The following is a 57671-nucleotide window of genomic DNA, read 5'->3' as shown; positions in this document are numbered from 1 at the left end:
ATGGCGCAGCTGCTGGGTGTTGAGCGTTTGGGCATTGATCGGGATTTCTTCGCCGCCGGTGGCCATTCGTTGTTGGTGATCAAACTGGTGGCCGGTATTCGCAAGTTGTTGCAGTGCGAAATCCATCCCGGTGTGGTGTTTGATCATCCGACCGTGGCGGGTTTGGCATTGGTGTTGCGATCTCGGGAAAGCAGCCCCGGTCAACTGGAGAAACTGGCCCGGACGCGGTTGCGCCTGGACAGCATGAGCCCGGAAGAAAAAGCCTTGTTGACGGAAAAAGCCCGGCAACTGCAAAACGCCAAGGCTGCACAGAACAGCTGAGCACCCTGGAAATAAAAGGCCGACGCCCAACGCGTCGGCTTTTTTTTAAATATGCTGTTAATGATAAATAAACTCATTCCGGTTTCTGCGTGGCGCTACGTCTTACTAAGGTATGCAGACAATTCGGGTCGGGCAGGGTAGCCCCAGGGTTCGGGTTGTAGGGCAGAACACGATTTTTGCCGTTGTCCAGACAGATGACCTGTGCCCGGGGAGGGGCCGGGTCGACCGCCAACTGATGTGCTGCCCCAGAGGTGGCCGACAGAGCGGTTTACGTGTTTGGGCAGCGTCGGGCACTTGGTGGCCCATCGGTCTTATCCACTTCTAACGAATAATAGAGAGCACGATGTCAGCAATTCATGAGTTGAAACCTCTGTTCAAGGCTTTGATCGTTTCCCGTACGCTTCGCTCGCGTCATTCGCTGGCCGGTCTGGGCATGGCCTGTCTGGTGCCGTTCAGCGCGCAGGTCTGCGCCGAAGAGATCGCCGTCAACATTGCCGCGCAGCCCTTGCCCCAGGCGTTGCAAGCGTTTGGCGAGCAAACCAACCGGCAGGTGATCTACAACGCCGCCGACATGGCCGACCTGCGCGGCAACCGCGTCAGCGGCAAACTGAGCGCCGAAGCGGCCATTGCCGAACTGCTCAAGGGCACCGGCGTGCGCTACAGCTTTGAAGGCAACACGTTGATGCTGGTGCGGGGTTCCGCCACTGAAAGCCTTGAGCTGGGCGCGACCACCGTCAATGCACAGCAGTTGGATGCGACGACCGAAGGCAGCAACTCATACACCAGTAACGCCGTGACCATCGGCAAGGGTACCCACACCCTCAAGGAAATTCCACAGTCGATCACCGTGATGACGCGTAAGCAGATGGATGACCAGAACCTGGTCGATCTCAAGGACGCCGTCAACCAGACCACCGGCGTGGTCGGCCTGCAGGGCGTCGGCCAAGGCTTGATTCTATCGTCGCGCGGTTTCCAGATCGACGACTGGCAGTACGACGGTGTGCCGATCCCGCGTAACACCTATTCACTGGGCAACTGGGCGACCCAGGACCTGATCTTCTATGACCGCCTGGAAATCCTGCGCGGCGCCTCCGGCCTGCTGCAAGGCACCGGCAGCCCCGGTGGTGCCATCAACCTGGTGCGCAAGCGTGGTCAGAGCGCACCGACCGTGACCCTGACCGGCAAGGCCGGCTCCTGGGATCACTACGGTCTGCAATTGGACGCCGGCGGCCCGCTGAACCAGGCCGGCAATATCCGCGGCCGCATCGTCGCCGACGAAGACCAGAGCAACTCGTTCATCGACCACGCGTGGAGCAAGACTCACTCGCTGTACGGCGCCCTGGATATCGACCTGCGCGAAGACACCACCCTGGGCTTCGCGGTCAGCCAATCCAACGGCGAATCGCGCGGCAACATCCGCGGTCTGCCACGCTACGCCGACGGTTCGATGCCGGACGTGTCGCGTTCGACCTACACCGGCGCGCGCTGGAACCGGTCCGAAATCGACGTCACCACCCTCTACGCCGATCTGGAGCACCGTTTCAACGACGACTGGGCCTTCAAGGTCGGTGCTGTGCACATGACCGAAGACAATCAGGCGAAAAACCAGAGAACGCAAAATGGCAGTACCGGTCTCAACCCTGATGGTAGTGGTGTGCAATATGCCGATTTCGTGACCGATTTCCAGTCCACGAAGGTCGGCCTGGACATGAACCTGTCCGGCAAGTTTGAAGCCTTGTCGATGCAACAGGAAGTCATGCTGGGCGGCAACTTCTCTCAGTTGGAGACGGATGATAAATTCGCCCGTACCTTCAACAACAGCAGCACCGACACGATCTTCGACCTGAACAACGACCGACCGGACATCAGCTACGAGGGCCTGATCAACAGCCCGGGCGGGCGGGGCACCCTCAGCAAATACGATATCCGCCAGAAAGGCCTGTATGGCACCTGGCGCGTCAAGCCGGTCGATGATCTGACGCTGGTGCTGGGTTCCCGGGTCAGCTGGTATGACTTCAGCTACAAGTCGAAAACCGAAACCGCGGCCAACGGTATTACAACCAACGCGCCAAGCACCGGAACTGAAACCGGAGTGGTCACGCCCTACGCCGGTATCATCTATGACCTGAGCCGTGAATGGGCCGTGTATGCCAGTTATACCGACGTGTTCCAGCCGCAGACCAACCTTGATACCAGCGGTTCGGTGCTCAAGCCGATAGTCGGCACCAACTACGAAGTCGGCCTCAAGGGCGAGTTGATGGACGGTCGGGTCAATACCTCTCTGGCCGTCTTCCGGTATGACCACGAGAACCGTGCCGTCGCCGTCGCCAGCTGTACTGGACTGAACTGCTCCTCTGCCGCAGGGAAAGTGCGCAGCCAGGGCATCGACGCCGAAATCAGTGGTGAAGTGATGGACAACCTGCAGCTGTTCGCGGGCTACACTTACAACACCACCAAGTACTTGGAGGAGCCGGGGAAGGAGGGGAGTGTCTTCAGTACCTGGACGCCGAAACACATGCTGCGCGTGTGGGGCAACTACCAGTTCACCGGCGACTGGAACCGTGTCAGCACCGGTCTGGGCTTCACCACCCAAAGCCACACGCTGGTTTACGATCTTAACAAAGATGTACCGGGTTACACCGTATGGAACGCCCGCGTCGGCTACCAGCTGACGCCGGAAATCGCTTTGGCGGTCAACGCCAACAACCTGTTCGACAAGACGTACATAACGTCCGCTTACAACCAGCTCAATGGCAACAACAATTTTGGTGATCCGCGCAACCTGATGTTCAGCGTGACCTACAAACCGCAGTTCTGATTGCAAGCGACAAACCCTGAGCCCGGCCCGCAATTTGCGGGCCGGGCTTTTTATTGCAATTTAGTGGGTGGACACACAACCCTCTGTGGGAGCGGGCTTGCTCGCGAAGACGGCAGCACAGTCAACATTGATGTCGCCTGACATACCGCTTTCGCGAGCAAGTCGGATCGCCGCACCGCCGCTCCCACAGGTTTTGTGCCTTGACTGACTGGCATTAAAGGCAACCCGCCGCAGCCTGCCGGCGGGCTGATGGGGCGGGGGAGATCAGCGATGTGCAGTGGTGGCCAGGAAGGCGTCGATCAGTGAGTCGATCAGTGCGCCATCAAAGATCATGCTGCGGTGCAACAGCGGTGAGTGAACCGAGCATTTCAGCTCACCCGAGGGGCTGTAACGCCGGATCAATGCCTCGCAGAACGCCAGTTCTTGCGCAGTCTTTTCCGGCACGGCCCACCAGCAACTGGGCCGGACCTGCACAGGTTTGAAGGTAAAGGCCTTGAAGGCCTCCAGCAGACGGTCATGCACCGAGAACGCCTGGGCATTCATGACTTCGTTCTTCACGCTTTGCACGATCGACAACAAGTCGCCTTGGCCCGGTTCGACCAGGCTTGCTGCCCAGTCATAGAACTGCTTGACCGAGCTGTGTGGCGAGTCTTTCAAATAAGCCGCCGTGCGGTCTGTCAGGGTCGGGAACAGCAGGTCGAAATAGTGAATGGCATCGAGGATCTCTTCCGAGGCCTCGCTGCTCTGTTCAGCACTTGGCAAGCGTCGATAACGGGGCAAGTCCTCGGGGTACAGGTGTTCCGGGATGGTACTGTCCACCAGGCCGAGAAAGGCCACCTGATGACCCAGGCCTTCCAGGGTGGCGGCGATATCCAGCGCTATCGCGCCCCCCAGCGACCAGCCCATCAAGTGGTAGGGACCGTGAGGTTGTGCCTTGACGATTTCTTGACCGTAATCGGCCACCATCTCGTCCCAGCTTTGGCTGCCATCGCTGAAACCGCGATGCATGACGCCACAGACCGAGGCATGGGCCTTGAGTTTCTTCGCCAGCGGCTGGTAACAGAACACGATTCCGCCGCTGGGGTGCAGGCAGAACAGCGTCGGTGCGCTGGCCGGGGCTGCATTCAACTCGACCACGCACTGAGTCTGTTCCCGATGCTTGCGCGAAATAAACGCCGCCAGTTCGCCGATGCTCGGATAGGCCAGTAACTCTTGCAGGCGCAGCTCGATGTTCAGACGTGTCTTGAGCGTGGAAATGAACTGAATGGCCAGAATCGAATGCCCACCCAATTCAAAGAAGTTGTCGGTCACCCCCACGCGCTCGATGCCTAGCGATTGCTGCCAGAGCTGGGCGAGTGCCTCCTCCAGCGGGTTGCTCGGCGCAACGTAGGCTTGCTGCCACAGACTGACATCCGGCTCGGGCAGGGCCTTGCGGTCGAGCTTGCCGTTGGCGTTGAGCGGGAAGTGATCGATAAACAGCAGGTGGCCGGGCACCATGTAGTCTGGCAACTGCGCCTTGAGGGCGTTCTGCAGCTGTTCGCGCAGCTCGGTGCTGGCCGGGTTCGCTGGCGATCACATAACCGACCAGTTGCAGACCGCTCGGGCACTCATGGGTCAGGACCACGCAGTCCTGCACGGCTGGCAGGCTCTGCAGACGTGCCTGGATTTCCCCCAGTTCGATGCGGAAACCACGAATTTTTACCTGATGGTCGATGCGTCCGACGTACTCGATGCCGCCATCGACGCCGTAGCGCGCCAGATCGCCGGTGCGATACAGACGCCCGCCGGGAAGCGGGTCGAACGGATCGGGAACGAAGCGAGTGGCGGTCAGGTCGGTGCGTTTCAGATACCCACGCGCCAGGCCGGCACGGCCGATATACAACTCACCGATGCAACCTTTGGGTACCGGGTTGAGATGAGGGTCGAGCAGGTACCACGACAGGTCGACAATTGGCTCGCCGAGGGGGCTGGTCGCGTCCGAGTGCAGATCGTTCAGTGACAATGGCCGGTAGGTCACGTGCACGGTGGTTTCGGTGATGCCATACATGTTGATCAACTGCGGCGCGCGATCGCCGAAGCGTTCGAACCATGGACGCAGGCTTTGCACATCAATCGCTTCACCGCCAAAAATCACGTAACGCAGGTGTTGGGTCAGTGACTGTTGAGGTTCGCAGGCGACCTGCATCAGCTGTTTGAATGCCGACGGCGTCTGGTTGAGCACGCTGATTTTTTCCTGGCATAGCAGTGCGTAGACATCCTGTGGCGAACGGCTGACGGCGTGCGGCACGATCACCAGCCGGCCTCCGTGCAACAGGGCGCCGAAAATTTCCCATACGGAGAAGTCGAATGCATACGAGTGAAACAGGCTCCAGACATCGTCCTGGTTGAAGTTGAACCAATTCGCGGTCGCGTGAAACAGCCGCATCACGTTGTGGTGCGGCAGCAGCGCGCCTTTGGGCTTGCCGGTAGAGCCTGAGGTGTAAATCACATACGCCAGGTTATCCGGGTGTACCGCCACTTCGGGATTGTGCTCATCCTGCGGGTGGCTGGACAGCGGCTGGTCGAGTAACAGGCAGTGAACCTCGGCCGGCAGCGGCAACTGTTCGCGCAGATGCGTCTGCGTCAGCACCAGCGCGATGGCGCTGTCCTCGATCATGTAGGCCAGGCGTTCGGCCGGGTAGGCCGGGTCCAGCGGCACGTAGGCGCCCCCGGCCTTGAGGATCGCCAACATGCCGATGATCATGTCTGGCGTACGCTCGACGGCGATGCCCACCAGCACATCCGGGCCGACGCCCTCGCTGATCAGCCGATGGGCCAGCCGATTGGCCTGGCGATTGAGCTCGGCGTAACTCATTTGCTGATCGCCAAAACTCAGGGCAATGGCTTCACCGGCTCTACTGGCGTGCGCTTCGATCACGTGATGCAGGCAGTGTTCGCGTGGCAGGCGGATGGGCTGACGATTCCAGTCGGCCAGAGTTTGTTGGCGCTCGTCCGGGGTCAGCAGTTGCAATTCGCCGAGGACGCAATCGGGGGCTTCGATGAGGCTCTGCAACAGGTTCTGCCAATGCCCGGCCATGCGTTCGATGGTCGCCGGGCTGTAGAGGTCGCGGCTGTACTCGAAGGTGGCGACAAGGCCTTGATGCGAGTAGTCGATGTCCAGCGAGAGATCGAATTTGGCCTGTTTTTCTCCGGAATCGAGAAACTCCAGTGTCAGCTCGCCCCAGTCCATCGCGGCTGGTTCGGCCGTGTCGGTGCGCCAGTTGAACAACACCTGGAACAATGGATTGGACGTCTGGCCACCCGGTCGTTGCAGTTGATCGAACATCAGCTCCAGTGGGTAATCGGCATGTTCGAGTGCCGCCAGGGATTGCCCGCGCAGGTCGTGCAAAAAATCCACGGCGGTGCAGGTCGAATCGATCCGCGCCCGGTACACCTGAGTGCCGACGAAAAAGCCCACCAGCTCCTGGGTTTCGCCACGGTTGCGGTTGGCGTTGGGCACGCCGACGGTGAAGTCGTGCTGGTTGCTGTAGCGACCGAGCAGCAATTGCCAGGCGCCCAAGGCCATCACAAACGGCGTCAGCCCCTGGCGCTGGCAGAAGGCATTGAGCGCTTGGGACAGAGTGGTGGGAATACTCAATGAAAGGCGCCCGGCGAGGTGCTGTTGACCAGATGCGCGGGCAAAATCCTGGGGCAGTTCGAGCACGGGCAATTCGCTGCCCAGGTACTGGCGCCAGTAATCGCCGCTGCGCGCGCAAGCGGCACTGTCGAGGTATGCACCGCGTTGCCAGGTGGCATGGTCGGCGTATTGCATCGCCAGTGGCGGCAGTTGCGCGGTGTCGCCGAGGCGGGCCTGGCCGTAGGCGCAGGACAGGTCTTGCATGAGAATCGCATTGGACCAGGCATCGGAAACGATGTGGTGCATGTTCAGCAGCAACACATGCTCCCGGGTGTCGAGCTGGAGCAAGGTGGCGCGGATCAGCGGCGCTCGGCTCAGGTCGAAGGGGCGCAGCGCCTGATTCTGGATACGCTGCGCCAGCTCATCGGCGCGGGCCTGGCTGTCGAGCGCCGAGAGATCTTGCTTGTGCAGGGTCAGACGGGCGTGACGCTCAACGACCTGGATCGGTACGCCGTCGATTTCCTTGAACGCGCTGCGCAAAATGTCGTGTCGATCTATGACCCGATCAAGCGCCACTTCCAGCGCCCGGGTATCCAGTTCGCCGGTCAGCCGCAAGGCACGTGGCAGGTTGTAGGCCGAGCTGGTCGGCGCCAATTGTTGCTCCAGCCACAGTCGTTGCTGGGCGAACGACAGCGGGGCTCGATCCAGGCGGCTGCGGGGCGACAAGGCTTGTACATCGTCTGCGGCATCGGCCAGTAAAAGCGCCAGCAGATCATCATCAAGAAGTTCGTTCATGGGGTTCTCGCAAAAGGCGGCAATGCGTCGGGCCGGGCTCAGGCCGTGGCGGCCGGAGCTTTTTCACTGATGACCTGACCCGCTTCCATGCGCACCAGTTGGTCGGCGACATCGAAGTAACGGTCGTCGTGGGAAATGACGATGATGGTCTTGCCCAGGTACTTCAGTTCCGGCAGCAGTTCGGTGTAGAAAATTCTCCGGAAGACCGGATCCTGATCGGCCGCCCACTCGTCGAACACCAGCACCGGGCGCTCCTCTAGCCAGGCGTTCAACAGCGCCAGGCGCTTGCGCTGGCCGGTGGACAGATCGGTGGTGCTGAATGCGCCATCGCGGATGCTGACTTTGTGGGCGATTTCCAGGCGTTCCAGGTAACGGTTGGCGTCTTCGGGAACCTGCTGGTCGCCTTGCACCAGTTCATCAAACAGGAAGTAGTCGGCAAAAATCGTGGTGAACAACTGACGATAATCGTCGCGGCTGCTGGCCAGTACCGGTGAGCCGTTGAGGATGATTTCACCGCCCTGTGGCGCGTAGAGGCCCAGCAGCAACTTGATCAGCGTGGTCTTGCCGCCGCCATTCTCGCCGACGATGAAGACGATTTCGCCCTGGGCGATGGAGAGGTTGACCGGCCCGAGGGTGAAGGGTTTGCTGCCGTCCACCGGAGGGAACGCGTAATGCACGTCTCGCAATTCGAGGTGTTCGACGACCGTTTTGGGGGTGTTCTTGTCACTGAGCAGCAAGTGCGGCTCGGGCGAGGAAAACTGTTCGGCAAGGTCGGCAATACGCTTGAAGGCGATGTTGGCACGGCTGACCACCGGCAGGGTGATGACCAGGTATTCCAGCGGACCTTTCATGTACAGCAACACCAGCACGAAACCGCTGAGGACCGCTTTATCGGTGCCCAGCCAGAACGATTGCAGGGCCAGCGCCAGGCCGATGACCACGAAAAACAGCATCGAACCGAAGGTCTTGGCCACCACGAATGTGTTGATCGAACGGATGTGGGTATTGCAGATGTAGTCGGCGGTGCCTTCGATGCGTTGGCTGAACATGCGTTGGCGGCGCGGGCGATGAATGCGCAGTTCCTTGGCGCCGGCCGCAATCGCGCTGTAGTGTTTTTGCAGTTCGTCTTCAGCCTCGCGAGCGGCTTCGAAGCCCTTGATACCCTTGGCCCGGGCCACATATTGCACCACGGTGCCGATCACCAGTGCCACCAGCAACAGGGCAAACATCGGCAGCGACAGATAAGCCAGGTAGCTCAGGCAACCAAGGGTCACGGTGAAGGCAATGGCCAGCGGCGCAAAGGAGAAGGCGAAGCTGCTGACGGTGTCGACATCGTGGGTCAGGACCGGAATGAGCCGATGGCTGCGATACCGCTCGATCTGTTCGATCGGTGCCAACAGGACTTTCTCACCCAGGGATTTACGCAGCCCGGCAATGATGCGCTGCCCGACATGATTGGTGCCGATATCCGACAGAGTCGACGCCACCAGGGCCAGCACACACAGGCCGACAAACGTCACCAGCACACTGGCGGGTGGGCTGCCTTCGCCGTTCAGGGCGTTGTTGATGGTCGCAAGCAGGGCGGTAATGCTGAGTCCACCCAGCATGCCAAGCATGATCGACAGCACCACGACGACCCGGAAAGGCTTGAGCAGGCTGAGGACTTCACTGATGGCTCCGCGGGAATTCGTGGTCATGGGGGTTTCCGCTTCAAGTGCCGTTAAGGGCAGAAGTTCAAGGGTTGAGGTTCAAGAGTTGAGCTGTTCCCGGGCGTGCATCACAGGTCCCGCGCGACGCGAAAACCGATCCAGTCGCCACGGGTATCGGGGTAGGTGGCATTACGGTTGCCCGAACGCGAGAACACCGGTGCTTCACCCCAGTCATTGCCACGAATGCGCCGGGCCTTGCAGTCGCCGGTCAACCACGCGCTGCCATCGCTTGGTGCACCGACGTAGTTCTCGTTGTAGCAATCGGCGGTCCACTCATAGACGTTGCCGTGCATGTCGTACACGCCGAAAGCGTTGGCCGGGAAACTGCCCGCCGGTGAGGTGAAGTTGTAACCATCGGCGGCGCCGTAGGTGTTGGCGTGTTTGGCGATGCTGTATTCCTTGCCTTCATCGAACGGGAAGGGGAACGGGCCGCTGCTGCCTGCGCGGGCTGCATACTCACGCAGTGATTCGCTGACCAGTCGATAGTGCTTGCCGGTCTTCTTCGAGAGCCAGGCCACATAGGCATTGACCTCGGGGAAGTCCATGCACACCGCCGGATGCCTCGCGGTGCGTTCATAGCGGGGCACACCGGCCTTGCACTCGCGGCCCGGCCGGGTGTCGCCGTCGGGCATGACGTAACCGCTGTCGCGCAGGTAGGCGTCCCACTCGCCGGCCAACACCTGAAAGCGGCTGATGGCCAAGGGTTTGGCGAAGGTCACCGGGTGCAACGGGCCTTCGTCGGGCTCGCGGCCCACCTCATTGTCCGGGGTGCCCATGGTGAAGGTTCCGGTGGGCAGCACCACCATCTCGGGGCAGTCCTTGCAGTCCTTGAAGATTTTCCCGGGCGGGGCAGGTGCTGCGGCCTGAGCGGCGCCCGGCATCAGGCTTGCAACCACGGCGGCGAAGGCCAGTGCGGGGAGCGTCTTCAAGGAAAAACTACGCAGCTCACTGTTCATCATTGCTCTCGATAAAAAGTTAAAAGGAATCAGGGGGCTAATACCCGTCAGTTAAGGAGCGGAACCTGTGGGAGCGGGCTTGCTCGCGAAAGCGGTGTGTCAGTCGACATCAATGTTGACTGTGCCGCCGTCTTCGCGAGCAAGCCCGCTCCCACATTCATCATGGGGTTGGGATCAGAGCTGTGTGTCGAGCAACGCCATGAAGCGGTCGACTTCAGCTTCGGTGTTGAGCAGCCCCGGCGCTGTGCGGATCACCGGGCCCACGTCGCGCTCCACGGCATCGGCGATCACGCGGTTTTGCATCAGCCAGGCGGCGATCTTGTCGCTGTCCTGACCCTTGACCCGAAAGAAGCTGAAACCGGACGACAGCTCGGGACTCGGGGGGGTGACCAGTTCGATCTGCGGGTGCGCTTGCAGGCGATTTTTCATATAGCTGTTCAGGGCATGGATACGCGCCTGAACATCGGCCTTGCCCAATTGCAAATGCAGTTTGAAGGCTTCGTTCAGCGCCCAACGGTGCTCGAACGAGTGGTAGCCGCCCGGTGTCATGGTGGTGGAGAACGCCGTGGCTTCGGAGAAGGTCGGGATGATCGGCGTGACGTATTTCACCTCTTCACTGCGGCTGCAAACGATGCCCGTGCCACGGGGGCCGAACATCCATTTGTGGGTGCCGGCGATGAAGAAGTCGCAGTTCATGGCCGGAAAACTCAGGTCCTCGACACCAAAACCGTGCACGCCGTCGACCAGGTAAATGATGCGGTCCTGCTCGCTGCGGTGGCGGTTGTGCTTGTCCACCAGCGCGCCGATTTGCGCGATCGGCAGTTTCACGCCGCTGCCGGAGTGCACCCACGTCATGCCCAGTACACGGGTTTCGGGTTTGATGTTCTGGTCGATCGACGCAAGGATCTCGGCTTTGGAGGCCGTCTGCGGATCCTTGAACAGCCTGATCTTGCGCACCCGAGTGCCGTCCCGTTGGGTGCGCAGATTGAGGATCGTGTGGGTCGCGTAATGCTCGTGGGCGGTGGTAAGGATTTCCTGGTCCGGGCGCACATGCACACCGCCGTAAATCATCGCCAGGCCTTCGGTGGTGCTGCCGGTCAGCGCGATCTGTTTGGCATTGCTTTGCAGGTAACGACCCGCCCAGACGCGCACCTCTTCTTCGCGCTGCTCGATAACACCCAAGTCCCAGTCCATGGCAAGCCCAGGGTTTTTATCGAGGACGGCGCGGTGCATCTCGATCGCTTCACGCACCGGTTTGGGGTGCGAGGTGATCAGGAAGTTGGAAAAGTGCAGGTAGTCCGGATCCTGGTCGAACAGTTGTCGCAGTTGCGCCCATTTGTCCCCTGGCAGCGAGGGCTGTGGGGTGGCGCTGGCAACGTTGTGCAGGCCAGCAGTCAGGGGCAGGCCGGCGGCGAGAATCCCGGCCTGTTTCAGAAAGGTTCGACGATCGCTCATGGTTTGCTCGTGCCTTGATGTGAAATCAGCGCCGGCTTGGCGGCTTTCTGTACCTGATCCCAGACCCGCAGGAAGTTGCCGCCCCAGAGCTTGGCGATGTCTGCTTCGGAGTAGCCGCGCGAGATCAGTTCCGCCGTGACGTTGCGAATTTCACCGACGTTCTTCCAACCCTTGACCCCGCCACCTTCGTTGAAGTCGGAGCTGATGCCGACATGATCAATGCCGATTTTTCGCACCGTGTAATCGATGGCGTCACCGAGGTCCTTGAGGGTGGCTTTGGGTTCTTCTTCAAGAATCGCGTAGAGGCGGCTGGCGTACTGGCCGAATTTTTTCTCGGACCAGGCGGCGATGACCGGATCACCCGGCATCAGAGCCATGGAGAGGTTCGGCAGGGGCGGCAGGTCGAACTGTTTGCGCAGTTCGTTGAGTTTGTCCTGGGTGGTCTGGGTCAGCGGTCGCAGGTATTGGGAGAAACCGACCACCTGCACCACGCCGCCGCTGTTCTTGATCAGCTGCAATTCCTTGTCGCTGAGATTGCGCGGGATATCGACCATCGCCCGTGGCGCCGAGTGCGAAGCCACCATCGGCGTGCGGCTCAATTGCGCGACTTGCTCCAGGGCCTTGGTCGACATTTGCGACACGTCGATGATCACGCCCAGGTCATTCAAGCGATGCACGGCTTGCTTGCCCAGGTCCGAGAGACCGTCGAGGGCATCTGGCGAATCGTTGAAAAACGGCAAGGGGCGCGAAGAGTCGGCCCAGTCGTTATTGCCGATGTAGCTGAAACCGAACATGCGCATGCCGCGTGCCGTCCACAAGTCCAGCAGGTTCAGGTCATGGCCCAGTGGATAGGCATTGAGCATGCTGATGAAAATCGCGAACTTGCCTTCTCCGTGCAAACGACGGAAATCGTCGGGGGTGTAGGCAATGGCAACCTGGTTGGGAAAGTCGCGGACCATGCCGGAAATAATCTTGTAGCGGATCTCCTGCTGGTTACGTGCTTCTTCGACGAAACCGGCGGTGGGCCTGTGCGGCGCGTTGGCGCCATTCCACAGTTCGGGCCAGCCGAAAATTGTCAGGGCCGCACCGGACAGATGTCCGCGGTTAGCCTTGACCAAGTCGAACTGGCCTTTGCCATCCTTGTCAGCCTCGTTGCCTTGGGTACCGAAATTTTGCATCAGGCTGATGTGGCTATCGAAGGAGAGCATGCGCTCGTGCAACTCGTCGGCCTGTTTCATGACCTTGATCGGGTAACCGAGGTTGTCCTTGAACCCGTAATACCAGACCGCGAAGCCTGCACCGGCGCTGATCGCCAGGGCCAACGGCAGGCCGATGTAAAGAGCCTTTTTCGAACGTGGTTTTGTCATTGCCATCTCAGTCAGGTTCGCCGCCCCGGTACAGGTGTTGGGGCCTTTGCTATCTGGGAGGAACGAGTGGCTGGCGGGGAAATTTAGGTGACCTCGCGGACCTCTTCGCGGGCAAGCCTCGCTCCCACAGGTATTGCGCTGTCCTTGTGGGAGCGGGCTTGCTCGCGAAGCTTTTAAATTTGTGCGCGCAACAAACGTTCTAGCTTGGATAAAGCCTGCTTCATGGCTGACACAGGTAGGGCAATGACGATTTCTCGACGATGGTTCATGGCAGGCCTGGCGCTGACTGGCGCTGCTGTGCCTGCGGCTTTTTATGGGCATCGCGAATGGACGAAGCCAGACCCGACGATCACCCCGGGTGAAGCGACCGTCGATCTGGCGGACACCGCGGGTCAGCAGTTGGCCAACTCGCTGCGAGGCATCTGGGATATCCGCTTTGAAGGATCCCGCGCGGGCCTCGACGGTTTACCGCAGAGCGGGCTGGAACTGTTTCTCGACATCGCCCAGCGCGGCCGCGGCCTGCGTGGCTGCCTTGATACCGCGCAACAGTTACGCAGCGAAACCGAGCCGCGTTACAGGGTGATCGGCGATCTGGTTTCGCCTGACGCCAGCCAGCTGTACTGGCGCCTGGTCGATACGCAATCGGCCAACGGCGCACCGGCTTATGAACTGGCGGTCGTGCTCGATGAAGTCTGGGCGGATTTCGGCAATGCCGGCAGTGGCACCCTCAGCGGGCGGGTCTTGCGTCTGGATCGCCCGCTCGGCTTGGCGGAACTGGACAATCGATTTGTCGCACGCAAACGACTGTTTCCCGAAGCCCGAGAGCGTGTCGGTCTGAATCCGCCGTTGCTGGCGTGGCTGATTTCCGCCGAACACCGCTTGTTCCACCAGCTCTGGCACGCCACGCGGGACAAATGGCACAAACTCTCCGAAGACCAGCGCGGTGCCTTGCGCGGCATCGGCTGGCAGCCGGGCCCGCGGGGCGAGGAGCGCGATGCCCGGGGGCCGCGCAAAGACCGTAATGGCTCGGGGGTCGACTTTTTCTTCATGCACCGGCACATGCTCGGCACTGCGCGTTCGATGCAGGACCTGCCGTCCTGGCCGAGCTTCCCGATGCCGCAGCCGGAGCTTGAACGCGACCGTCAGGGCTTCGCCCGCTATTTCGACAATCACGATGGCACTGCGCTGCCGCCCACTTGGCTGGCCGCCGAAGATACCGAGTACACGCGGTGGGTCAGCGACATCAAGACCGCCGAAACCTATCACAGCAATTTTCAGGTTTGGGAATCGCGCTACCGTGATCCGCGTTATCTGTCGAAGCTGACCCTGGGGCAGTTCGGCTCAGAGATCGAGCTAGGCCTGCACGACTGGCTGCACATGCGCTGGGCCTCGGTGCCGCGCGATCCATCCAACGGTCAGCCGGTGCCTTTTGCCCGGGATCCAGCGGACTTTTCCGCGCGTTGGTATGCACCGGAAAACGACTTTCTCGGCGACCCGTTTTCATCCCACGTGAACCCGGTGTTCTGGCACTTCCACGGCTGGATCGACGATCGTCTGGAAGACTGGTTCCGCGCTCACGAGCGCTTCCATCCGGGGGAGGTCAGCCGGCTCGAGGTCAATGGCGTGCCCTGGTTCGCCCCCGGTCGCTGGGTTGAAGTCGATGATCCGTGGCTCGGCCCGAGTACCCACGGTTGCAGCACCACGCCGGGATTACAGGCCGGCAAGTCGGTAGAAATGGACCCGGAAACCATGAAGCTGGCGCTGCGCATCACCTTCGGCACTGACGAAAAGAAACTCGCCGAGTTGTTTCGCCGCGTGCCGCAACGGCCGTGGTATGCGCGGAATCTGAAGGTCAAGCCGATTGCCAGTTAAGCCGGGCGACCGAGTTATCGTTCATTCGCGAGCAAGCCCGCTCCCACATTGGATCTTCAGCGAACATGGAATGTGTGTTCGGCGCGGATCAACTGTGGGAGCGGGCTTGCTCGCGAAAGCGGTTTACAGCCACCACCATTACAACGCCTGCCACCCCCCACCCAACGCCTTGTACAGCGCAATGCTCGCCTGCAACCTCGACAACCGCAGTTGCACATTCGAATCTTGTGCCGCATACAACGTGCGCTGGGTTTCCAGCACCGTCAGCAAATCCTCGGCCCCAGCCTGATAGCGGCTTTGAGCGATGTTGAACGCGGTCTGTGCCTGGTTCAATTCTTCGTGTTGCCACTCTCGCTGCTCATCCAGGCCGCGAATGCTGTTGAGGGCTTTTTCGACGTCGGCAAAACCGTTGATGATCGCGCCTCGATAGGTTTCCAGCAGTTCTTGTTGACGGGCCGTGGCCTTGTCGCGCTCAGCGCCGAGGCGGCCGTTATTGAAGATCGGCGCGACCAGCCCGGCGGTCAGGTTGTAGAACGGGTTGCGCAGAATATCGTTGGCTGTGTTGGCGCCCGAGCCGATGTTGGCGCTCAGGGTCACGGCGGGCAGCATGGCGGCGCGAGCGACAGTCACGTCGGCTTGGGCAGCGGCCAGTTGCGCTTCGACGCGGGCAATGTCCGGGCGGCGGCTGAGCAGCTCGCTGGGCAGCCCGGCACCGATGGCTGGCCACTGCAGTTGAACGAAGGACTCCTGGCTCGGCGGCAGTTGCTGGACCGGCCGGCCAAGCAGGGCGGCGAGGCTGATCAGTGCATCCTGGGCTTGCTGTCGAATCTGCGGCAGTTGCCGTTGTTGCGCCGCCACCAGGCTTTTCTGTTGCGCCAGTTCCAGTGCGGTGGCCGAACCCGAATCGAAACGGGTCTGCACCAGTTTCAGGACATTCTGTGCGTTGGCCAGGTTCAGCTCAGCAATGCGACTCTGTTCATCCAGCGACAAGGCTTGCGCGTAGCTGTTGGCAACCCCGCTGAGCAAGGTCAACTCAACCGTGGCTTGATCGAATTCGCTGGCTCGCAACCCTTGCTGCGCGCTGTCTCGGGACGCGCGTTTGCCGCCCCAGAAGTCAATTTCGTAACTGGCGCTGAGGTTGGCGTCGAAAAAATCCACGGCCTTGTCGTTGCTGTCGACATCAAGTTGACTGTAGCCCTTGCCATGCAGCAGTTTCTGGCGGTTGGCGTTCATGCCGGCCTTGACCTCCGGCAGCTGCGAGCCGCCGGCAATCACCGTGTCGGCCTGGGCCTGGCGCACTCGAGCGATGGCGGCGGCCAGGTCATGACTGCCGACGCGGGCCTGTTCGATCAGGCGATCAAGCTGCGGGCTGCCGAACTGCGTCCACCATTGCCGACTGGTCTGGGAAGCACTTTCGCGGTGTGGCGATTGCCAGGTCGACGGTGGTTGGATGCCACTGTCCTGGCGCGGGGCAGGGTGGCTGCACGCGCCGAGTAACAGGCAAAGGGTCAACAGGCTCAGTTGCGGTTTCATAGATCGATCATTCACTGGTAAGGGCCGTGACCGGGTCGAGCCGGGCAGCTTTGCGGGCCGGCATGAAGCCGAAGACAACGCCGGTGATCAGTGCGCAGGCGAAGGCGCCGATGACGGCCGCCAGGGAAAAGGCGACCGCGACTTCGCTGAGCACCAATACGCCGCCGACGATCAGCGCCAGGGCGATTCCGGCGATCCCGCCGACCACCGAGAGCATCACCGCTTCGGTGAGGAACTGGCGCAGGATGTCGCGCTGACGGGCACCGGTGGCCATGCGGATACCGATCTCCCGGGTCCGTTCGCGCACGGTCATGAGCATGATGTTCATCACCCCAATCCCGCCCACCAGCAGCGAGATCGCCGCAATCGAACCGAGCATCAGTGACAGCGTATTCTGTGTGCTGGCCTCGGCCTGAATCATCGCGGCATTGTTGGTGAGTTCGAAATCGTGTTTGCCGTTATGCAGGCGCAGCATCAACTGCTCGATGGCTTTTTCGGTCTCCTTGACCTTGCGCGCATCGGCCGCGGCAATGGTCACGTATTCGGGGTTGTGGGTGCCGAACAGCCGGACACTGGCCGCCGAGTAGGGCACGGCAATCCGGTTGTCGCTGTCGGAGTCGCCGGAGCTGGCGCCTTTTTCAGCGAGTACGCCGACGACCTGAAAGGGCACGTTTTCGATCAGGATGTATTGGCCGATGGGGTTGGCCACATCCTTGAGTAGCTTGGTGCGTACCTTATGGCCGATCACCGCGACCGCCGCCGCGTTGTGTTCATCAGCCTCGGTGAAGTAGCTGCCCTGGACCACCGGCCAGTTGAAAATCTCCGGAAAATTGGTGTCATTGCCACCGACATAACTCAGGTGGTCGAGGTTGCCGAAGCGTACCCCGGCTTCGGCACCGTTGACCGGCATGATCCGCATGACCTGCGGCAGGCTGGCCAGCGCCGCGACGTCATCGAGCGTCACAATGCCGGGCGGCGTGCGCGGGTTGGGGGCGGAGCCGCTGAGGTAAATGATGTTCGAGCCGAACGCGCCCATCTGCGCCATCACCTGACGCTTGCTGCCTTCGCCGACGGCCAGCATCACCACCACCGAGGCGACGCCGATGATTATTCCCAGCAACGTCAGGGCGGTGCGGAAGCGATTGATCCACATCACCCGCCAGGCCGCGTGTACGGCATCGACCAGTTCGCCTTTCCAGGCACCGGTGGCCTCGGCGCCTTCGGTCAGCCGCTTGCGCAAATCCACCGCTTGCAGCGCACCGGGATTGGCCGAGGTCTGGGCGGCGGGGTTGTCGCTGGCGCTGTCGCTGATGATCAGGCCGTCACGGATTTCGATGACGCGTTTGGCCCGCGCCGCCACGTCACGGTCGTGGGTGATGAGGATCACCACGTGACCCTGGCTCGCCAGTTCATCAAGCAGGGCCATGACCTCGGCTCCGCTGTGGCTGTCGAGCGCGCCGGTGGGTTCGTCGGCGAGGATGATGTGGCCGCCGTTCATCAAGGCGCGAGCGATGGACACCCGTTGTTGCTGCCCGCCGGAGAGCTGGTGCGGACGGTTGCCGGTGCGTGACGCCAGGCCGAGCCGATCGAGCAGGGCGGCGGCGCGAGCGTGGCGTTCAGCTGCTGGGGTGCCGGCGTAGATCGCCGGCATCTCAACGTTTTCCTGGGCCGAGCCGGACGGGATCAGGTGATACCCCTGAAACACGAAACCGAACGCTTCACGGCGCAGCCAGGCCAGTTCATCGCTGTCGAGTCGGGCGACGTTTTCTCCCGCGAACAGATACTCGCCGGACGTCGGCCGGTCGAGGCAGCCGAGGATGTTCATCAGCGTCGATTTGCCGGAACCGGAAGCGCCGACGATCGCCACAAACTCCCCGGCGTGGATCGACAGGTCGATGCCGCGCAATACGTGAACTTCGGGCGCGTCGCCGCCACCGTAGGATTTGCGAATGTCCTGCAGGTCGATCAGAGGCGTTTGCATTCAGCCTCCGCTGCCGTCGGTGGGACCGATCAACAGGTGATCGCCTTCATCCAGACCGTCGAGGATCTGCACCTTCAGGCGATCGCTGATGCCGGTACGCACGGTGCGTTGCTCGATGTCACCGTTTTGGGCGACGACTCGAGCCGATTGACTGTCCGCTTGCGGGCCGCCCTGCAAGGCCGCGACCGGCGCGGTCAGGACGTTTTTTGCCTGATTGGAGACAAAGAATACTTGGGTGGTCATTTCCGCCATCAGCGCGTTGTCGGCGTTGTCGACGTCCAGCAGCACCGTGTACAGCACCACGCGGGCAGTGCCGCTTTTATTGGAACTGGCCGGGCTGCCGCCGCCTCGGCTGGTCTGATCCAGCGGTTTGGGCGGTATCGGCAAGATCTGCCGTACTGTGCTGCTCCAGCGCCGATTACCACCGCTGAGCGTGGTGAACCAGGCGGTCATGCCGGGTTTGACGTGTCCGATATCAGCCTCCGAAACCTCGGCCCAGACGGTCATGGGCGAGAGTTTGGCGATGCGCAGGATCAGTGGCGTTTGTTGCTGGGCGTTGAGGGTCTGGCCTTCCCGGGCATCGAGGGCGACGATCGTTCCGCTCATCGGTGCGTAAATGCGCGTATAGCCGAGTTCGGCCTGATCGCTGCGCAGGCTGGCCTGGGCCTGGCGGATCTGCGCTTCAAACATGTCGATGCGCGCCTGGGTTGTGCGCAGTTCGGCCTGGGCCGTTTGCACATCTTCGTCGCGTGTGGCGCCGCCGGCGGCGAGGTTCTGTTGGCGTTGATATTTCTGCCGGGCCAGATCGTGCTGTGCCCGTTGCTCCTGAAGCTGCGCCTTGAGGTTGTCGATGGAAAAACGCCCGGCGTCGAGTTTGGCCTGTTGGGTGGAAGGGTCTATTTCCACCAGCAACTGGCCTTCCTTGACCACGTCACCGACCTCCACATGAATCTTGTGAATCTGCCCCGAGGCCTGGGCACCGACATCGACATAACGTCGCGGTTGCAGAGTCCCCAATGCCGTGACGCTGCTTTCAATGTCGCCGCGAGCGACCTGGACCGTGGCGAACCGATCTCGACCGGGAGGCAGAACCTGCCAGGCCGCGACGGCGATAACGGGGATCAGACAAAGGGCTACAAGCAGGGCGCGTCGGGTGTGACGGGGACGTTTCATGCAGGGTTCCGGCCAATAGGAGTCGGCCCGTCGTTCAGCTGGCGCGCAAATCTGCCGACAGCCGAACGCTGTCGGAGGGCCGACAGACACGGGGAGCTGTCCTGTAAACGATAAAGGCGGCGGGGAATTTAAGCGTGGACGTATCGAGTGACGAGCAAGGGTTACAGGTATAGGACAGCACTATTTATCAAGCAAATAGAAACAGCGCTTTAAATCTATATGAGAATTACTATAAATTACACATTCGAAACTGCCATTATCGTGCTACTGCCCGCCTGGCGGTCGCGGATCTGGTTCAAGGATAGAAACCGCACCCTGTGCGGCCGGGAGTCATGTTGGAAAACTACTATCGCGAGCTGGTGTGTTTCTTGAACGCCAAGCTAGGCAACCGTCAGGTGGCCGAAGATGTGGTGCATGACGCTTATCTGCGGGTGCTGGAGCGTTCCAGTGAGACGCCGATCGAACAACCCCGGGCGTTTCTTTATCGCACTGCGCTCAATCTGGTGATTGACGACCATCGACGCAATGCCTTGCGTCAGGTTGAATCCCTGGACGTGCTCGACAGCGAAGAGCGCTACTTCATTCCCTCGCCCCACAACAGTATCGATCACGGTCAACGCCTGGACATGCTTCAGCGCGCACTGGCGGAGTTGCCACGGCTGTGTCGCGAGAGTTTTCTTTTGCGCAAGATCGACGGCTTGTCGCACCCGGAAATCGCCGAGCAGCTGGGTATTTCCCGGGCGCTGGTGGAAAAGCACATCGTCAATGCCATGAAGCATTGCCGGGTGCGAATGCGCCAGTGGGACGCCCATTGATCGCCACCGTTTAATCAGACCTCGCTAAATTTTTTTTCATTGTCCTCGTTCCTATTCAACAGACGATCTGCTGCCACCAAAGGCCGGTCAGGTCACCCAGGCTTTATCCCCGCTGGCCCGGGGTTCATCCAGAGGACACTGGAAATGACACAGGCAATTGCATCGCCCATCGTTCACGACCTGATCGGCGTCGGTTTCGGCCCTTCGAACCTGGCTCTGGCCATCGCCCTGCAAGAGCGTGGGCCGAGCCAGGGCGAGCTGGATGTGCTGTTTCTCGACAAGCAGGCGGACTACCGCTGGCACGGCAACACCCTGGTCACCCAGAGCGAACTGCAGATTTCATTTCTCAAGGATCTGGTGACACTTCGCAACCCGACCAGCCCGTACTCCTTCGTCAATTACCTCAAGCACCACGGTCGTCTGGTGGACTTCATTAACCTCGGCACCTTCTATCCGTGCCGCATGGAGTACAACGACTACCTGCGCTGGGTCGCCGGGCAATTTACCGAGCAGAGCCGTTATGGCGAGGAAGTGCTGGCCATCGAGCCGGTGCTGCACCAGCAGCAGGTCGAGGCACTGCGGGTGATCTCGCGTGATACGCAAGGTCAGCAGCATGTGCGCACCACCCGTTCGGTCGTGGTCAGCGCCGGCGGGACACCGCGCATTCCCGAAGCGTTCAAGGCACTCAAGGATGACGGCCGGGTGTTCCACCACTCCCAGTATCTGGAGCGCATGGCCAAGCAGCCGTGCGTGAACAACCAACCGATGAGCATCGCGATCATCGGCGGCGGGCAGAGTGCGGCGGAAGCCTTCATCGACCTGAACGACAGCTTCCCGTCGGTGCAGGTGGACATGATCCTGCGTGGCTCGGCCCTGAAGCCGGCCGATGACAGCCCTTTCGTCAACGAAGTGTTCTCGCCGGAATTCACCGACCTGGTGTTCCAGCAGGCCAGCAGCGAACGCGAGCGTCTGGTCAACGAGTACCACAACACTAACTATTCGGTGGTGGACATCGACCTGATCGAACGCATCTACGGCATCTTCTACCGTCAGAAAGTCTCGGGCATTGCGCGTCATGCATTCCGTACCCTGACCACTATTGAAAAAGCCACCGCCACCGAGCGCGGCATCGAGCTGGCGGTGCGCAACAACGCCACCGGCGAAGTCACGGTTCGCCATTACGACGCCGTGGTGTTGGCCACCGGTTACGAGCGCCAGATGCACCGCAAACTGCTGGCGCCGCTGGAACAGTACCTGGGCGATTTCGAGGTTGATCGCAACTACAAACTGATCACCGACGAGCGCTGCAAGGCGGGCATCTACATGCAGGGCTTCTGTCAGGCCAGCCACGGCTTGAGTGACACCTTGCTGTCGATCCTGCCGATCCGCGCCGATGAAATCGCCGGTTCGCTGTATGACCATGGCAAGTCGTGGGGGTATGGTCGGTCGGTGATGGATTTGTTGTTGGCCACAGCGAGCTGAGATTTGTGGCGGCTATGAGGCCGCCTTCGCGAGCAAGCCCGCTCCCACATTAGTCCTGCAAACACAGGTCAAATGTGGGAGCGGGCTTGCTCGCGAAGAGGCCCGAAAAAACACCACAAATCCAGAATCCTGAACCCCTCCTGAAGAATCCCGCGCTGCAACGGCGCGGCGAATCCCGGCCCGTTCTCTGAGAGCCATGTACTGAAGGGATAAGTGACACAGCTTTTAGGAAACGTCCTACAGAACGCTTCATGGCTCTTGCGTAGTCTTGCCGCCTCACTCATCAGGCATTGACCTGGAGGCACGCGATGACCAACAAAACCTTGCGTATCCTGATCGCCGACGAGCAGCATTTTCATCGGATGAAAACCGAACGGCTGTTCAATCAGCTCGATTACTACCGGGTGGCGCCGGTACAAAGCCTTGCGGAGATGCTGACCCTGGTCGAATACGGCTGCGAGCCATTTGATCTGGTCGTCATCAATGCCTCGCTGGCGGGGGGGACACTGGACCTGCCTGGGTTCTTCCTCGATAACCGCCAGGTTCGTCATGCCTTGATCAACGCTTCGGCGCTGCCGGATTTTGCGTCCATTCAATGGCTGATGACGCTCATCGATCCGCCTGCGTGTGAAGCTGCACTCTCCTTGAATCAAGAACGATATCGGCAACGGATCGGTTGATTTTCGGGGCTACCGTTCGTCGGTACTATCACTTCTGTCAGGTACATTCTTTCTGCCTTCCATGCAAAAGTCTTAGCGCAGCCGTTGCGTCCGGTTCGTCGTTATCCGGCATGTATTGGTGCGTAATCGTCAGGTTTTTGCACAGGGAGTTTCCATGAAGTCAGTGCTGATTGTGGACGATCATCCGGTGGTACGCGCCGCAGTCAAAATCGTACTGGAGAAGGAGGGTTTCAAACGGATTCATGAGGCTGCCAGCGGTAGCGAGGCGTTGTCGATGCTGCGAGAGCATTCACCCTCGCTGGTGGTGCTGGATCTGGTCATGCCCGAAGGCGATGGGCTGGAGCTTCTGGACCGGATCAGGACCAGTGATTGGTCATGTCAGGTACTGGTTTTCACGTCCCTGGATCCGCTGTTTTTTCAAGAGCGTTGCATGCGCGCCGGCGCCATGGCGTATGTCTCCAAGACCAACGTCCTGAGTCAATTGCAAAAGGCCGTGCATGCGGTCATGACCGGTTACACCTATTTCGCACGGCTGCCTTCGGGTTCGCAGAACCCCCTGCAACGCAGCGAAAAACAGATGATCGACAAACTCTCCAACCGCGAACTGACCATCCTGCAATACCTGGCCCGTGGCATGGCCAATAAGGCGATTGGCGAGCTTATGCACCTGAGTCACAAAACTGTCAGCACCTACAAGACCCGTTTGATCGACAAAACCGGGGTGAAGGCGGCGGTGCACTTGCGGGACTTCGCCAAGCGTAATCGTTTGATCTGAGTGAACCCGATCATGCGCATATTTCTGTCGGTCTTGGCACTGAGCCTTTTAACGCAGTTGCCTGCTGCGATGGCTGACGAGCCGCAGCGGTTGCACCTGCTGGGTCGCTCCACGGCGGAGGATTTTCAGGTCAAGCTGGATGAAAAGGACTGGCAATGGCTGCGCGATAAACGGGCCTTGCGCCTCGGGGTAACGGGGGCGGATTACCCGCCGTTCGAAGTGACGCGCCACCGCGATGAGCTGGAGGGCATCACGGCCGATTATGCCGAGCTGCTGGGGCAACTGCTGCATGTCAAAATCGACGTGCTGCGTTACGCCACTCGTGAAGCCGCCATGGACGCCCTCAAACGCCATGAGCTGGATCTGCTCGGAACATCGAACAACTTCGAAGCGGCCGACCCCGCGCTGACCCGGTCCCGAGCCTATGCCGAAGATCAGCCGATGCTGGTCACCCGACTGGACGAGCGAATACCCGTTGACCTTGCCGGCAAACGTATCGCCATGGTCGATGACTATTTGCAGGCGCAGACCGTTGAAGCGTTTTATCCCGATGCAAGTTTGCAGCGTTATCCCTCGGCGCTCGACGCGCTCGGAGCGGTAGCGTTCGGGCCAGACGATGTGTACCTCGGCGACTTCATCAGCGCCAATTACCTGATCAACAATAACTACCTCAATAATGTCCATTTGGCGGGTCCTTCCGGACTGGATGCCAATCCGTTCGGCTTCGCTTTGGCGAAGGACAACCCGCGTCTCAAAAACATCGTCGACAAGGCTCTGGCAGCGATTCCGATGGACCAGCGCTCGGTCATAGAGGCGCGCTGGAGTGCCGGCAGGGCCAATACGGCGGGGCAACAGCAGGTGCGTTTGAGCCCCAGTGAACAACGCTGGCTGGACCGGCGTCCGACGGTCACTGTCGGCGCGATCGACAACTTTGCCCCGCTGACGTTCTACGATGCCCAAGGCCGGCTCAGCGGGTTGACGGCGCAGTTGCTGACGCTGATCAGCCAGCGCAGCGGTTTGACCTTTCAGATGCAACGCGGCCGCTCACTGGACCGGCAAATCGAGCAACTCCAGGATGGCGAGATCGACCTGTTGCCTGTGGTCACCCCCAGTACCGAGCGTGAAGACGCGTTGCTCTTTACCCGCGCCTACCTGAGCAATCCATTTGTGCTGGTCATTGCAGCGACGACGGGCAGCCCCAGGACGCTGGACGATCTGGCCGGTAAGCGCCTGGCGATTTATCGCGGTCATCCGTTGTTCGGGTTCATACAGGCTCGGGCGCCGCAGGTGCGCCTGGTCGAAGTGCAAAGCCCGGCCGAGGGCATGGAATGGGTGATCAAGGGGCAGGCAGATGCGACGCTCAGTTCATTGATCGTCGCCCGTTACCTGATCGCTCGGCATTACCGTGATCGTCTGCGCGTTAGCAGCACCGTGGGCGATCAACCCGCTCGTATCGCCTTGGCCACCCGCCGCGGCGCGCTGGAGTTGCACTCGATTCTGAACAAGGCATTGCTGAGCATTTCGCCGCAGGAAATGGACGATCTGGTGGCCCGCTGGAGTCATGATGTGGTGCTGGATGACAGCTATTGGCTGCGTCATCGTCAGGGCATTCTTCAGGCCTTTGCCGTGGCTGGCGCCTTGCTGTTGCTCGCCTTGGGCTGGATCGCCTGGCAGCGCCGGCAGATCCGCCAGCGTCAGCAGTGGTTGCAACAATTGCAGGATGCCAAGAACGAGGCCGACGATGCCAACCGCGCCAAAACCACTTTTCTGGCAACCATGAGTCATGAGATCCGCACGCCGATGAATGCCCTGATCGGCATGCTTGAATTGGCCCTGAAACGTGCCGACGAGGGCGTCACCGATCGTTTTGCCATTGAGGTGGCGTCCGGTGCCGCACAACAATTGCTGGCGCTGATTGGTGACATTCTGGACATCGCCCGCATCGAGTCCGGGCATTTATCCCTGACACCTGAGCGGGCCAATCTTCGGCGGCTGGTGGAATCGGTGTGTGGGGTTTTCGAAGGCCTTGCGCGGCAGAAGGAACTGGCGTGGCGCATCGATCTGGATGAACACAGCGACTGCGACGTGTTGATCGACCCCACCCGTTTCAAGCAGGTGCTGTCCAATCTGCTGAGCAACGCCATCAAGTTCACCCGTGAGGGCGAGGTGAGCGTGACGCTGCGGGTGACGCCCGTGACGCCGGAGCATCTGGCGGTCAGTCTGCGCATTGAAGACACCGGCATTGGCATCAGCGACGTCGACCGGCAACGGTTGTTCAGCCCGTTCGTCCAAGCCAGCAATAATCAGCAGTCAGCTCGCGGTGGCTCCGGGTTGGGCCTGGTGATCAGCCGCACCCTGTGCGAAATGATGGACGGCCAGTTGCAACTCGACAGTGTCCTCGGGCAAGGCACACAGGTAGACATCAATCTTGAGCTGATCGCACTGCAACCGTTGCCGTCCATTGAGGCGGTGGATAGTGGATTGCAGGTGCGCTCACTGACGATTCTGGTGGTCGACGATCACCCGGCTAATCGACTGTTGCTTTCACGGCAATTAAGCCACCTGGGGCATCGTGTTCAGGAAGCCGAAGAGGGCGAGCGGGGGCTTGAGCTGTGGCGCGAACATGAGTTCGATCTGGTGGTTACCGACTGCAATATGCCCAGACTCAGTGGTTATGAACTGGCGGGTGCAATCCGCGATGAAGAGCGCGCCCAGGGATTAACGTTGACGCTGATTCTGGGCTTTACCGCCAATGCGCAGCCCGAGGAAAAAATTCGCTGCCTGGAGGCGGGGATGGACGACTGCCTGTTCAAACCGATCCTGCTGGCAGATTTGAGCGCATGGTTGGCGTCCAGGTTTGCAAGCGAAGCGCAATCGATACCCGAGATAGACCTGAGTGGTCTGGAGCAATACATCGGTGCGGACCGTACGTTGCTCGATCATATGGTGCACGAACTGGTTGTGACCAATCGGACCGATCGTGAGGATCTGCTCCAGGCGCACGCTAGTGGTAATTGCGATGACCTGCGAGACTTGGCACACCGCATCAAGGGCGGTGCGCGCATGGTTCGGGCGCAGCGTTTGATCGAGCGTTGCGAGCAACTGGAGCATGTTATCGACAAGGGCGACCTGGCGCTGGTCGAAAAAGCCGTCGACCAGCTGCAACACGCTATGTCCTTGCTGGACAGGCACTTGAGCCAAGGTTGAGACTCAATCCCACTGCGGCGCAATGCCTTTGGGGCTGGTCAGCCGCTGGCCGCGATCCAGGCCTGCGATCAGCGCCATGTCGGCGTTGCTCAGGGTCAGGGCGCAGGCTTGCAGATTGCCTTGCAGGTTGGCGTGTTTGGTGGAAGAGGGGATGACCGCGTACCCCAGCTGCATGGCCCACGCCAGTGTGACCTGGGCCGGTGTCGCCTGAAGGCGATCGGCGATCTGCTGGATGAGCGGATCCTTCAGCACTTCGCCGTAGGCCAGGGTCATGTAAGAGGTGATCTGAATGCCTTGGCTTTGGGCGAATTCGACAACCTTGCGGTTTTGCAGGTACGGGTGCAGCTCGATCTGGTTGGTGGCGATGTTCTCGGCACCGATGGCGGCAATAGCCTGTTGCATCAGGTCGACCGTGAAGTTGGACACGCCGATCTGCCGGGTCAGGCCCAGTCGTTTGGCTTCGAGCAGCGCACCCATGAATTCTTCGACCGGCACCTGATCTTCCGGCGATGGCCAGTGGATCAGCGTCAGGTCCAGGTAATCGGTTTGCAGTTTATTCAGGCTCTCTTTGAGGCTGTCGATCAACCGGTCTTTGGCAAAGTTGGCGACCCAGATTTTGCTGGTGATGAACAGCTCTTCACGAGCAATGCCGCTGGCAGTAATGGCCTGGCCGACCTCGGCTTCGTTTTCATAGATTTGCGCGGTATCGATGACCCGGTAACCCAGCTCAAGACCGGTGCTCACCGAATCGATGACCACCTGGCCTTGCAGGCGAAACGTACCAAGACCGAATGCGGGGATAGACATCAATGACTCCAAAGATTGCAGTGGGAATGGACGGGAGTATCCCCGGCTGCACCTTTGAGAAAAACCGCTGGTTGGGCAAAGCACTGTTTACCGTAAGTCATGAATGGGATGTTTTAGTGGCATTGATGGTGTTTGGTCTGACGCCTTCGCGAGCAAGCCCGCTCCCACATTGGATCTGTGGTGTACGCAGCTCCAATGTGGGAGCGGGCTTGCTCGCGAAAGACGCGACGCGGTGTCGGAATTAACTCCGCCCTAAGCAATATCGCTATGGCTGAACTCCTCGCCCAGAAAGTCGATCAAGGTCCGCACCGACGGCAACAATCCGCGTCGTGACGGGAAGATCGCATGCACGATCCCGCACTTGGGTGTCCAGCCCGGCACCAGTTCCACCAGTCGCCCGGCAGCAATGTCATCACGCACCACCACGCTAGGCAGATGGGCGATGCCGATGCCGGCGAGCACCGCGTGACGCAAGGCCAGCAAGTCGTCGGTGACCATCCGCGGGGTATGACGAATCAGTGCGCTGGCACCGTCGGCGCCGAACAATTCCCACTGATATTCACGCTGCGCGCCACCCCAATGCACGCTCGGCAGACCGCTGAGATCAGCCGGCGTGGCCGGTGACGACAAGCGCTGCAAAAACGCCGGAATGCCAACCAGGCATTGAGTGCTATTACCCAGCACCTTCATCACCATGTCGGTGTTTTCCAGCGGTGGAAAGCGCACGCGCAGAGCGATATCGAACCCTTCGTGGATCAGATCGACCCGGCGGTTGGTGCTTTCGATGAACAACTCCACCAATGGGTATCTGAGCATGTAGCGGGTCAGCATCGGCCCGACCCAGGAATTCAGCAGCGCCGTCGGGCAACTGATGCGCACCAGGCCCTGGGGTTCGGAGCGATTGCGTTCGATCAATTCGGCGGCGCTTTCGGCTTCCACCCGCATGGCCAGGCAACGCTGGTAATAAGCCTGGCCGATTTCGGTCAACGAGCAATGCCGGCTGGTGCGGTGCAGCAAGCGCACACCGAGGCGCTCTTCGAGCTCGGCGATGCGTCGGCTGAGCTTGGATTTTGGCATGTCCAGCGCGCGCCCGGCCGGGGCGAAACCGTGGTGTTCCACCACTTGGGTGAAGTAGTACAGGGTGTTGAGGTCTTCCACCATCGTTCTCCAAATAGAACGCTAAGGCTGATTTTTGCAGTCTAGCGCAGAAAAGGCGTCGGTTTTAAGCTTTGTCCATCGCGTCACACAACAGATTTGGAGGAAAAGATGAAAAACATCATCGGTATCTACACCAGCCCACGACCTCATTGGGTCGGCGACGGTTTTCCGGTTCGCACGCTGTTTTCCTACGACAACCTGGGCAAACACATCAGCCCGTTTCTGCTGCTGGATCACGCCGGTCCCGCCGAATTCACCCCGACCACCGAGCGTCGTGGCGTTGGTCAGCATCCGCACCGTGGTTTCGAAACCGTGACTATCGTTTACAAGGGCGAAGTGGAACACCGCGACTCCACCGGCAGCGGCGGCAAGATCGGCCCTGGCGATGTGCAATGGATGACCGCGGCCTCGGGGATTCTTCATGAAGAGTTCCACTCCGAAGATTTCGCCAAGAGCGGCGGCACTCTGGAAATGGTGCAGCTGTGGGTCAACCTGCCGGCCAGGGACAAGATGACCGAGCCCGGTTACCAGACGATTCTCGACGGTGACATCCCGAACATCCCACTGAAGAACAACACCGGCAGCCTGCGCTTGATCGCCGGTGAATTCGAAGGCCACAGCGGCCCGGCGCGCACCTTTACGCCGATCGACGTTTGGGACGTTCGCTTGAACGCCGGCAAATTGCTGACCCTGGATCTGCACGAAGGGCGCAACACGGCACTGGTGGTGCTGCGTGGCACGGTTCAGGTCAATCAAAAGGAACTGGTGCGTGAAGGGCAGTTGGCGCTGTTCGAACGCGACGGTGATCAGCTCAGTCTGGAAGCCAATAACGACGCCGTGGTGCTGCTGCTGAGCGGCGAGCCGATCGACGAGCCCATCGTCGGCCACGGCCCGTTCGTGATGAACACCGAGCAAGAGATTCATCAGGCTTTTGCCGACTTCCATTCGGGCCAGTTCGGCCGGATGCCCGTTTGAAGTCATTGTTGTAGCGCTGTGGCGTGCCGGGTTTGCCTGGCCGCGTTGAAACGAAAAAACAGAGTTCACTTACGCCGGCCCGTTCGGCATCGATAAAAAGCGAGGATTACCCCATGACTACTTCCTACAAACGTCTCGACAAAGATAACGCCGCCGTTCTGCTGGTCGATCACCAGGCGGGTTTGCTTTCTCTGGTGCGCGACATCGATCCGGATCGTTTCAAGAACAACGTGCTGGCCCTGGCCGACCTGGCCAAGTACTTCAAGCTGCCAACGATTCTGACCACCAGTTTTGAAACCGGCCCCAATGGCCCACTGGTACCGGAACTCAAGGCATTATTCCCGGACGCGCCGTACATCGCTCGCCCTGGTCAGATCAATGCCTGGGACAACGAAGATTTCGTCAAGGCGATCAAGGCCACCGGTAAGAAGCAACTGATTATTGCGGGTGTGGTGACCGAAGTTTGCGTGGCTTTCCCGGCACTGTCGGCCCTGGCCGAAGGCTTTGAGGTGTTCGTGGTGACCGATGCTTCCGGCACGTTCAACGAACTGACCCGTCAATCGGCATGGGATCGCATGTCGTCCTCGGGTGCCCAGTTGATGACCTGGTTCGGCCTGGCCTGTGAACTGCATCGCGACTGGCGCAACGACGTGGAAGGTCTGGCGACTCTGTTCTCCAACCACATCCCGGACTACCGCAACCTGATGACCAGCTACAACACCCTCACTAACGCTAAGTAACACTGATCCACTGTGGGAGCGAGCCTGCTCGCGATAGCGGTCTGACAGTCACTGCAAATGTGTCTGTTCTGCCGCCATCGCGAGCAGGCTCGCTCCCACAGTGTTTTGCATTGTTCTCAGGCCATCAATTGCTCCTACACTGTGCCTCTGAGATCTTCGCGCCATTGGCCCTTGCTGGAGTTGCTTGATGCTGTCACTGCTTACCGATCACCCGTTGCTCAGCGCGCTGATTCTGATCCTGATCGATCTGGTGTTGTGGCGTTTGATCACCGCCAGCGGCAGCAATTGGAAACTGGCGGTGCGGCTGGTGATTTTCTCATTGTTCAGCGTGCTGCTGTTCAACGAAGGCTTGAACCCCATGGCGCCGGCGCCCTGGGTCGACAATGTACCGTTGCACCTGGCGGCGACCGGTTTGCAGATCGGCTGGTGGCTGTACGCAGCGCGCACCCTGACGGTGTTGCTCGGTGCGGTGATGATGCAGCGGGTCGGGCACACCGGGCGTTTGTTGCAGGACTTGCTCGGCGCGGTGATTTTCCTGATCGCGGTCATCGCTGCCCTGGCATACGTACTCGAGTTGCCGGTCAAGGGCGTGCTGGCAACGTCCGGCGCGTTGGCGATCATCGTCGGCCTGGCCTTGCAAAGTACCCTCAGCGACGTGTTCTCCGGGATTGTCCTGAACACCACCAAACCCTATCAACTGGATGACTGGATCTCCATCGACGGCACCGAAGGCCGAGTCACCGACATCGACTGGCGCGCCACGCGCCTGCAGACCGCGCAAGGTAGCATGGCGGTGATTCCCAACTCGTTGGCGGCCAAGGCCAAAATCATCAACTTCAGCCGGCCCAGTGACATTTTCGGGGTGTCGATCAGCTTGCAAGTAAGCCCCCATGCGCGTCCGCAAACGGTGATTGATGCACTGGAGCGGGCCATGCAGGGGTGCCGCTTTCTGTTGAATAAACCGGCGCCGAGTGTTTCGTTGAAAAGCTCCGGCAGCACTGGCGTGGACTACGAAATCAGTGGCTTCGTGATCTCCATGGATCAGAAACGCATGGTGCGTAATCAACTGTTCGACCTGGCATTCCGGCACTTGCAGGCGTCCGGCGTCAGCCTGTTATCGAGCGTCGAGCCCAACGCGCCTGCTGCGCTGTCGCGGCCGCGGGCGCTGCTGGAAAGCTCGAACATCTTCTCGACCCTGCGTCAGGAAGAGAGAGAAACCTTCAGTCAGAACATGAAGCTGCAAACCTTCCGCGCCGGGGAAATGATCCTGCCGGCGGGGGAGGTCAGCGATCACCTGTTCATCATCGAATCCGGCGTGGTGTCAGTCGCCCTGAGCCGCGGTGGTAAAAAGTTCGAGGCCGGGCGCATGGGGCCGGGTGAGGTGATTGGCGAGGCCGGGATTCTTTCCGATGAATCCGCGCTCGCCGACTTTTCGGCCAAGACCTTTTGCACGCTCTACCGCATCGAGAAGGAATACCTCAAGCCGTGCCTGGACGCGCGGCATGACATCAGCGAAGCAATGAAGGCCTTGCTGGATTTCCGTATGCATACGGCTCAGACGCTGATTCAGGAGGTGCCGAAGGTGGTGGCGAAGAAGGGGTTTTTGCAGTGGTTGCGCAAGCGTAGCGGCTGATGTGTTGGTTGCCTGTTCCGGCCCCTTCGCGAGCCTGCTCGCGAAAGCGCCAGCACAGTCACTGAAAATCTTCTGGTCTATTGGCATCCTCAACTTCCCAATAATTGGCTATTTGTTCAACGGCAGGTCCGCATTAACGTAGCGCCAATCCCACCTGTGATTGGAGCTCACCATGCAACCTCGTATCGATTTCTACACTGCCTCCCCAGACGGCCTGAAAGCCATGATCGCCCTGGAAACCGCCGTCTCGAAACTGCCGCTGGAAAAGTCGCTGATCGAACTGGTCAAGCTGCGCGCGTCGCAGATCAACGGCTGTGCCTTCTGCCTCGACATGCACACCGCCGATGCTCGCAAGGATGGTGAAACCGAGCGTCGGCTGTACACCTTGTCGGCGTGGCGTGAAACGCCGTTCTTCACCCCCCGTGAACGGGCGGCCCTGGCCTGGACCGAATCCTTGACGCAGCTGAGCCTGACCCACGCCCCGGACGAAGACTATGCGCTGCTCAGCGCCGAGTTCAGCCCCAAGGAGATGGTCGACCTGACCGTGGCGATTTCCACCATCAACAGCTGGAACCGCCTGGCCGTGGGTTTTCGCAAAATGCCTCAAGAGTAAGAATCGGACTCAATGAGCATCAGCACTCGGCGCGGCCGGTGGTTGTACTTTGCGCATCAAGGGCACCATCGCCGTGGCGAGGATGAAACAGACCATGATCATCAGGAACGCGTCGCCGTAGGTTTGCGTTTGCGCTTCGCGGTAGGTCAGCAGCCATAGCTGACGCAGGCTGGCGGTGACGCCGATGTCACCGCTCTGGCCGAGGGCGGCGAAGTTATTGCCGACTTGGGACAGCCACTGATTCAGCGCTTCGTTGGTGCTGTTGAGGTTCTCTGCCAACCGGGTGAAGTGCAGGTTGGTGCGGTCATTGAGGATGGTCGCGCACGCAGCGATGCCCATCGCGCCACCGAGGTTGCGCATCAGGTTGAACAACCCCGAAGCATGTTTGAGCCGTGACGGTGCCAACCCGCCGAGGGTCAGGGTCACCGCAGGCGGCACTGCCAGTTGTTGAGCGATCCCGCGCAAGGCTTGCGGCAGCATCAACTCTTTAGCCCCCCAGTCGTGGGTGATCGGGCTGAAATCCCACATCGACAGGGCGAACAGCCCAAGGCCGGTCATCATGACCCAACGCAGGTCGATGCGGTTGGCCAGAAAGGCGTACAGCGGAATTGCCAGAATCTGGAACACCCCGGTGGAAAAGACTGCGAGGCCAATGTCCAGCGCACTGTAACCGCGCACCCGGCCGAGAAACAGTGGAGTCAGGTAAATCGTCGCGAACAGGCCGATCCCCGTGACGAACGAAAAGAAACAACCGAGGGCGAAGTTGCGGTCTTTCAAGGCACGCAGATCGACAATCGGATTGGCCACGTGCAGGGTGCGACCAATGAAGGCCAATCCAGCCAGGCCGCTGATCCAGGCAGTGGTCAGAATCGTTCTGTCGCTGAACCAGTTGAAGCGCGGGCCTTCTTCGAGGGTGTATTGCAGGCAACCGAGAAACACCGCCATGAACAGCATGCTCAGGTAGTCGGCACCCTTGAGCAGCGACAGTTCCGGTTGATCGATTTTCACCAGCATCGGCACCGCCACCGCGACGAAAATCCCCGGTACCAGGTTGATGTAGAACAGCCAGTGCCAGGACGAAATGTCGGTGATCCAGCCACCGATCACCGGCCCCAGCGTCGGTGCCAGCGAGGCCACGGCGCCGATGGTCGCGGCGGCGATCACTCGTTGTTTACCGGTGAAGAAAAAGAATGCGGTGGTGAACACCAGCGGGATCATCGAACCACCAAGAAACCCTTGCAGGGCGCGGAAGGCGATCATGCTCTGGATGTTCCAGGCCGCGCCGCAGAGCAGGCTGGCCAGGGTGAAACCCACCGCCGAGACGCAGAACAGCCAACGGGTCGAGAACACCCGGGACAACCAGCCCGACAGCGGAATCACGATGATCTCGGCGATCAGGTAACTGGTCTGCACCCACGCAGTTTCGTCGATGCCGGCCGAGAGCCCGCCGCCGATGTCACGCAGCGACGCCGAGACGATCTGGATATCCAGCAGCGCAATGAACATGCCGATGCACATCGTGGCGAAGGCGAACACCTTGGTCGCCGTCGCCATGTTGGCGGCGTCGAACGGCAGCGCGGGGGCGGCGAGGGCGCGACTCATGGTGTGCTGGCCATGGTCGGGGATTCAGGCTCGGCGCGGGTGTCCACTTCGGCAGTCACCGACAAACCGGGACGCAGATGACCGAGCACGCCATCGGCCGGGTCCAGCAGGATTCGCACCGGTACCCGCTGAACGATTTTGGTGAAATTACCGGTGGCGTTTTCCGGTGGCAGCACGCTGAACTGCGAACCACTGGCCGGCGCGAGGCTGTCCAGATGACCGTGGAATTCACGCCCCTTGAGCACGTCCGCATGAACGATCACACGCTGGCCCGGCGTCATCCGCGACAGCTGATCTTCCTTGAAATTGGCATCGACCCACAGTCCGCTGGCCGGCACCACCGACAGCAGTTGCGAACCGGCCTGGGCGTAAGCGCCGACCCGTGCCCGACGATTGCCGATCACGCCGTCGACCGGGGCTTTCAACTCGGTGTAACCGACGTTCAACTGCGCCAGATCACGCTCGGCCCGCGCCTGTATCAACGCGGCGCGCGCTTGCTGTTTTTGGGTTTCAATCACGTTCAATTGGCGTTGCGCGGCCAGCAATTCGGCCTGAGCCCGGGCACTCTGCGCCTGTGCAGTCTTGAAAGTGGCGTCGGCTCGTTGCGCGCTTTCCACCGAGACGGCATTGCTGTTCACCAGGCGTTTGTAGCGGGTGTTATCGTCCCGCGAGCGCGCGGTTTCGGCGCCCGCGGCATCGATGCCGGCGCGGGCCTGGCCGATTACTGCGTGTTGCAGTTGTTCAGTAGCGTCGAGGTTGGCGAGTAATGCTTCTTCGGCAGCTACCGCACCTTCGGCCTTGGCCAGATTGGCGCGATAGTCACGGGCGTCGAGACGAATCAGCACATCCCCGGCCTTGACCTTCTGGTTGTCGGTGACCAGCACCTCTTCGATATTCCCCGCAACTTTCGGCCCGATCACCGTGACGTCGCCACCGATGTAGGCATCGTCGGTTTCTTCGATGAAACGGCCGGCGGTCCACCAATGAGCTGCGTATAGCCCGATGAACACCAGGGCCGCGATGGCCGCCGTCAGCAAGATCAACCTTTTAAGCAGGGGAGGCTTGGGTGTGTTCACCGCGACAGCAAGATCGGGTTCAAGGCTGGGCATGCTGGTCATGGAGAAGTACCTGTAAGAAATGATGCTTTATTATGGATGTAATATGACCTAGGTAATATTTGCTGACAAGGGTTTCTGCTGCCGGTCGTCAGGTTGGTTTTGAGTTATAGGACGTATCGCGGACTTCTCTTATCGAACGCCTTGGCCGCCCTTCCTCGGTTTTTGATTCTGATTCAACATCCCATCCAGTCTTCCGACGGGGCCACAACACGGGGGATCGAGGGGAATCCATTGCTTCCAGTTAATAGGAAGCATTACTATTCACGCCTCCTCTCCACAGCACACCGCAATGACCCCCAAGCTGCCCCGCAGACACGGCTTTTTCGAGCATTACGAAGAGTTGATCGGCACCTGGACCCGTCGCCTGAGAAATCGTCAGCAGGCCGAGGACCTGGCCCATGACACCTTCGTGCGGGTGCTTGAGTCCGATTCGGCGGCGGTGCAACAACCTCGGGCGTATTTGCACCAGACCGCGCGCAACATTGCGGTGGACGGTTATCGGCGTGAGGATCGGCGGGGCGCCATGGAGTCCGAGGCGATCGATCACAGTGTGTCGTCGTCCGGCGACCCGGAGCATTTCATGCACGCGATCCAGTTGGCGGATTCCATCGAACGGGCGCTCACCGAGCTGCCGGTCAACTGTCGCAAGGTGTTCGTCTGGCAGAAGATCGAAGGCCTGACCCAGGCCGAAATCGCTGAGCGCCTGGGGCTGTCCAAGAACATGGTGGAAAAGTATATGATTCGCACCCTGCGGCATTTGCGTGATCGCCTGGACGGGTTACAGCCATGATTCGCCGCGCCTTTTCATCCCCGGCCAAACAGGACTTTCCATGATGGATACTCGTGATTGTGCGTGCGGGCAAACAACGGTTCGCGACGACGCGGCGCGGTGGTTTGTGCGTTTGCAGGAACCTGTCGTCAACGCCGAAGACCGGCGAGGCTTCGAGATCTGGCTGGACGAACACCCTCAGCATCGCGACGAATACCAAGTGCTCCAGAGCCTGTGGGCGGCGGCCGATCTGCTACCCGCCAAGCGTTTGCACGCCTTGTGCGAAACTCCGCCGGCGCGTAGTAAACGTCGCCCGCTGATGCGTTATGCAGTGGCCGCCAGTGTGCTGGCGGTGGCACTCGGCCTGGGGTTGTTCAGTGGCCTGAATCGTCCGGCGACCTACACGGCTGAATATTCCACAGCCCTTGGCGAGCGTCGTCATGTGGCGTTGCCGGACGGTTCGGTGATCGATATGAACAGCGGCAGCCGGGTGCAGGTGCGCTATGAAAAAGATCGTCGCGGCATCGAGTTGACGCAAGGCGAGGCGATGTTCAGCGTCGAGCACGACAGCAGCCGACCGTTCGTGGTCGAGGCGGGCAGCGGCAAAGTGACAGTCACCGGCACCCGTTTCGACGTGCGTCGCGACAACACCGAAACCCGGGTCGCGGTGGAGCAGGGCACGGTCAGGGTTCAAGGTAACGGTGCCGATTTCGTCAGCCTTACCGCCGGCCTCGGCACTCGCGTCGATGCCCTGGGGAAGGTTGCCGCCGCCTATACGGTCAACCCTGCAGAACTGACCGCATGGCGCAGCGGCAAACTGGTGTTCAACAACGCCAGCCTCAGCGAAGTGGCCGAAGAAGTGTCGCGTTATCGGGAAAAGCCGCTGAGGGTCGGTAGCGCCAAAGTGGGCAATCTGCGCCTGACCAGCGTGTTCAAATCCGACAACACTGACGCGCTGCTCAAGGCCTTGCCGAGCATTCTACCGGTAGCCATTCGCACCCTCGATGACGGCAGTCAGGAAATAATTGCCCGATAGATTCAGGTTTTTTTCGAGTTCTTCGTCTTCTTGTCCAACTGCAACTGGTTTGCATTAACAGCCGCACACTCTTGCGATCCACAGGACAATGTTCGACGTGAAGAAAACCACCGCTAAAAATAACAAATCATCCTGGCTGCCCCTCGCTCTTGCCTTGGCGGTCAGCTCGGCGCTGCCCCAGGCGTTCGCTGCCGATGCCATTCATATTCAGGCGCAGCCGCTGGGTCAGGCCTTGAGTCAGCTGGGTCAGCAAACCTCGCTGCAGGTTTTTTTCAGCCCTGAACTGGTGGCCGGCAAACAGGCTCCGGCAGTCGACGGCAATCTTTCACCGGAACAAGCCTTGCGCCAATTGCTGCAAGGCAGCGGTCTGGAATACCAGATAGATGAAGGCTCGGTAACCCTGATGCCAGCCCCGACTTCCGCCGCCAACGGCCCGCTGGAACTGGGCGTGACCGATATCAAAGTGGTCGGCGACTGGCTCGGCGATGCCAATGCTGCCGTGGTGCAAAACCATCCCGGCGCGCGCACGGTGATTCGTCGTGAAGCCATGGTCGAGCAGGGTGCCATGAACGTGGGTGACGTGCTGCGTCGTGTACCCGGCGTGCAAGTGCAGGACGCCAACGGCACCGGCGGCAGCGATATTTCCCTGAACGTTGGTGTGCGTGGCCTGACCTCGCGGCTGTCGCCACGCTCCACTGTGCTGATTGACGGCGTGCCGGCCGCCTTCGCCCCTTATGGCCAACCGCAGCTGTCCATGGCACCGATTTCTTCCGGCAATCTCGACAGCATCGACGTGGTGCGTGGCGCCGGTTCCGTGCGTTATGGGCCGCAGAACGTCGGTGGCGTAATCAACTTCGTTACCCGTGCGATCCCGGAGAAAGCCACTGGCGAAATCGGCACCACCCTGGAAACCACTCAGCGCGGTGGCTGGAAGCACATCGACACCGCGTTTCTCGGTGGCACCGCCGATAACGGCATGGGCGTGGCGCTGTTGTATTCCGGTGTGAACGGCAACGGTTATCGCAAAAGCAACAACAGCAATGACATCGACGACGTAATCCTCAAGACCCATTGGGCGCCTACCGATCAAGACGATTTCAGCCTCAATTTCCATTACTACGACGCCAGCGCCGACATGCCCGGTGGCCTGACGCAGAAGCAGTACGATGCCGATCCGTTCCAGTCCGACCGCGACCATGACAACTTCAGCGGCCGCCGCAAGGACGTGTCCTTCAAGTGGATTCGGCAGATCGACGACCGCACCCAGGCCGAAGTGCTGACCTACTATTCCGACAGTTTCCGTGGCAGCACCATCGCCGCTCGCGACCAGAAAACCCTCAGCTCTTATCCGCGCACTTACTACACCTTCGGCATCGAACCGCGGGTGTCCCATGTGTTCGATCTGGGCCCGACCACGCAGGAAGCCAGCGTCGGTTATCGCTACCTGAAAGAAGGCATGCATGAAGAGGCGAGCCGTCTGGCGCTGGTGAACAATCAGCCGGTGGTCACCAAAACCTCCGATGGTCATGTGTTCCAGGATCGCACCGGAGGCACCGAAGCCCACGCTGTTTACATCGATGACAAGATCGACGTCGGCAACTGGACCGTGACCCCCGGCATCCGTTTTGAAAGCATCAGCACCGAATGGCACGACCGGCCGGTTCTCGACACCGCTGGCAGACCTGTGCAGGAAAAACGCCGCAGCATCGACAGCAACGAACCGCTGCCGGCCCTGAGCGTGATGTATCACATGTCCGAGGCCTGGAAGCTGTTCGCCAACTACGAAACCTCGTTCGGCAGCCTGCAATATTTCCAGCTCGGTCAGGGTGGTTCGGGCGATAACACCGCCAATGGCCTGAATCCGGAAAAGGCCAAGACCTACGAAATCGGCACGCGCTACAACGATGACGTATGGGGCGGGGAAGTGACGCTGTTCTACATCGACTTCGATAAAGAATTGCAATACATCAGCAACGATGTGGGCTGGACCAACCTCGGCGCCACCACGCACCAGGGCCTTGAAGCCTCGGTGCATTACGACATGGCGGCGCTGGACCCACGACTCGACGGCCTGACCGCCAACGCCGGTTTCACCTACACTCGCGCCGTTTATGAAGGCGAGATACCTGGCTTCAAGGGCCGTGACCTACCGTTCTACTCGCGTCAGGTGACGACCGCCGGCCTGCGTTACGACATCAACCGCTGGACCTACAACCTCGATGCCTTTGCCCAATCCAAGCAGCGCTCGCCGGGCACCGCGGTGAACGCTGATGGCAGTTTCAGCGGCAACTACATCACTGAAGGCAGCGCGGACGGCCAATACGGCGACATCCCGGGTTACGTCACCTGGAACGTGCGTGGGGGGTATGACTTCGGCTCGCAATTGTCGAACCTGAAAGTCGGGGCGGGGGTGAAGAACATTTTCGACAAGCAATACTTCACCCGCTCCAGCGACAACAACTCGGGGATGTACGTCGGCGCACCGCGTACGTTCTTTGTGCAGGCCAGCGTCGGGTTCTGATCGACCGAGTTAACTTCATCGCGGGCAGGCCCGCTCCCACATGATCTTTGGCGTACACAAAATCTGTGTTCGCTGAAGATCTATTGTGGGATCTGCGTCGTACACAAACGCTGTGTTCGCTGAAGATCCTTGTGGGAGCGGGCTTGCCCGCGAAGCTTTTAAACCTTCAACACCTTTCCACCAATCGCCACCGCCACCAGCAATACCGCCATCAACCCAAAGGCAAAACTCAAGCTGCTGCCATGGGCGATAAAGCCGATCACCGCAGGCCCGGCGAGAATCCCTGCATAACCCAGAGTGGTAATGGCCGGCACGGCAATGCTTTCCGGCATGACGGTCTGTTTGCCCACGGCGGTATAGAGCACCGGCACAATGTTCGAACAGCCAGCCCCCAGCAGCGCATACCCCACCAGTGCGGCTTCCCAGCTCGGTGCGAACGTCGCCAGCGCCAGGCCTGCGGCGGCCGTCGATCCACCAAACACTATCACTCGTGTCGCACCGAGGCGCCGGACAATGGCATCGCCGGTCAAACGCCCGACGGTCATGGTCAACGCAAACGCCGCGTAACCCAGCCCTGCATACGCCGTGTCGATCCCACGCTCCTGCGCCAGGAACACCGCGCTCCAGTCGAGCGCCGCGCCTTCGGCCAAAAACACGATGAAACACATGCCGCCGATAAACAGCACGATGCCATGCGGCACGGCAAACGCCGGGCCGGAGCTTTCGCTGCCATAGGGCAACAGATGCGGCGCGGCCTTGAGCAACGCCACCACCAGCAGCACGATCACCACCAGCATCGCCCCCAGTGGCGACATCCCCAAGCCGAGAAGGGCGCTGACACCCGCCGCGCCGACGATTCCGCCAAGGCTGAACAACCCATGAAACCCCGACATCATGGTCTTGCCGCTGGCCCGCTCGACGATCACCGCTTGCAGGTTCACCGTCGAATCCACCGTGCCCAGGCCCGCGCCGAACATGAACAACGCCGCGATCAACGCCGGAATCGAAGACACCGTCGCCAACAGCGGCAGTGCCGCACAGATCAACAAAGTCCCGCCGCTCAACACCCGACGACAGCCAAAACGCGAAGCCAGAATACCGGCCATGGGCATCGCCAGAATCGAGCCCACCCCCAGACACAGCAGCAACAGCCCGAGAGTTCCCTCATCCAGCCCTGCCCGCGCCTCGGCGTAAGGCACCAGCGGCGCCCAAGCCGCGATGCCGAAGCCTGCGATGAAAAAGGCGATGCGTGTGGACATCTGTTCCAGACGTCCGGGGACGAAGGTGGCTTGGGTATTGAGGTTGGTCATATCGATCCTTGGCAAAAAACGTCGCGTCTCCAAGGGACAGTGATCAACCGCATAGGGTTCGATCACCTCGTCCGGGCGGGGCGCAGTCAGGCAGGGTGACATCCTTGCACAGCCAGCCGCTGTTTCGCGATATCGTCGACGCATCAATTGTTCATAGAGGGGGCGCCATGACGCGGATGTACGATGCTCGAGGGAATATCTACGTGGTCGTGGCGCCGGATAACGTGCGCGGTAACGGAATCGAATTGCCTGCGCTGGCCAGTCATGCCGCGCAAACCCGTGAGGCCTGGGCGTCGTCGGCCATCGAGGCGTTCTGCGCCTGGGCCCCCGGGACACAACCGCCCTGCAGCAAGGCGCATCGCTGCGATGGGCTGCTGGTGGGGCCGTTTCAATCGTCGCCGCCTTTTGACCTGCTGATCGTCAACACCGACGGCACCCTCGCCGAGCGCAGTGGCAATGGCTTGACGATTTTTTCCCAGGCCCTGAGCGAACAAGGGCTGATGCCGAAGGAAGAGGCCTGTCTGCTCCGGGTTCATCACGACAAGAGCGATGCGGTTTCGCCAGTGGAGACTTCAGTGAAACCCGCTGAAATCGATGGCGTGCAAGGGTTCTGGCTGGACCTGGGACAGCCATCGTTCGGGCCTGAAGCGGTGGGGGCACAAGGGGTTGAACCCGTGACGTTGAAGGGGCGCGAAGTCAGTCATGTGCGGCCATTGTCAGCGCTCGATCCTGCCTGGAACCGCAGCCAGTTTGTGCGTATCGGCAATCCGCATTGCGTGACGTTGGTGACAGCCGCCGATGCGCTGCCGAGTAACACGCAGATGCGCGAGCCAGAATTGGCCGAAGGATTGACCCGCATCGCCTACGCCATGCCGACCGGGGCAGGGCAGCCGTGTGTGGCTGGAGTGAACCTGCAATGGGCGATGCTTGAATCCGAGGGGCGAATCGTTGCGCGGGTGTTCGAACGTGGCGAAGGGCCGACCGCGTCGTCGGGCACCAGCGCCAGTGCGGTGGCGTGTGCGGCGTGGCGCGTGGGGTGGGTGACGGCGGGAGAGGTGAAGGTGGTCATGCCTGGCGGCACGGCGCCGATTTTGCTGGAGGAATTGGATGGCGAGTTGAGTCGGGTCAGATTGTTTGGTACGGCGCGGTTGATGGGTTGATTTCCAGATTGCATTCGCGAGCAAGCCCGCTCCCACATTGGATTGCAGTCGCTCACAAATAATGTGTCCACTGAAGATCCAATGTGGGAGCGGGCTTGCTCGCGAAGGCGTCGGCTCAAACAACCTTAACTTCAGCTCATATCGCTGCAGAACTCCACCACCGGCATCTGCCGCTTCATCAACACCTTGCCCCCGCGAACCGAATACAGCGGCAAACCCTGGCTACGAATCACCTCATAATCACTGTCCGCCGACAGAATCAACAGATTCGCCGGTCGCCCTTGTTCCAGCCCATAACGATCGCCCAGGTTCATGGCTTTGGCACTGTTGTCGGTCACCAGGTCCAGCGCACTTTGCAGATTGCGATAACCGAGCATATGGCAGATGTGCAACCCGGCCTCGAGCACCCGCAAAATGTTGCCGTTACCCAACGGATACCACGGGTCGACGATCGAATCCTGGCCAAAGCACACGTTCATTCCCGCTTCGAGCAACTCATTCACCCGGGTCACGCCACGGCGTTTCGGGAAGTTATCGAAGCGTCCTTGCAGGTGAATGCTTTCGGTGGGGCAGGAGACAAAGCTGATCCCCGAATGCCCGAGCAGCCGAAAGAGTTTGGCGCAGTAGGCGTTGTCGTAAGAGCCCATGGCCGTGGTGTGGCTGGCGGTGACGCGCGAACCCATGTCGCGGCTACGGGCTTCTTCGGCCAGTACTTCAAGGAAGCGTGAATGCGGGTCGTCGGTTTCGTCGCAATGCACGTCCACCAGACAACCGGTGCGCTCGGCCAGATCCATGAGGAACTTCACCGAACTGACGCCTTGATCGCGGGTGTATTCGAAATGCGGAATGCCCCCGACTACATCGGCGCCCAGACGGATCGCTTCTTCCATCAGCTCCCGACCGTTGCGGTATGACTCGATGCCTTCCTGAGGGAACGCGACGATTTGCAGGTCGATCAGATGACGGCTTTCCTCGCGGACTTCGAGCATTGCCTTGAGCGCGGTCAGTTCCGGGTCAGTGACGTCGACGTGGGTGCGCACGTGCTGGATGCCATGGGCGGCGAGGGTCTGGATGGTCTTCTTGGCGCGGGTCTTGGTGTCTTCCTGGGTGATGGTCGCCTTGCGCTCGCCCCAGCACTCGATGCCTTCGAACAGCGTGCCGCTCATGTTCCAGCGCGGCTCGCCAGCAGTCAGGGTGGCATCGAGGTGAATGTGCGGCTCGACGAAGGGCGGCACCACCAGATTACCGCCGGCGTCCAGGTCGTCAGGCCCCAGGGACGGGGCTTCGGTTTGCCGGGCAATGCTGTGAATCAGGCCGTTTTCCAGGTGCAACTCATGCAGGCCTTCTTGGTTGCGCAGGCGGGCGTTGATGATATGCATCAGGCGAATCCTTTTAGAGATCTTGTAGTGGTGCGTCGGCGGTACGGGCACCCAGTACCCCGGTCAATAGCACATACGTTAGCGCGGCTACGGCAATCCCTACCAGCGGCGCGACCCACGGCGAGCTGAAGGCGGCGACTGTGCCGACCGCATAAGCGCTCAGCCCCGGCCAATTGAACGCGGGCAACCGTGTATCGGCCAGGCGTGGGTAGCGGCCCCGATAGCGGAAGAAAAAGTCCGCCATGATCACCCCACCAATCGGCGGAATCACCGTGCCCAACAGAATCAGGTAAGGCACCAGCATGTCATACATGCCCAGCAGTGCCAGCAGCGTACCGATCACCGCGCCGGCCAGGGTCACGGTTCTGCGCCGGCCGGTACGCAGCAGGTTGCAGCCGGCGACGGCGAAGTTGTAGATGGTGTTGTCCTGGGTGCTCCAGATGTTGAGTAGCAACATCGCCATCGCGGCCATGGCGAAGCCTTGCAACAGCAGCACTTCGACCACGTCCGGTTGCTGATAGACGATGGCGCCATAGGCACCGATCAACACCATCAGACCGTTGCCGACGAAGAAGCCGATCAGGCTCGCCAGCACCGCAACTCGCGCTGAACGGGAGAAGCGTGTCCAGTTGGTTGCTTGCGTCGCACCGCTGACGAACGTGCCGAACACTAGGGTAATGGCGGTCGACCAATCCAGCGTTCCGGTCGGAACCACCGCGAGCAAGCCCTCGAGCCCGCCGACCTTTACTGTCGCGACCCACATCGACAACATCAGCAGCAACATCATGGCCGGCACGGCGATGTACGACAGAATCTCCAACCCGCGATAGCCAATGTACGCCGTGGCACAGAAGCCCAGGCCGAACAGCACCATCAGCCCCAGAACCGTGCCCCCGCTCAGTTCGAAATACTTGCCCAGCACCACCGCCGCCGTCGCGGTGCCCCAGGCGTACCAGCCGATCTGGGTGAAACCGAGGATCAAATCGCTGAGTTTGCTGCCCACTTCACCGAAGCAGAAACGTCCCATCAGCACCGAGTTGAGGCCGCTCTTGAAGGCGATGTAGCCCAGCCCCGCGGCATAGATCCCCAGTAGCAGATTGCCGACGATAATCACCGCCATCATCTCGCCGAAACTGAACGCCACGCCGAGCTTGCCGCCAGCAAACATGGTCGCGGTGAAGAAGGTAAAACCCAGTAGCACCATGGCGGTGGAGGCAAGTCCCTTGCGGGCATGCATCGGGACTTCGCTGAGGGGGTAATCGTTGCCCGAATCGTTCTGCGTCATGTGGCGTTCCTTGCTGGATGGAGGACGCGGGGGGTGTTGCAGTGCTCGTGCCAATGGCGCGAGGGTGTTGTTATTTATAGACGAGCAGGTGGATTTGGCCCGCAGAGAGGCACGAAAGCGGTGCACCTGAAGGAACACAAGACTCATGTGGGAGCGAGCAAGCCCACTCCCACATTAAATGCGGTTTTTTCAGGGGGAATTGTGCAGGGGCAAAAACCGCAATATCGCCGCCACAATCGCCTCCGGCGCATCCTCCTGAACCAGATGCCCGGCATTGGCAATGGCATGAAACTGCGACCCCGCAATCATCTGATGCAGCGCCTGGCCGCGCTCAATGGGAATCCATTGATCGTCCTTCCCCCAAAGAATCTGCACCGGGCAGCGAATCGTCGGGTACAGCCCTTCGACTTCGCGGGTATAACGTTCATCCATCTGCGCGATCTGCCGGTAGAACGCCGCTTGTCCCGGGTTTCCCAGCCAAGGCTGCACATAGGGCGCCAGCTCATGATCGGGAATCTCACGCTTGATCGCGCCACGAATATAGGTCGGCACAATCGCCTGCTGAATGTAATCGGGCAGTCCACTGAACGCGGCTTCATGCTGACGCACATGCTGCACGAACGGTGACCCCCAGGGCGACAGCGCCACCGGATCAATCAGCGTCAGGCTGCGATAGTTCTTGCCATTGAGCAGATGCGCGCGCAACGCGGTGGCGCCGCCGAAATCGTGGGCCACCACGTCTGGCTGCTCCAGGCCCCAATGATCCAGCAATTGCGCCAACAGCTGGTTTTGTACGCCCAGCGACACATCGCTGTCCGGCTGTGCCGATTGCCCGTAACCCAGCAGATCGAAGTAGTGCACCCGGTGCGTGGTGATGAAGTGTGGCGCAATCCGGTGCCACACATAAGAAGAGAAGGGTGTGCCATGCACGAACACCAGCGGCGGACCGTCGCCACGTACGGCGTAGCGCACGGAATGCCCGTTGAAGCGATAGGTCTGAGCCAGCGGCCAGTCAGCCATGGGAGCGTCCTCTTGGCATGTGCGAGCCAAGAAGCATAGGCATAAAAAAACAGCCATTGAAGGCTGTTTTTATGTTGACTGACGAAACGCAGTTTCCCTGTGGGAGCGGGCTTGCTCGCGAAGGCGTCGTGTCAAGCGACATCGATGTTGACTGTGCCGCCGCCTTCGCGAGCAAGCCCGCTCCCACAGGGGATTTTCGTTGTCTTTAGATCGGTTTACTCGCCGCGATAGATGCAACCGCTGGTGCAGGTCTCGTGGATGCGAATTGCGCTGAGTTCCGGCAGCAGGGGCTTCAATTCATTCCAGATCCACTTGGCCAGCACTTCGCTGGTCGGGTTTTCCAGGCCGGGAATGTCGTTCAAGTAGTTATGGTCCAGGCGTTCGTAAAGCGGCTTGAAGATCGCCTTGATTTCCGAGAAGTCGCGGATCCAGCCGGTGTGCGGATCGAGGTCGCCGCTCAGGTGAATCGCCACTTTGAACGAGTGACCGTGCAGACGACCGCACTTGTGGCCGTCCGGCACGTGGGGCAGGCGGTGGGCGGACTCGAAGGTAAATTCTTTGAAGATTTCCACAGTGATGTTCAGCTCTGTCAGGTGGCGATCGCCGCGGCGATATGGGCAGGTGGCGAGTTTACCAGAGCTCTGGGCAAAACACTGACTAAAGGGTCAGCAAGCGCTCGCCGAGGCGACCGTTGGCGGTCAGTTCGAGGAATTCGTCACCCAGCCTGCGGCTTTCATCCATCGTCGCGCGCCAGTATTTCTGCCGGCTCGGGGCGTCGCCCATGAAGCGCTTGAAGTCGTTACGGTCCGGTAGTTTGCCGTAGGGCAGGCGCGACAGGTATTCCTTTGACGGCGCCAGCAACAGAACATCCTGCAAACGCGCCGGGCAGGCGCGGCGCCATGGCAGTGTCTTGTCGAACCAGCCGGGGATCACCCGATCGGTGAAATGCGGATAGAGCACAATGTCGTTGCCGCTGTAGGGCAAGTCGAGGTGATAGTCCAGCAGTCCGCCATCGCGGAACGTCCCGACGCCTGCGCCCGGCAGGTCGCGCACGCCTTGCATGACCATCGGGATCGAGCCCGAGGCGAGCAGGGCCTGGCGCAGGTTGCCGGCATCCAGCGCAACGAAGCGCGACGGGAAGTCATTCAATGCGTTGACCGGTGGCGCCAGGCGCGGGTCGTGGATGATCAGCCGCTCGAAATGCCGCGACAGCCGCGCCCGCCCGCGCAGGTTGTCAGCGATCACCGACGACAGGCCCAGCCCCAGCCGACCACGATGATCGTCCGCCAACAGGCCATGGCTTTTGACCACCATGATGTTCAGTCGGTAATGGGCATTATCCAGAATCGATGCATCGCGGCCGTCGAGCAAGTCATCGAGCATCTGCCGGGAGCTCTGGCTGATCTGCGCCATGGTCACACCCTTGGCAAAATTCTGCTCGGTGTACAGATGACCGAGGCGGCGCAGGCCTTCGGCGGCATCCGGCAGGCATGCGCTGGCGAAGCGCCAAGAGCCCACCGACGCACCAATCAGCGAACGCTCCCGGGGCGCCGCCGGCAGCCATTCGCCGAACAGCGCCAGATCGAGCCCCTGAATCCCCAACGCTTTCGGGCCACCGGCGGCGCCCGGCAACGTGCCCACGTCAGCGGCGCTCAAGCCATTTGCACGGATGCGCGCCAAGGCACGCGGACCGGCCTTGATAGTCAGGGAAGGGAACTTGATGTGGATCGCGGTCATACCGGTCTCGATGTCTGGCAGGCGGGGGATTATGTGGGAGCGGGCTTGCTCGCGAAAGCGGTGTAAGAGTCGACATTTTTGCTGAATGTTGAACCGCCTTCGCGAGCAAGCCCGCTCCCACAGGTTTTGTGTATGGCTGCGATATCGTGGCGCCAGTCCCAATGATGGCAATTCAGTTTCAGTTAAGTTCGAATGACTAAGGTAGCTCTTGTAGCAACACATAAAAAAATACGGAGACACCCATGAAAATCCTGACTGCCCTGTTCACCGCCTCCATCATCACTATGACCGCCAGCATCGCCCACGCTCGCGACCTCGGCCCCGACGAAGCCCTGAGACTGCGCGACGCTGGTACCATTGTGTCCTTCGAGAAGCTCAACGCCACGGCATTGGCCAAACACCCCGGCGCCAAAATCACCGAAACCGAGCTTGAAGAAGAGTACGGCAAGTACATCTACCAGGTGGAACTGCGCGACCCGCAGGGCCTTGAGTGGGACCTGGAATTGGACGCTGTCAGCGGGCAGGTTCTCAAGGATCATCAGGATACGTAATGAAGGTGTTTTCTTTTAATCGGCGCGCCAGCAGTCGGATGGCGCTGGCGCTCCTGGTTTTTTGCTCGGTGGTCATGGCTCGCGACCTGGATCAGGACGAGGCCCTGCGCCTGCGCCAACAAGGTGTGATCCTGCCGCTGGAGCAGCTCTTGCAGCAAGCGCTGGACCTCTATCCCGGGGCCAAGCTGCTGGAAGCCGAGCTTGAGGAAAAGCACGACGTCTACATTTACGAGGTCGAGCTGCTGACCACCGAAGGCGTGGTACGCGAGCTGGACCTCGACGCCACCACCGGCCATTTACTGAAAGACAAGGAAGACTGACCGATGCGTTTGCTCTTGGTGGAAGACCACGTGCCGCTGGCCGACGAATTGATGGTGGGCCTCAACCGGCAGGGTTACGCCGTGGACTGGCTGGCCGACGGCCGCGATGCGGTGTACCAGGGCAGCAGCGAGCCCTATGACCTGATCATCCTCGACCTCGGCCTGCCGGGTTTGCCGGGGCTCGAGGTGCTGGCGCAATGGCGGGCCGGGGGCTTGGCCACGCCAGTGCTGATCCTCACCGCGCGCGGTTCCTGGGCCGAGCGGATCGAAGGCCTCAAGGCCGGCGCCGACGATTACCTGACCAAACCGTTTCACCCCGAAGAGCTGCACCTGCGAGTCCAGGCACTGTTACGCCGCTCCCACGGCCACGCCAATCAGCCGACGCTCAAGGCCGCCGGTTTGCATCTGGATGAAGGTCGTCAGTGCGTGACTCGCGACGGCGCCGACATCCAGCTCACCGCCGCCGAGTTTCGCCTGCTGCGCTACTTCATGCTGCACCCTGAACAGATCCTTTCCAAAAGCCACCTCGCCGAACACCTCTACGACGGTGAAACCGAGCGCGATTCCAACGTGCTGGAAGTCCACGTCAATCATCTGCGGCGCAAGCTTGGCCGCAGCGTGATCGAAACCCGTCGCGGTCAGGGTTACCTGTTCGGGGGGCAAGCCCAGTGAGGTCGATTCAGCGCCGCTTGAGCCTGGGGCTGATCAGCGTGATGGTGATCGTCGGCCTGGTGCTGGCGCAAACCAGCCTGTGGCTGTTCGAAATGGGTTTGCAGCGCTACCTCGAAGCCGGTCTGCGCAACGACAGCGAAAACCTGCTGGTGGCGCTGGTGCGCGGGCCGCAGGGGTTGCAACTGGATGAGCGGCACTTGTCGCCGGCCTATCAGCGACCGTTCTCCGGGCATTACTTTCGTATCGATTTCGCCGACAGCCATTGGCGTTCCCGTTCGTTATGGGATCAGGAACTGCCGCAGCTTGGACACCCTGGGCTGCATAGCAATCTGCAATTGGGGCCGGAAGGGCAGCAGCTGTTGGTATTGCGTTCGGACTACCGTCGGTTGGGCCAGGCGATTTCCATCAGCGTCGCCCAAGACTACACCCCGGTGCGCGAGAGCTTTCGGCGCATGCAGCAGATCGGCCTCGGGTTGGGGCTGGCGGGGCTGTTGCTGATTTTGCTGTTGCAACGCATCACCGTGCGCCGCGCCTTGCGCCCGCTGGAAAAGGCCCGCGAGCAGATCGCCCAATTGCAGCAGGGTCAGCGCTCGCAACTCGACGAAGAAGTGCCGCTGGAGCTGGAACCGTTGGTGGCGCAGATCAACCATTTGCTGGCCCACACTGAAGACAGCCTCAAGCGCTCGCGCAATGCGCTGGGCAATCTTGGCCATGCCTTGAAGACTCCGCTGGCGGTGTTGTTGAGCCTGGCTTCCAGCGAAAAACTCGATGCTCACCCGCAGCTGCGCAAAGTCATGCAGGCGCAACTGGAACAGGTTCAGCAACGGCTCAATCGCGAACTCAACCGCGCCCGATTGTCCGGCGATGCACTGCCGGGTGCGCTGTTTGATTGCGATGCGGAATTGCCAGGGTTGCTGGCCACGTTGAACATGATTCACGGCGAACACCTCGACTTGAGCTACCGCGCGCCTGCCGGTTTGCAACTGCCGTGGGATCGTGAAGATTTGCTGGAATTGCTTGGCAACCTGCTGGACAACGCCTGCAAATGGGCGGATGCCGAGGTTCGGTTAAGCGTGGTCGAAACGGCAGAAAGGTTTGAGTTGAGCGTGGAAGACGATGGCCCGGGGATTCCCGAAGACCAGCGCGCTCAGGTGTTCAGCCGTGGTACCCGGCTTGATGAACAGACGGATGGGCATGGGCTGGGGTTGGGCATCGTGCGCGACATCGTCGACACCTGGGGCGGGGCGTTGAAGTTGCAGGAAAGCGAGTGGGGCGGGCTGAAGGTGATGATCGAGTTACCCAAACGCTAACACCCATTTGAAGGACGCCGAGTAACCTGTGGGAGCGGGCTTGCCCGCGATGGCGATGTAACAGTCAACATCGATGTTGGATGTTATGGCCTCATCGCGAGTAACTCGCTCCCGCAGGAAGGCGTTGAATCAACCCCGGAACTGACTGATTCACACCCCTACGAGGGTTGGTGTTGGCTTTGACAAGGCGGCAATGCTCCGGCACAGTGCGCGCCCTCTAATAAAACCCTTTTTCTTTAATCCGCTGGCGGCCTATGCAGACTGCCGGCCGGACTCATTCCGTTTGGCGGTGATTGCCTCACCGCGCTGCTTTTGAGGTAACAACAATGAATGCAGTAATTGCCGCGGTCGGCATCATGCTGATACTCAGCCTGTCCCGCGTGCATGTGGTGATCGCGCTGATTGTGGGCGCACTGGTCGGTGGCTTGACCGGTGGCCTGGGCATTGACGCGACCCTTAAAGCTTTCAACAGCGGCCTTGGCGGCGGGGCGACGGTTGCGTTGTCCTACGCCTTGCTCGGCGCGTTCGCGGTGGCTATCGCCAAGTCCGGCCTGGCCCATGCGCTGGCCGACAAAGCCTTGGCCATGGTCGATCGCCAGCACGCCAACGGTGGCGGAAATGTCAAATGGCTGCTGATCGGCCTGCTGTGGGTGGTGGCCATCGCCTCCCAGAACATTTTGCCGATTCATATCGCCTTTATCCCGTTGCTGGTGCCGCCACTGTTATATGTGCTGACCAAACTGCAACTGGACCGTCGATTGATTGCGTGTGTCATTACGTTCGGTCTGATCACGCCGTACATGTTCCTGCCCGTGGGCTTCGGCAACATCTTCCTCAATGAAATTCTGCTGGCCAACGTCGCCCGCAGTGGCGTGGACATCAGCGGTATCAACGTCACCCATGCCATGGGTATTCCGGCGCTGGGCATGGTGTTTGGCTTGGCGGTAGCGTTCATCAGCTATCGCAAGAAGCGCGTTTACGACCTCGAGAAAATCGAGAAAGTCGAACAGGTCGCGGTGCAGTACAACCCAATGAGCCTGATGATCGCCGGTCTGGCCATTGCCGCCGCGTTCATTGTTCAGTTGCTGCTGGACTCGATGATTATCGGGGCGCTGGCGGGTTTTCTGATTTTCTCGGTGTCGGGGATTGTGAAGTGGCGCGACACCGATGACCTGTTCACCGAAGGCATGAAGATGATGGCGATGATCGGCTTCATCATGATTGCCGCGTCCGGGTTTGGCGAAGTGATCAAAGCCACCGGGCAAGTGCAGACACTGGTCGAAACCTCGGCCTCGTGGATCGGCCACAGCAAAGCCGTCGGCGCGTTACTGATGTTGCTGGTGGGCCTGTTGGTAACCATGGGCATCGGCTCGTCGTTTTCCACCGTCCCGATTCTGGCGGTGATTTTCGTACCGTTGTGCGTGCAACTGGGCTTCAGCCCGATCGCCATCGTGTGCATCGTCGGCACCGCCGGCGCGTTGGGCGATGCCGGGTCACCCGCCTCGGACTCGACCCTGGGTCCGACCTCCGGTCTGAACATCGACGGCCAGCATCACCACATCTGGGACACCGTGGTCCCGACCTTCCTGCACTACAACCTGCCGCTGCTGGTGTTTGGCTGGGTGGCGGCGATGGTGTTGTAACGGCCACTACCCTTGTGGGAGCGAGCCTGCTCGCGATTGCGATCTGTCAGTCACATTGATGCTGAATGTAACGCCGCCATCGCGAGCAGGCTCGCTCCCACAATGACTGCGTTCAACTTTTGAATTGGCCTGCCGTTATAGCTTTTAACCACGCCAACAAAATCAAAAGAGTGAACGTCATGCGCATGAGCCTGAAGGCTAAAGTCCTGTCCCTTGCCGTCCTCCCGGTGCTGCTCTTTGCGCTGGTCATCAGCTTGACCACGTTGTTCATTCTGCAGGAGCAGGCCCGCAAGGAAGTCGAGGAAACCCGTCAGCGCCTGCTCAGCGATGCCAAGGCGACCCTGCAAAGTTATGTCGCCGTGGCCATGACCACGATCAAACCGCTCTACGACGCAGCCGCCCCCGGCGATGATGCGGCGCGGGCACAGGTGGTCAAGTTGCTGTCGAGCATCACTTACGGCAAGGACGGCTACTTCTTCGGCTACGACTCCAACACCGTGCGCCTGTTCAAGGCCAACAGTCCCGAAGGCGTGGGCCAGAGCTTCAAGGACAATCGCGATCCGAACGGCGTCTACGTCAACCGCGACCTGGTGAAAGTCGCCAAGGACGGTACTCACTACCTGCAATACAGTTCGCCGCTGCCCGGTAACACCCAAGTGCTGGTGCCCAAACTCGGCTACACCGAATACCTGCCGAAGTGGGACATGGCGGTCGGTACCTCGGTCAACCTCGACGGCATCGAAGCGCAAGTGGCGGTGGTTGAGGCCAAGGTCCAGGAACGCATGCAAGGCGTGGTGCTGAGCATTGTCGGGATTGCCGTGGTGGTGCTGCTGGTGATCGCTGCTGCCGGGATGCTGCTGGCCAACACGATTCTGCGTCCGCTGAACCTGATGAAAGCCAACCTCGATGACATCGCGGCGGGCGAGGGTGACCTGACCCGGCGCCTGTCCATCACCAGCCAGGATGAACTCGGCGAACTGGCCGGCTCGTTCAACCGTTTCGTCGACAAGATCCACGGTTTGGTGCGGCAGATCACTGAAATGACCTCGCAACTGACCGGGCTGGTGAATCAGGTCTCCGATCAGGCCCAGCGTTCGGATCAGGCCATGGAGCGCCAGCGTCACGAAACCGATCAGGTGGCCACGGCGATCAATGAAATGTCGGCGGCGGCCCAAGAAGTGGCCAAAAGCGCGCAAAACGCAGCGGTCGCTGCCCAGCAGACCGACGAAGAAGGCCAGGCCGCCAAGCGCGTGGTGGCCGGCAGTATCGTGAAGATTCATGCGCTGGTGAACGACATTCGCAGCAGCGGCGTGTCTCTCGATAGCTTGCAGAAAGACGTATCGTCGATTGTCAGCGTACTCGGGGTGATCCGTTCGATTGCCGAGCAGACCAACCTTCTGGCGCTCAACGCCGCCATTGAAGCGGCCCGCGCCGGTGAGGCCGGGCGTGGTTTTGCGGTGGTCGCCGACGAAGTGCGTGCATTGGCCAGTCGCACGCAAATCAGCACCCAGGAAATCCAGAGCATGATCGACCGCTTGCAGGCCGGCACCCAATCGGCAGTCGAGGCCATGCGCCGCTCCAGCGAGGCCGGCGACGGCACGTCGGCCCAGGCCAACGAGGCGGGGGCGTCTCTGGACGCCATGGCCCAATTGATCGGCACCATCAACTCGATGAACGCCCAGATCGCCAGCGCCGCCGAAGAGCAAACTGCTGTGGCCGAAGAGATCAACCGCAGCGTGCATCAAATCGCCGTGGCCGTAGACAGCGTCGCCGACGAAACCCAACTCGGCGCCCAGACCTCGCGCAGCCTGGCCGACCTCGGTCAACGCCTGGGGCAACTGGTCGGGCAATTCCGTATCTGATTGATAATGCTCGTGTGGCAAAGGGGCTTGTCCCCAATGCCGGTAAATCAAGAAATTTGAGCGACGGAAATCCTGTGGTTCCGCATCGCGACTACCCTCATTAGTAAGCAAGCACCGTCCAAGCGTTTGTTTGAACCCGTATCTGGAACGGGCGGTCATTTGCTTCAGGTGTCGCGCATTCGCGGCACCCGGACGACCCTAACCACGGAGTCAGACTTATGAATGACGGTACCTGCGACTGCCCGAAATGCAACTGTAAGCTGGGTGAACACCCTATCGTGCGTCACGGCAAGCACTATTGCTGTGAAGCCTGCGCCAAGCACCACGAAAACGGCGAAACATGCGCCACCAAAGGCTGCAAGTGTGCTCAACACTGACCGTTCAGCCAAAAAAGTGGAGCCGTCCAGGCTCCACTTCAGTTGGGATCTTTCCCCTCCTTTTTGACGCTCAACTGGCCGGTCGCCAGGTCACATTCTCGATGCCGAATTTTTCCGCCAGCGGTTTGCTGGTCTTTTGCACCCGTTCACGGCCAAAGCGCGGGATCCGGCCGATACCGGCGTCGCAACTTGCCCAGTGCCAAGCCTCTGCATTGTCCATTTTTTCCAGGCGGATAATGAAAGACTTGGGCTGGCCATGAAGGGTGTATTCAATAACGAAAAGTTTTGCATTGTTCATAAAGCCTGTATTCCTCCCTGTAGTTATAGAGGGATCACGAGGCGCAGGGAAAATTCAGTCGAATTGTCGGACGGTGACAGTGACTGGCGACAGCCGGACGCCTCTTGATCATGGAGTCTTCCCGACCCCAAATGATCCTAGCCTATGGCCCAAGATGCGCCGGCGGAATCGTCACAGTCGGCATGTATGTTGAATGTTCTGGCCCTATCGCGAGCAGGCTCGCTCTCACAGTTGATCTGCGCCACTCACATGATTTGTGACCAACACAGCCCCCTGTGTGAGCGAGCCTGCCCGCGATGACGGCCTGAAGCCGAACTCAGACCTCAGGCACACCTTTCTCCCAAGCCGACCAATTCTGCAAAATTTCCTGCACCAACGGATTCCCCGTGCGGTACAGGTTCTCCAGCGCCGGCACAAACCCACCCTGATCGGCGTATTTGAGCAGGTTATCCACCTCGCTCTGGCCCGGCGCCGGCCGGTCGAAGTCGGAACCGGCGCGCACCACCGCCAGGCGCCGGACGTCCACCAACCCCTCGCGGCTGGCGCGCAGCAGCGCCTCGTAGGTGGAGTTGTCTTCCTGCTGAGTCGTGCAATAGACCCCTTCGTTATTGGTCAGCAGCCTGGTCCAGACTTCCGCCCGCTCACTCAACCGCGTTCCGGAAAACCAGGTATTGCCCGCCAGCGTGTCGCACTGGGTCACCACCGGAGGCTGATTGGCCGGCGCAGACGGATACTTCAAGCGCCATATCGCTGATTCCTTGCTCTCGCTCAGCTGGACCTTGTGGCTCAGGGCGAATGCCTTGGCCTGCAACTTCGGATTGAGTTCGAACACTTCAGTCTTGTAGTCCAGCGGCGGCTTTTCGTTCGGGCCTTTGGTGTTGATGCCCAGATAACCGGTCGGCCAGTCTTTCGGCGCGTCCCGGGAGTCCAGCTCCCACTGGGTGCCGAACTCCACCAGGTAGTGTGCCCACGCGGTGGTGCCGATGGTGCCGTGGTGCGGGCTGATGCCGGCAATCCCGGCGATCAGGAAGTAACTTTTGCGCAAGTCGAATTTCGGTGACAGCGCCAAAGCCAGAGTCGAGGCGGCTGCATTGGTCTGACCCATGCCGGTGACCATCAGGCACACCTGTTGGGTGTTGCAGCGAATATTCGGGTACTCGGCGGACAGGCCCGGTACGCGCACTTCTTGCTTGAGCTCCAGGCGATCGATCCAGTTCTGCGCCTCGGGGGCGAACATGGTGATCAGCATCACTTTCGGCTGGATCGGCGCGTCGCCAGCCCAGGCAGCAGAAGAGAGCAAAGTGCCGCAGGCCAAGGCCACGGAAAAGGAAAGACGCGTCATTGCATTCATAAAACCTCCTGATTCAAATGAGCCTTAAAACTGATAGCCGACACCGGCGTAGTAGCCCCAGCCGTTGGAACGGGCGCGGAAGTCACCGTCGCCGAAATTCAACTCGCTGCCGTCGTCCCAGTTGCCGCCGTTGTGGAAGTAACGGCCGACCAGGGTGAAACGCAAGTGGGTGAAGGCGTAGAGCAACACGTTGGTGGCCACGGTGGCATTGGCGGTGCGGGCCGGGTTGTCCTTGTGCAGGTCGGAGCCGAAGTCAAAGTTGGTGAAACCGATATAGGTCAACGACGCGCCATTGCTGAAGCTGCTGATGGGCACGATGTACTTGAGCTGGGCGCGGTAGCCGTCCCACGAATACTCGTTGCTGGCGCCGTAGTTTTCCCACTGGTAGCGGCCATAGAAGTTGGCCGACAGGTTGACCCGCGAATGGGTGTCGATGTCGGTGCCGAGGCCGCTGTACAGCGTGTTGGCGCGGTTGGCACTGTTGCTGCCATGGTCGTAGATCCAGTCGAACGCGACGTACCATTCCTTGAACGGCCCGACGGCCAGGCTGCGGCCGGCCAGGTAGTCAATGGAAATCCGCGGTTCGTGCTCCATGAACACCGGCGAGCCGTGGTCCCACACGCCTTTGTCATGGCTGTTGCCGATGTCGAAGATCTTCGGAATGTCGATGTAGCCGTACAACTCGAACGGCCCTTTTCGGCCGAAGTATTCATATTCCAGGTAGATATCATCGGCCGGTTGCGGGCCGAAGCTGATGTCTTTGCTGCCGATGACGGTGAGGTCCTGGTTGAACCAGTCCGACAGGTACGCGCCTTTTTTCGGCGGGCTGGCTTCAGGGCTGAGGGCTTCGCCCTGGGCGGATTCTTCGGCGGTGGCCGGTTGGGCCAAAACGTGGCTGCTGAGTAGTCCTGTAACGCTGGCCAGCAGCAAGGAAACAGCAAAGGTGCGTGAGCAAGTCACGCGGCTGGAAGTGCAATGCATTAAAAGTCCCTTTTAGTGCGGATCGAAAGCCCGATGGTGCGGGTTTTGTGCGGTTAGGTGGCGAACAGGCCGGTATTGACGACTCGCAAACGTTTGCACAAGGCATACCAGTTTGGTTCAAAGCACGGAAAAATCTAAGGAATTGACGGTTTAACTGTCCTTTCGGTCAAAGAATTCGAGGTGAGGGGGAAAAAGGAGTGGAATTCGGGGGCGAAGGGATCTGGATGAGATATGCACCAAAGTGGTATCGACGATCAGATAAGTAACCCCATCTGTGGCAATAGAGCTTTTGTGGCGAGGGAGCTTGCCCCCGTTCGGCTGCGCAGCAGTCGTAAACCATCCAACACGGTGCTGCAGACAAACCACATTGTCTGGTTTTGGGGGCCGCTGCGCAGCCCAACGGGGGCAAGCCCCTCGCCACAGGGTTGCTGTAGAATCCTCGCCATTGACTTCACAAGGTGCACCCCCGATGAGCGAGCCGATTCGTCTGACCCAATACAGCCACGGCGCAGGCTGTGGCTGCAAGATTTCGCCCCAGGTGCTGGAAGTGATTCTGGCCGGCAGCGGTGCGCAAAACCTGGACCCGAAACTCTGGGTCGGCAACGCCTCGCGCGATGATGCGGCGGTGTATGCCATTGACGAAGAACGCGGCGTGGTCTCGACCACCGACTTTTTCATGCCGATTGTCGACGATCCGTTCGATTTCGGCCGCATCGCCGCCACCAATGCCATCAGCGATATCTACGCCATGGGCGGCGACCCGTTGATGGCGATTGCGATTCTCGGCTGGCCGGTCAATGTGCTGGCGCCGGAGATTGCCCGGGAAGTGATTCGCGGCGGGCGTTCGGTCTGCGATGAGGCCGGGATTCCGTTGGCCGGCGGCCATTC

44 protein-coding genes and 2 pseudogenes (2 of these 46 running past the window's edge) are annotated in these 57671 nt (G+C 60.3%); 25 read left to right on the top strand and 21 right to left on the bottom strand.

All coding sequences use genetic code 11. From position 1 onward, the window contains the following. Together AB7M29_RS25380 and AB7M29_RS25375 are read left to right on the top strand one after the other, a co-directional pair. Positions 1 to 321, top strand: partial view of a non-ribosomal peptide synthetase gene (locus AB7M29_RS25380; protein ID WP_454248259.1) — the 3' portion only. The gene continues 2910 nt to the left of window position 1, outside the view; 321 of the gene's 3231 nt are visible here — the last part of the coding sequence; the start codon falls outside the window, past its left edge; the stop codon is at positions 319 to 321. A 343-nt stretch (positions 322 to 664) separates the two neighbouring features. Then, positions 665 to 3139: a TonB-dependent siderophore receptor gene (locus AB7M29_RS25375; protein WP_454248258.1), complete on the top strand. Its 2475-nt coding sequence runs from the start codon at positions 665 to 667 to the stop codon at positions 3137 to 3139. Positions 3140 to 3403: 264 nt separating this feature from the next. On the opposite strand, the pseudogene AB7M29_RS25370 reads toward AB7M29_RS25375, so the two are convergent. From AB7M29_RS25370 to pvdM, 5 genes and pseudogenes are all read right to left on the bottom strand, one after another. Beyond that, positions 3404 to 7550, bottom strand: a pseudogene (locus AB7M29_RS25370) (amino acid adenylation domain-containing protein). A 38-nt stretch (positions 7551 to 7588) separates the two neighbouring features. Beyond that, the gene (locus tag AB7M29_RS25365; protein WP_454248257.1) at positions 7589 to 9247 is read right to left on the bottom strand and encodes a cyclic peptide export ABC transporter; all 1659 of its coding nucleotides are present in this window, start codon (positions 9245 to 9247) and stop codon (positions 7589 to 7591) included. Positions 9248 to 9327: 80 nt separating this feature from the next. Then, positions 9328 to 10215 (bottom strand): dihydropyoverdine dehydrogenase, encoded by an 888-nt coding sequence (gene pvdO / locus AB7M29_RS25360; RefSeq protein WP_454248256.1) that lies wholly within the window; start codon positions 10213 to 10215, stop codon positions 9328 to 9330. Between the two features lie 174 nt (positions 10216 to 10389). Further along, positions 10390 to 11670, bottom strand: coding sequence for a pyoverdine-tailoring periplasmic protein PvdN (gene pvdN / locus AB7M29_RS25355; protein ID WP_454248255.1), 1281 nt, complete (start codon positions 11668 to 11670; stop codon positions 10390 to 10392). Next, the gene (pvdM, locus tag AB7M29_RS25350) at positions 11667 to 13037 is read right to left on the bottom strand and encodes a pyoverdine-tailoring dipeptidase-like protein PvdM (RefSeq protein WP_052963098.1); all 1371 of its coding nucleotides are present in this window, start codon (positions 13035 to 13037) and stop codon (positions 11667 to 11669) included. Before pvdM ends, pvdN begins: the two co-directional genes overlap by 4 nt. A gap of 243 nt (positions 13038 to 13280) precedes the next feature. Here pvdM and pvdP point away from each other — a divergent pair, with 243 nt between their 5' ends. Further along, on the top strand, positions 13281 to 14909 hold the full coding sequence (pvdP, locus tag AB7M29_RS25345) for a pyoverdine maturation tyrosinase PvdP (protein ID WP_454248254.1): 1629 nt from the start codon (positions 13281 to 13283) through the stop codon (positions 14907 to 14909). Positions 14910 to 15047: 138 nt separating this feature from the next. Here the strand turns inward: pvdP and AB7M29_RS25340 are convergent, their stop codons facing one another. The 3 genes from AB7M29_RS25340 to AB7M29_RS25330 are packed head-to-tail and all read right to left on the bottom strand — an operon-like array spanning position 15048 to position 19596. Further along, positions 15048 to 16442 carry an efflux transporter outer membrane subunit gene (locus tag AB7M29_RS25340; RefSeq protein WP_454248253.1) on the bottom strand — a complete coding sequence of 465 codons (1395 nt, stop codon included), beginning with the start codon at positions 16440 to 16442 and terminating at the stop codon, positions 15048 to 15050. A 7-nt stretch (positions 16443 to 16449) separates the two neighbouring features. Continuing rightward, entirely contained in the window at positions 16450 to 18423 is a 1974-nt protein-coding gene (locus AB7M29_RS25335; protein ID WP_454248252.1) for a MacB family efflux pump subunit, read from the bottom strand. Then, on the bottom strand, positions 18424 to 19596 hold the full coding sequence (locus AB7M29_RS25330; RefSeq protein ID WP_052963102.1) for an efflux RND transporter periplasmic adaptor subunit: 1173 nt from the start codon (positions 19594 to 19596) through the stop codon (positions 18424 to 18426). It abuts the gene before it with no gap. 332 nt (positions 19597 to 19928) lie between these two features. On the opposite strand from AB7M29_RS25330, the gene AB7M29_RS25325 reads away from it, so the two are divergent. From AB7M29_RS25325 to AB7M29_RS25305, 5 genes are all read left to right on the top strand, one after another. After that, positions 19929 to 20411, top strand: a complete 483-nt coding sequence (locus tag AB7M29_RS25325) for a sigma-70 family RNA polymerase sigma factor (protein WP_302470594.1) — start codon at positions 19929 to 19931, stop codon at positions 20409 to 20411. Between the two features lie 144 nt (positions 20412 to 20555). Further along, entirely contained in the window at positions 20556 to 21893 is a 1338-nt protein-coding gene (locus tag AB7M29_RS25320) for a lysine N(6)-hydroxylase/L-ornithine N(5)-oxygenase family protein (RefSeq protein WP_454248251.1), read from the top strand. Between the two features lie 308 nt (positions 21894 to 22201). After that, entirely contained in the window at positions 22202 to 22573 is a 372-nt protein-coding gene (locus AB7M29_RS25315; protein WP_454248250.1) for a response regulator, read from the top strand. Between the two features lie 154 nt (positions 22574 to 22727). Beyond that, positions 22728 to 23348 (top strand): response regulator, encoded by a 621-nt coding sequence (locus AB7M29_RS25310; protein WP_454248249.1) that lies wholly within the window; start codon positions 22728 to 22730, stop codon positions 23346 to 23348. A gap of 12 nt (positions 23349 to 23360) precedes the next feature. Further along, entirely contained in the window at positions 23361 to 26555 is a 3195-nt protein-coding gene (locus tag AB7M29_RS25305) for a transporter substrate-binding domain-containing protein (RefSeq protein WP_454248248.1), read from the top strand. Positions 26556 to 26558: 3 nt separating this feature from the next. Here the strand turns inward: AB7M29_RS25305 and dkgB are convergent, their stop codons facing one another. Both dkgB and AB7M29_RS25295 read right to left on the bottom strand, forming a co-directional pair. After that, positions 26559 to 27362 (bottom strand): 2,5-didehydrogluconate reductase DkgB, encoded by an 804-nt coding sequence (dkgB, locus tag AB7M29_RS25300; RefSeq protein ID WP_217857289.1) that lies wholly within the window; start codon positions 27360 to 27362, stop codon positions 26559 to 26561. A gap of 252 nt (positions 27363 to 27614) precedes the next feature. Continuing rightward, on the bottom strand, positions 27615 to 28523 hold the full coding sequence (locus AB7M29_RS25295) for a LysR substrate-binding domain-containing protein (protein WP_454248247.1): 909 nt from the start codon (positions 28521 to 28523) through the stop codon (positions 27615 to 27617). Positions 28524 to 28628: 105 nt separating this feature from the next. Here AB7M29_RS25295 and AB7M29_RS25290 point away from each other — a divergent pair, with 105 nt between their 5' ends. The 4 genes from AB7M29_RS25290 to AB7M29_RS25275 all read left to right on the top strand — a co-directional run bounded on the left by AB7M29_RS25290 (position 28629) and on the right by AB7M29_RS25275 (position 32481). Beyond that, positions 28629 to 29495 (top strand): pirin family protein, encoded by an 867-nt coding sequence (locus tag AB7M29_RS25290; RefSeq protein WP_454248246.1) that lies wholly within the window; start codon positions 28629 to 28631, stop codon positions 29493 to 29495. Positions 29496 to 29608: 113 nt separating this feature from the next. After that, complete coding sequence (gene ycaC, locus AB7M29_RS25285; RefSeq protein ID WP_052963111.1) at positions 29609 to 30235, top strand: isochorismate family cysteine hydrolase YcaC; 627 nt, start codon at positions 29609 to 29611, stop codon at positions 30233 to 30235. Positions 30236 to 30422: 187 nt separating this feature from the next. After that, positions 30423 to 31868, top strand: a complete 1446-nt coding sequence (locus AB7M29_RS25280) for a mechanosensitive ion channel family protein (RefSeq protein ID WP_217857286.1) — start codon at positions 30423 to 30425, stop codon at positions 31866 to 31868. A 172-nt stretch (positions 31869 to 32040) separates the two neighbouring features. Continuing rightward, complete coding sequence (locus AB7M29_RS25275) at positions 32041 to 32481, top strand: carboxymuconolactone decarboxylase family protein (protein ID WP_258620968.1); 441 nt, start codon at positions 32041 to 32043, stop codon at positions 32479 to 32481. Between the two features lie 9 nt (positions 32482 to 32490). On the opposite strand, the gene AB7M29_RS25270 is transcribed toward AB7M29_RS25275, so the two are convergent. Further along, positions 32491 to 34083 carry a DHA2 family efflux MFS transporter permease subunit gene (locus tag AB7M29_RS25270; protein WP_454248245.1) on the bottom strand — a complete coding sequence of 531 codons (1593 nt, stop codon included), beginning with the start codon at positions 34081 to 34083 and terminating at the stop codon, positions 32491 to 32493. Beyond that, complete coding sequence (locus tag AB7M29_RS25265) at positions 34080 to 35201, bottom strand: HlyD family secretion protein (RefSeq protein ID WP_217857279.1); 1122 nt, start codon at positions 35199 to 35201, stop codon at positions 34080 to 34082. The genes AB7M29_RS25270 and AB7M29_RS25265 overlap by 4 nt, the downstream gene beginning before the upstream one ends. 289 nt (positions 35202 to 35490) lie before the next feature. Between AB7M29_RS25265 and AB7M29_RS25260 the strand changes: the two genes are divergently transcribed. From AB7M29_RS25260 to AB7M29_RS25250, 3 genes are all read left to right on the top strand, one after another. Next, positions 35491 to 35991, top strand: coding sequence for a sigma-70 family RNA polymerase sigma factor (locus AB7M29_RS25260; RefSeq protein WP_007907700.1), 501 nt, complete (start codon positions 35491 to 35493; stop codon positions 35989 to 35991). A 40-nt stretch (positions 35992 to 36031) separates the two neighbouring features. After that, on the top strand, positions 36032 to 37006 hold the full coding sequence (locus tag AB7M29_RS25255) for a FecR family protein (RefSeq protein WP_454248244.1): 975 nt from the start codon (positions 36032 to 36034) through the stop codon (positions 37004 to 37006). A gap of 97 nt (positions 37007 to 37103) precedes the next feature. Next, complete coding sequence (locus AB7M29_RS25250) at positions 37104 to 39527, top strand: TonB-dependent siderophore receptor (protein ID WP_454248243.1); 2424 nt, start codon at positions 37104 to 37106, stop codon at positions 39525 to 39527. 158 nt (positions 39528 to 39685) lie between these two features. Here the strand turns inward: AB7M29_RS25250 and AB7M29_RS25245 are convergent, their stop codons facing one another. After that, positions 39686 to 40837, bottom strand: a complete 1152-nt coding sequence (locus AB7M29_RS25245) for an MFS transporter (protein WP_454248242.1) — start codon at positions 40835 to 40837, stop codon at positions 39686 to 39688. Positions 40838 to 41004: 167 nt separating this feature from the next. On the opposite strand from AB7M29_RS25245, the gene AB7M29_RS25240 reads away from it, so the two are divergent. Further along, complete coding sequence (locus AB7M29_RS25240; RefSeq protein WP_454248241.1) at positions 41005 to 41997, top strand: diaminopimelate epimerase; 993 nt, start codon at positions 41005 to 41007, stop codon at positions 41995 to 41997. Positions 41998 to 42128: 131 nt separating this feature from the next. Here AB7M29_RS25240 and codA read toward each other — a convergent pair whose 3' ends face one another. The 5 genes from codA to AB7M29_RS25215 all read right to left on the bottom strand — a co-directional run bounded on the left by codA (position 42129) and on the right by AB7M29_RS25215 (position 47418). Beyond that, positions 42129 to 43376 carry a cytosine deaminase gene (codA, locus tag AB7M29_RS25235; RefSeq protein WP_454248240.1) on the bottom strand — a complete coding sequence of 416 codons (1248 nt, stop codon included), beginning with the start codon at positions 43374 to 43376 and terminating at the stop codon, positions 42129 to 42131. A gap of 13 nt (positions 43377 to 43389) precedes the next feature. Beyond that, the gene (gene codB / locus AB7M29_RS25230; protein ID WP_217857273.1) at positions 43390 to 44661 is read right to left on the bottom strand and encodes a cytosine permease; all 1272 of its coding nucleotides are present in this window, start codon (positions 44659 to 44661) and stop codon (positions 43390 to 43392) included. A gap of 189 nt (positions 44662 to 44850) precedes the next feature. Beyond that, entirely contained in the window at positions 44851 to 45681 is an 831-nt protein-coding gene (locus AB7M29_RS25225) for an alpha/beta fold hydrolase (RefSeq protein WP_217857272.1), read from the bottom strand. A 215-nt stretch (positions 45682 to 45896) separates the two neighbouring features. Further along, entirely contained in the window at positions 45897 to 46253 is a 357-nt protein-coding gene (queD, locus tag AB7M29_RS25220) for a 6-carboxytetrahydropterin synthase QueD (protein ID WP_003173033.1), read from the bottom strand. A gap of 85 nt (positions 46254 to 46338) precedes the next feature. Then, positions 46339 to 47418, bottom strand: a complete 1080-nt coding sequence (locus AB7M29_RS25215; protein ID WP_454248239.1) for a patatin-like phospholipase family protein — start codon at positions 47416 to 47418, stop codon at positions 46339 to 46341. Positions 47419 to 47660: 242 nt separating this feature from the next. Between AB7M29_RS25215 and AB7M29_RS25210 the strand changes: the two genes are divergently transcribed. The 8 genes and pseudogenes from AB7M29_RS25210 (at position 47661) to AB7M29_RS25175 (ending at position 54153) form a co-directional block, all read left to right on the top strand. Beyond that, positions 47661 to 47969 carry a PepSY domain-containing protein gene (locus AB7M29_RS25210; RefSeq protein WP_123720394.1) on the top strand — a complete coding sequence of 103 codons (309 nt, stop codon included), beginning with the start codon at positions 47661 to 47663 and terminating at the stop codon, positions 47967 to 47969. Next, positions 47969 to 48289, top strand: a complete 321-nt coding sequence (locus AB7M29_RS25205) for a PepSY domain-containing protein (protein WP_217857270.1) — start codon at positions 47969 to 47971, stop codon at positions 48287 to 48289. The genes AB7M29_RS25210 and AB7M29_RS25205 overlap by 1 nt, the downstream gene beginning before the upstream one ends. Before the next feature lie 3 nt (positions 48290 to 48292). Then, on the top strand, positions 48293 to 48961 hold the full coding sequence (locus AB7M29_RS25200; RefSeq protein ID WP_454248238.1) for a response regulator transcription factor: 669 nt from the start codon (positions 48293 to 48295) through the stop codon (positions 48959 to 48961). Next, on the top strand, positions 48958 to 50271 hold the full coding sequence (locus tag AB7M29_RS25195; RefSeq protein WP_454248237.1) for a sensor histidine kinase: 1314 nt from the start codon (positions 48958 to 48960) through the stop codon (positions 50269 to 50271). Before AB7M29_RS25200 ends, AB7M29_RS25195 begins: the two co-directional genes overlap by 4 nt. A 326-nt stretch (positions 50272 to 50597) precedes the next feature. After that, on the top strand, positions 50598 to 51914 hold the full coding sequence (locus AB7M29_RS25190) for a Na+/H+ antiporter family protein (protein ID WP_454248236.1): 1317 nt from the start codon (positions 50598 to 50600) through the stop codon (positions 51912 to 51914). A gap of 179 nt (positions 51915 to 52093) precedes the next feature. After that, a pseudogene (locus tag AB7M29_RS25185) lies at positions 52094 to 52918 on the top strand (cache domain-containing protein); the annotation flags it as partial. A gap of 36 nt (positions 52919 to 52954) precedes the next feature. Next, positions 52955 to 53776 (top strand): methyl-accepting chemotaxis protein, encoded by an 822-nt coding sequence (locus tag AB7M29_RS25180; protein WP_370694714.1) that lies wholly within the window; start codon positions 52955 to 52957, stop codon positions 53774 to 53776. A gap of 218 nt (positions 53777 to 53994) precedes the next feature. Then, positions 53995 to 54153, top strand: coding sequence for a metallothionein (locus AB7M29_RS25175; protein WP_052963136.1), 159 nt, complete (start codon positions 53995 to 53997; stop codon positions 54151 to 54153). Between the two features lie 70 nt (positions 54154 to 54223). Here the strand turns inward: AB7M29_RS25175 and AB7M29_RS25170 are convergent, their stop codons facing one another. The 3 genes from AB7M29_RS25170 to AB7M29_RS25160 form a co-directional block, all read right to left on the bottom strand. After that, a complete protein-coding gene (locus AB7M29_RS25170) occupies positions 54224 to 54451 on the bottom strand; it encodes a DUF6555 family protein (protein WP_030131525.1) in 228 nt (75 codons plus the stop codon). 316 nt (positions 54452 to 54767) lie between these two features. Then, positions 54768 to 55802, bottom strand: a complete 1035-nt coding sequence (locus tag AB7M29_RS25165) for a purine-nucleoside phosphorylase (RefSeq protein ID WP_448724764.1) — start codon at positions 55800 to 55802, stop codon at positions 54768 to 54770. Positions 55803 to 55826: 24 nt separating this feature from the next. Further along, positions 55827 to 56783: a nucleoside-specific channel-forming protein Tsx gene (locus tag AB7M29_RS25160; protein ID WP_447793025.1), complete on the bottom strand. Its 957-nt coding sequence runs from the start codon at positions 56781 to 56783 to the stop codon at positions 55827 to 55829. Between the two features lie 469 nt (positions 56784 to 57252). Here AB7M29_RS25160 and selD point away from each other — a divergent pair, with 469 nt between their 5' ends. Continuing rightward, positions 57253 to 57671, top strand: the beginning of a protein-coding gene (gene selD / locus AB7M29_RS25155) for a selenide, water dikinase SelD (protein ID WP_217857264.1). 616 nt of this gene lie beyond the right edge of the window; only the first 419 of its 1035 coding nucleotides appear in the window; it begins with the start codon at positions 57253 to 57255; the stop codon falls past the right edge of the window.

Source organism: Pseudomonas sp. F-14 TE3623, assembly GCF_053629015.1.
This window is presented reverse-complemented; position numbering and strand designations above follow the sequence as displayed.

Excerpts from the sequence above, each read along its gene's own strand:
- AB7M29_RS25335 (WP_454248252.1), bottom strand. The coding sequence starts at position 18,423 with ATGCAAACGCCTCTGATCGACCTGCAGGACATTCGCAAATCCTACGGT.
- pvdM (WP_052963098.1), bottom strand. The coding sequence starts at position 13,037 with ATGACAAAACCACGTTCGAAAAAGGCTCTTTACATCGGCCTGCCGTTG.
- AB7M29_RS25275 (WP_258620968.1), top strand. The coding sequence starts at position 32,041 with ATGCAACCTCGTATCGATTTCTACACTGCCTCCCCAGACGGCCTGAAA.
- AB7M29_RS25260 (WP_007907700.1), top strand. The coding sequence starts at position 35,491 with ATGACCCCCAAGCTGCCCCGCAGACACGGCTTTTTCGAGCATTACGAA.
- AB7M29_RS25320 (WP_454248251.1), top strand. The coding sequence starts at position 20,556 with ATGACACAGGCAATTGCATCGCCCATCGTTCACGACCTGATCGGCGTC.
- AB7M29_RS25290 (WP_454248246.1), top strand. The coding sequence starts at position 28,629 with ATGAAAAACATCATCGGTATCTACACCAGCCCACGACCTCATTGGGTC.
- dkgB (WP_217857289.1), bottom strand. The coding sequence starts at position 27,362 with ATGTCTATCCCCGCATTCGGTCTTGGTACGTTTCGCCTGCAAGGCCAG.
- AB7M29_RS25180 (WP_370694714.1), top strand. The coding sequence starts at position 52,955 with ATGACCTCGCAACTGACCGGGCTGGTGAATCAGGTCTCCGATCAGGCC.
- pvdP (WP_454248254.1), top strand. The coding sequence starts at position 13,281 with ATGACGATTTCTCGACGATGGTTCATGGCAGGCCTGGCGCTGACTGGC.
- ycaC (WP_052963111.1), top strand. The coding sequence starts at position 29,609 with ATGACTACTTCCTACAAACGTCTCGACAAAGATAACGCCGCCGTTCTG.
- codA (WP_454248240.1), bottom strand. The coding sequence starts at position 43,376 with ATGCATATCATCAACGCCCGCCTGCGCAACCAAGAAGGCCTGCATGAG.
- AB7M29_RS25340 (WP_454248253.1), bottom strand. The coding sequence starts at position 16,442 with ATGAAACCGCAACTGAGCCTGTTGACCCTTTGCCTGTTACTCGGCGCG.
- AB7M29_RS25225 (WP_217857272.1), bottom strand. The coding sequence starts at position 45,681 with ATGGCTGACTGGCCGCTGGCTCAGACCTATCGCTTCAACGGGCATTCC.
- codB (WP_217857273.1), bottom strand. The coding sequence starts at position 44,661 with ATGACGCAGAACGATTCGGGCAACGATTACCCCCTCAGCGAAGTCCCG.
- AB7M29_RS25310 (WP_454248249.1), top strand. The coding sequence starts at position 22,728 with ATGAAGTCAGTGCTGATTGTGGACGATCATCCGGTGGTACGCGCCGCA.
- AB7M29_RS25165 (WP_448724764.1), bottom strand. The coding sequence starts at position 55,802 with ATGAATGCAATGACGCGTCTTTCCTTTTCCGTGGCCTTGGCCTGCGGC.
- AB7M29_RS25255 (WP_454248244.1), top strand. The coding sequence starts at position 36,032 with ATGATGGATACTCGTGATTGTGCGTGCGGGCAAACAACGGTTCGCGAC.
- AB7M29_RS25175 (WP_052963136.1), top strand. The coding sequence starts at position 53,995 with ATGAATGACGGTACCTGCGACTGCCCGAAATGCAACTGTAAGCTGGGT.
- AB7M29_RS25210 (WP_123720394.1), top strand. The coding sequence starts at position 47,661 with ATGAAAATCCTGACTGCCCTGTTCACCGCCTCCATCATCACTATGACC.
- pvdO (WP_454248256.1), bottom strand. The coding sequence starts at position 10,215 with ATGAACAGTGAGCTGCGTAGTTTTTCCTTGAAGACGCTCCCCGCACTG.
- AB7M29_RS25270 (WP_454248245.1), bottom strand. The coding sequence starts at position 34,083 with ATGAGTCGCGCCCTCGCCGCCCCCGCGCTGCCGTTCGACGCCGCCAAC.
- AB7M29_RS25205 (WP_217857270.1), top strand. The coding sequence starts at position 47,969 with ATGAAGGTGTTTTCTTTTAATCGGCGCGCCAGCAGTCGGATGGCGCTG.
- AB7M29_RS25240 (WP_454248241.1), top strand. The coding sequence starts at position 41,005 with ATGACGCGGATGTACGATGCTCGAGGGAATATCTACGTGGTCGTGGCG.
- AB7M29_RS25280 (WP_217857286.1), top strand. The coding sequence starts at position 30,423 with ATGCTGTCACTGCTTACCGATCACCCGTTGCTCAGCGCGCTGATTCTG.
- AB7M29_RS25170 (WP_030131525.1), bottom strand. The coding sequence starts at position 54,451 with ATGAACAATGCAAAACTTTTCGTTATTGAATACACCCTTCATGGCCAG.
- pvdN (WP_454248255.1), bottom strand. The coding sequence starts at position 11,670 with ATGAGCGATCGTCGAACCTTTCTGAAACAGGCCGGGATTCTCGCCGCC.
- AB7M29_RS25325 (WP_302470594.1), top strand. The coding sequence starts at position 19,929 with ATGTTGGAAAACTACTATCGCGAGCTGGTGTGTTTCTTGAACGCCAAG.
- AB7M29_RS25215 (WP_454248239.1), bottom strand. The coding sequence starts at position 47,418 with ATGACCGCGATCCACATCAAGTTCCCTTCCCTGACTATCAAGGCCGGT.
- AB7M29_RS25375 (WP_454248258.1), top strand. The coding sequence starts at position 665 with ATGTCAGCAATTCATGAGTTGAAACCTCTGTTCAAGGCTTTGATCGTT.
- AB7M29_RS25160 (WP_447793025.1), bottom strand. The coding sequence starts at position 56,783 with ATGCATTGCACTTCCAGCCGCGTGACTTGCTCACGCACCTTTGCTGTT.
- AB7M29_RS25315 (WP_454248250.1), top strand. The coding sequence starts at position 22,202 with ATGACCAACAAAACCTTGCGTATCCTGATCGCCGACGAGCAGCATTTT.
- AB7M29_RS25330 (WP_052963102.1), bottom strand. The coding sequence starts at position 19,596 with ATGAAACGTCCCCGTCACACCCGACGCGCCCTGCTTGTAGCCCTTTGT.
- AB7M29_RS25365 (WP_454248257.1), bottom strand. The coding sequence starts at position 9,247 with ATGACCACGAATTCCCGCGGAGCCATCAGTGAAGTCCTCAGCCTGCTC.
- AB7M29_RS25200 (WP_454248238.1), top strand. The coding sequence starts at position 48,293 with ATGCGTTTGCTCTTGGTGGAAGACCACGTGCCGCTGGCCGACGAATTG.
- AB7M29_RS25245 (WP_454248242.1), bottom strand. The coding sequence starts at position 40,837 with ATGACCAACCTCAATACCCAAGCCACCTTCGTCCCCGGACGTCTGGAA.
- AB7M29_RS25295 (WP_454248247.1), bottom strand. The coding sequence starts at position 28,523 with ATGGTGGAAGACCTCAACACCCTGTACTACTTCACCCAAGTGGTGGAA.
- AB7M29_RS25305 (WP_454248248.1), top strand. The coding sequence starts at position 23,361 with ATGCGCATATTTCTGTCGGTCTTGGCACTGAGCCTTTTAACGCAGTTG.
- AB7M29_RS25190 (WP_454248236.1), top strand. The coding sequence starts at position 50,598 with ATGAATGCAGTAATTGCCGCGGTCGGCATCATGCTGATACTCAGCCTG.
- AB7M29_RS25265 (WP_217857279.1), bottom strand. The coding sequence starts at position 35,201 with ATGACCAGCATGCCCAGCCTTGAACCCGATCTTGCTGTCGCGGTGAAC.